At 54.4% G+C, this 57,671-nt stretch carries 55 protein-coding genes and 2 pseudogenes (1 of these 57 running past the window's edge); 36 read left to right on the forward strand and 21 right to left on the reverse strand.

Annotated elements, in window-relative coordinates; all coding sequences use genetic code 11:
• Positions 1–204: 204 nt before the first annotated feature.
• From I554_RS0123540 to I554_RS27030, 4 genes are all read left to right on the forward strand, one after another.
• Positions 205–3,240 carry a DEAD/DEAH box helicase family protein gene (locus I554_RS0123540; RefSeq protein ID WP_244432846.1) on the forward strand — a complete coding sequence of 1,012 codons (3,036 nt, stop codon included), beginning with the start codon at positions 205–207 and terminating at the stop codon, positions 3,238–3,240.
• Between the two features lie 63 nt (positions 3,241–3,303).
• Positions 3,304–4,560, forward strand: a complete 1,257-nt coding sequence (locus I554_RS0123545) for a DUF2235 domain-containing protein (protein ID WP_024577401.1) — start codon at positions 3,304–3,306, stop codon at positions 4,558–4,560.
• A 63-nt stretch (positions 4,561–4,623) separates the two neighbouring features.
• Positions 4,624–6,324, forward strand: a complete 1,701-nt coding sequence (locus I554_RS0123550; protein ID WP_192817749.1) for a DUF6119 family protein — start codon at positions 4,624–4,626, stop codon at positions 6,322–6,324.
• A gap of 61 nt (positions 6,325–6,385) precedes the next feature.
• On the forward strand, positions 6,386–7,315 hold the full coding sequence (locus tag I554_RS27030; protein WP_051373168.1) for a hypothetical protein: 930 nt from the start codon (positions 6,386–6,388) through the stop codon (positions 7,313–7,315).
• 327 nt (positions 7,316–7,642) lie between these two features.
• Here the strand turns inward: I554_RS27030 and I554_RS0123565 are convergent, their stop codons facing one another.
• The 7 genes from I554_RS0123565 to I554_RS0123595 form a co-directional block, all read right to left on the reverse strand.
• Entirely contained in the window at positions 7,643–9,757 is a 2,115-nt protein-coding gene (locus tag I554_RS0123565; RefSeq protein ID WP_024577397.1) for a DEAD/DEAH box helicase, read from the reverse strand.
• Positions 9,757–10,680, reverse strand: a complete 924-nt coding sequence (locus I554_RS0123570) for a DUF1837 domain-containing protein (protein ID WP_024577396.1) — start codon at positions 10,678–10,680, stop codon at positions 9,757–9,759. The genes I554_RS0123565 and I554_RS0123570 overlap by 1 nt, the downstream gene beginning before the upstream one ends.
• A gap of 366 nt (positions 10,681–11,046) precedes the next feature.
• The gene (locus tag I554_RS0123575; RefSeq protein WP_024577395.1) at positions 11,047–12,582 is read right to left on the reverse strand and encodes a recombinase family protein; all 1,536 of its coding nucleotides are present in this window, start codon (positions 12,580–12,582) and stop codon (positions 11,047–11,049) included.
• Entirely contained in the window at positions 12,572–13,039 is a 468-nt protein-coding gene (locus tag I554_RS0123580; RefSeq protein WP_244432842.1) for a DUF2924 domain-containing protein, read from the reverse strand. The genes I554_RS0123575 and I554_RS0123580 overlap by 11 nt, the downstream gene beginning before the upstream one ends.
• A 17-nt stretch (positions 13,040–13,056) precedes the next feature.
• Positions 13,057–13,410 (reverse strand): DUF3489 domain-containing protein, encoded by a 354-nt coding sequence (locus tag I554_RS0123585; RefSeq protein ID WP_024577393.1) that lies wholly within the window; start codon positions 13,408–13,410, stop codon positions 13,057–13,059.
• A 99-nt stretch (positions 13,411–13,509) separates the two neighbouring features.
• On the reverse strand, positions 13,510–13,731 hold the full coding sequence (locus I554_RS0123590) for a hypothetical protein (protein WP_024577392.1): 222 nt from the start codon (positions 13,729–13,731) through the stop codon (positions 13,510–13,512).
• A gap of 121 nt (positions 13,732–13,852) precedes the next feature.
• Positions 13,853–14,125, reverse strand: a complete 273-nt coding sequence (locus I554_RS0123595) for a helix-turn-helix transcriptional regulator (RefSeq protein WP_024577391.1) — start codon at positions 14,123–14,125, stop codon at positions 13,853–13,855.
• A gap of 131 nt (positions 14,126–14,256) precedes the next feature.
• Between I554_RS0123595 and I554_RS0123600 the strand changes: the two genes are divergently transcribed.
• The 5 genes from I554_RS0123600 to I554_RS0123625 all read left to right on the forward strand — a co-directional run bounded on the left by I554_RS0123600 (position 14,257) and on the right by I554_RS0123625 (position 17,949).
• Complete coding sequence (locus I554_RS0123600) at positions 14,257–14,694, forward strand: hypothetical protein (RefSeq protein WP_024577390.1); 438 nt, start codon at positions 14,257–14,259, stop codon at positions 14,692–14,694.
• On the forward strand, positions 14,691–15,152 hold the full coding sequence (locus tag I554_RS0123605; RefSeq protein WP_024577389.1) for a group I intron-associated PD-(D/E)XK endonuclease: 462 nt from the start codon (positions 14,691–14,693) through the stop codon (positions 15,150–15,152). Before I554_RS0123600 ends, I554_RS0123605 begins: the two co-directional genes overlap by 4 nt.
• A 628-nt stretch (positions 15,153–15,780) precedes the next feature.
• Positions 15,781–17,172, forward strand: coding sequence for a DNA methyltransferase (locus tag I554_RS0123615; protein WP_081710849.1), 1,392 nt, complete (start codon positions 15,781–15,783; stop codon positions 17,170–17,172).
• Complete coding sequence (locus I554_RS0123620) at positions 17,162–17,587, forward strand: DUF5681 domain-containing protein (RefSeq protein ID WP_051373167.1); 426 nt, start codon at positions 17,162–17,164, stop codon at positions 17,585–17,587. Before I554_RS0123615 ends, I554_RS0123620 begins: the two co-directional genes overlap by 11 nt.
• Positions 17,584–17,949: a DUF5681 domain-containing protein gene (locus tag I554_RS0123625; protein ID WP_152527720.1), complete on the forward strand. Its 366-nt coding sequence runs from the start codon at positions 17,584–17,586 to the stop codon at positions 17,947–17,949. The genes I554_RS0123620 and I554_RS0123625 overlap by 4 nt, the downstream gene beginning before the upstream one ends.
• 385 nt (positions 17,950–18,334) lie before the next feature.
• On the opposite strand, the gene I554_RS27035 is transcribed toward I554_RS0123625, so the two are convergent.
• A complete protein-coding gene (locus tag I554_RS27035; protein ID WP_152528588.1) occupies positions 18,335–18,988 on the reverse strand; it encodes a hypothetical protein in 654 nt (217 codons plus the stop codon).
• 356 nt (positions 18,989–19,344) lie between these two features.
• Between I554_RS27035 and I554_RS0123630 the strand changes: the two genes are divergently transcribed.
• The 13 genes from I554_RS0123630 (at position 19,345) to I554_RS0123690 (ending at position 31,938) form a co-directional block, all read left to right on the forward strand.
• Entirely contained in the window at positions 19,345–20,280 is a 936-nt protein-coding gene (locus I554_RS0123630) for a LysR family transcriptional regulator (protein ID WP_024578194.1), read from the forward strand.
• A 114-nt stretch (positions 20,281–20,394) separates the two neighbouring features.
• Entirely contained in the window at positions 20,395–21,117 is a 723-nt protein-coding gene (locus I554_RS0123635) for a 2Fe-2S iron-sulfur cluster-binding protein (RefSeq protein ID WP_024577383.1), read from the forward strand.
• A complete protein-coding gene (locus I554_RS0123640) occupies positions 21,114–21,443 on the forward strand; it encodes a succinate dehydrogenase (RefSeq protein WP_024577382.1) in 330 nt (109 codons plus the stop codon). Before I554_RS0123635 ends, I554_RS0123640 begins: the two co-directional genes overlap by 4 nt.
• A complete protein-coding gene (locus I554_RS0123645) occupies positions 21,440–21,790 on the forward strand; it encodes a hypothetical protein (protein ID WP_024577381.1) in 351 nt (116 codons plus the stop codon). Before I554_RS0123640 ends, I554_RS0123645 begins: the two co-directional genes overlap by 4 nt.
• A gap of 10 nt (positions 21,791–21,800) precedes the next feature.
• Positions 21,801–23,537: an FAD-binding protein gene (locus I554_RS0123650; protein WP_024577380.1), complete on the forward strand. Its 1,737-nt coding sequence runs from the start codon at positions 21,801–21,803 to the stop codon at positions 23,535–23,537.
• Positions 23,538–23,549: 12 nt separating this feature from the next.
• Positions 23,550–24,509 carry a fumarate hydratase gene (locus I554_RS0123655; RefSeq protein ID WP_024577379.1) on the forward strand — a complete coding sequence of 320 codons (960 nt, stop codon included), beginning with the start codon at positions 23,550–23,552 and terminating at the stop codon, positions 24,507–24,509.
• Between the two features lie 5 nt (positions 24,510–24,514).
• A complete protein-coding gene (locus I554_RS0123660; RefSeq protein ID WP_152527725.1) occupies positions 24,515–25,186 on the forward strand; it encodes a fumarate hydratase C-terminal domain-containing protein in 672 nt (223 codons plus the stop codon).
• A gap of 62 nt (positions 25,187–25,248) precedes the next feature.
• On the forward strand, positions 25,249–26,121 hold the full coding sequence (locus I554_RS0123665; RefSeq protein ID WP_024577377.1) for an amidohydrolase family protein: 873 nt from the start codon (positions 25,249–25,251) through the stop codon (positions 26,119–26,121).
• A gap of 1,087 nt (positions 26,122–27,208) precedes the next feature.
• Positions 27,209–28,060, forward strand: a complete 852-nt coding sequence (locus I554_RS0123670) for an ABC transporter permease (RefSeq protein ID WP_081710850.1) — start codon at positions 27,209–27,211, stop codon at positions 28,058–28,060.
• The gene (locus tag I554_RS0123675) at positions 28,057–28,881 is read left to right on the forward strand and encodes an ABC transporter ATP-binding protein (RefSeq protein ID WP_024577375.1); all 825 of its coding nucleotides are present in this window, start codon (positions 28,057–28,059) and stop codon (positions 28,879–28,881) included. Before I554_RS0123670 ends, I554_RS0123675 begins: the two co-directional genes overlap by 4 nt.
• Positions 28,878–29,912 (forward strand): NrtA/SsuA/CpmA family ABC transporter substrate-binding protein, encoded by a 1,035-nt coding sequence (locus I554_RS0123680; RefSeq protein WP_024578264.1) that lies wholly within the window; start codon positions 28,878–28,880, stop codon positions 29,910–29,912. Before I554_RS0123675 ends, I554_RS0123680 begins: the two co-directional genes overlap by 4 nt.
• Before the next feature lie 402 nt (positions 29,913–30,314).
• Complete coding sequence (locus tag I554_RS0123685) at positions 30,315–31,277, forward strand: carbon-nitrogen hydrolase family protein (RefSeq protein WP_024577373.1); 963 nt, start codon at positions 30,315–30,317, stop codon at positions 31,275–31,277.
• A 10-nt stretch (positions 31,278–31,287) separates the two neighbouring features.
• Complete coding sequence (locus I554_RS0123690; protein WP_024577372.1) at positions 31,288–31,938, forward strand: flavin reductase family protein; 651 nt, start codon at positions 31,288–31,290, stop codon at positions 31,936–31,938.
• A gap of 1,026 nt (positions 31,939–32,964) precedes the next feature.
• Here I554_RS0123690 and I554_RS0123705 read toward each other — a convergent pair.
• Complete coding sequence (locus I554_RS0123705) at positions 32,965–33,861, reverse strand: LysR substrate-binding domain-containing protein (RefSeq protein ID WP_024577371.1); 897 nt, start codon at positions 33,859–33,861, stop codon at positions 32,965–32,967.
• A 96-nt stretch (positions 33,862–33,957) separates the two neighbouring features.
• On the opposite strand from I554_RS0123705, the gene I554_RS0123710 reads away from it, so the two are divergent.
• Positions 33,958–35,007: a putative sulfate exporter family transporter gene (locus tag I554_RS0123710; RefSeq protein WP_024577370.1), complete on the forward strand. Its 1,050-nt coding sequence runs from the start codon at positions 33,958–33,960 to the stop codon at positions 35,005–35,007.
• A 177-nt stretch (positions 35,008–35,184) separates the two neighbouring features.
• Here the strand turns inward: I554_RS0123710 and I554_RS27505 are convergent.
• Positions 35,185–35,518, reverse strand: a pseudogene (locus I554_RS27505) (aldehyde dehydrogenase family protein); the annotation flags it as partial.
• 82 nt (positions 35,519–35,600) lie between these two features.
• On the opposite strand from I554_RS27505, the pseudogene I554_RS27045 reads away from it, so the two are divergent.
• Both I554_RS27045 and I554_RS26630 read left to right on the forward strand, forming a co-directional pair.
• A pseudogene (locus I554_RS27045) lies at positions 35,601–35,684 on the forward strand (transketolase); the annotation flags it as partial.
• 129 nt (positions 35,685–35,813) lie between these two features.
• Positions 35,814–36,134 carry a group II intron maturase-specific domain-containing protein gene (locus tag I554_RS26630; protein WP_244432847.1) on the forward strand — a complete coding sequence of 107 codons (321 nt, stop codon included), beginning with the start codon at positions 35,814–35,816 and terminating at the stop codon, positions 36,132–36,134.
• Between the two features lie 128 nt (positions 36,135–36,262).
• On the opposite strand, the gene I554_RS0123725 is transcribed toward I554_RS26630, so the two are convergent.
• Positions 36,263–37,780, reverse strand: coding sequence for a CoA-acylating methylmalonate-semialdehyde dehydrogenase (locus I554_RS0123725; protein ID WP_024577367.1), 1,518 nt, complete (start codon positions 37,778–37,780; stop codon positions 36,263–36,265).
• A gap of 107 nt (positions 37,781–37,887) precedes the next feature.
• On the opposite strand from I554_RS0123725, the gene I554_RS0123730 reads away from it, so the two are divergent.
• Positions 37,888–38,841, forward strand: a complete 954-nt coding sequence (locus I554_RS0123730; protein ID WP_024577366.1) for a LysR family transcriptional regulator — start codon at positions 37,888–37,890, stop codon at positions 38,839–38,841.
• A gap of 229 nt (positions 38,842–39,070) precedes the next feature.
• Here I554_RS0123730 and I554_RS27425 read toward each other — a convergent pair whose 3' ends face one another.
• Positions 39,071–39,244 (reverse strand): hypothetical protein, encoded by a 174-nt coding sequence (locus tag I554_RS27425; RefSeq protein WP_155848264.1) that lies wholly within the window; start codon positions 39,242–39,244, stop codon positions 39,071–39,073.
• 659 nt (positions 39,245–39,903) lie between these two features.
• Positions 39,904–42,399: a membrane protein gene (locus I554_RS0123745; protein WP_024577365.1), complete on the reverse strand. Its 2,496-nt coding sequence runs from the start codon at positions 42,397–42,399 to the stop codon at positions 39,904–39,906.
• Positions 42,400–42,739: 340 nt separating this feature from the next.
• On the opposite strand from I554_RS0123745, the gene I554_RS25830 reads away from it, so the two are divergent.
• The 5 genes from I554_RS25830 to I554_RS0123770 all read left to right on the forward strand — a co-directional run bounded on the left by I554_RS25830 (position 42,740) and on the right by I554_RS0123770 (position 47,612).
• Positions 42,740–43,231: a TIR domain-containing protein gene (locus tag I554_RS25830; RefSeq protein ID WP_024577364.1), complete on the forward strand. Its 492-nt coding sequence runs from the start codon at positions 42,740–42,742 to the stop codon at positions 43,229–43,231.
• Between the two features lie 6 nt (positions 43,232–43,237).
• Positions 43,238–43,885 (forward strand): hypothetical protein, encoded by a 648-nt coding sequence (locus I554_RS0123755; RefSeq protein WP_024577363.1) that lies wholly within the window; start codon positions 43,238–43,240, stop codon positions 43,883–43,885.
• Between the two features lie 70 nt (positions 43,886–43,955).
• Positions 43,956–45,566, forward strand: coding sequence for a thymidylate synthase (locus tag I554_RS26085; RefSeq protein WP_024577362.1), 1,611 nt, complete (start codon positions 43,956–43,958; stop codon positions 45,564–45,566).
• A complete protein-coding gene (locus I554_RS0123765; protein ID WP_024577361.1) occupies positions 45,553–46,509 on the forward strand; it encodes a TylF/MycF/NovP-related O-methyltransferase in 957 nt (318 codons plus the stop codon). The genes I554_RS26085 and I554_RS0123765 overlap by 14 nt, the downstream gene beginning before the upstream one ends.
• On the forward strand, positions 46,506–47,612 hold the full coding sequence (locus I554_RS0123770) for a nucleotide kinase domain-containing protein (RefSeq protein WP_024577360.1): 1,107 nt from the start codon (positions 46,506–46,508) through the stop codon (positions 47,610–47,612). Before I554_RS0123765 ends, I554_RS0123770 begins: the two co-directional genes overlap by 4 nt.
• A gap of 299 nt (positions 47,613–47,911) precedes the next feature.
• Here I554_RS0123770 and I554_RS27050 read toward each other — a convergent pair whose 3' ends face one another.
• The 3 genes from I554_RS27050 to I554_RS0123780 are packed head-to-tail and all read right to left on the reverse strand — an operon-like array spanning position 47,912 to position 50,213.
• Complete coding sequence (locus I554_RS27050) at positions 47,912–48,520, reverse strand: hypothetical protein (RefSeq protein ID WP_152527722.1); 609 nt, start codon at positions 48,518–48,520, stop codon at positions 47,912–47,914.
• The gene (locus tag I554_RS0123775; protein ID WP_024577359.1) at positions 48,517–49,263 is read right to left on the reverse strand and encodes a hypothetical protein; all 747 of its coding nucleotides are present in this window, start codon (positions 49,261–49,263) and stop codon (positions 48,517–48,519) included. The genes I554_RS27050 and I554_RS0123775 overlap by 4 nt, the downstream gene beginning before the upstream one ends.
• The gene (locus I554_RS0123780; RefSeq protein ID WP_024577358.1) at positions 49,263–50,213 is read right to left on the reverse strand and encodes a hypothetical protein; all 951 of its coding nucleotides are present in this window, start codon (positions 50,211–50,213) and stop codon (positions 49,263–49,265) included. Before I554_RS0123780 ends, I554_RS0123775 begins: the two co-directional genes overlap by 1 nt.
• 311 nt (positions 50,214–50,524) lie before the next feature.
• On the opposite strand from I554_RS0123780, the gene I554_RS0123785 reads away from it, so the two are divergent.
• The 5 genes from I554_RS0123785 to I554_RS26635 all read left to right on the forward strand — a co-directional run bounded on the left by I554_RS0123785 (position 50,525) and on the right by I554_RS26635 (position 54,253).
• Positions 50,525–51,025, forward strand: a complete 501-nt coding sequence (locus I554_RS0123785) for a TIR domain-containing protein (RefSeq protein ID WP_024577356.1) — start codon at positions 50,525–50,527, stop codon at positions 51,023–51,025.
• 82 nt (positions 51,026–51,107) lie between these two features.
• Entirely contained in the window at positions 51,108–52,268 is a 1,161-nt protein-coding gene (locus I554_RS0123790) for a toll/interleukin-1 receptor domain-containing protein (RefSeq protein WP_024577355.1), read from the forward strand.
• 4 nt (positions 52,269–52,272) lie between these two features.
• A complete protein-coding gene (locus tag I554_RS0123795) occupies positions 52,273–52,947 on the forward strand; it encodes a hypothetical protein (RefSeq protein ID WP_024577354.1) in 675 nt (224 codons plus the stop codon).
• Positions 52,944–53,549: a toll/interleukin-1 receptor domain-containing protein gene (locus I554_RS0123800; RefSeq protein WP_024578195.1), complete on the forward strand. Its 606-nt coding sequence runs from the start codon at positions 52,944–52,946 to the stop codon at positions 53,547–53,549. Before I554_RS0123795 ends, I554_RS0123800 begins: the two co-directional genes overlap by 4 nt.
• Positions 53,550–53,590: 41 nt before the next feature.
• Complete coding sequence (locus I554_RS26635) at positions 53,591–54,253, forward strand: TIR domain-containing protein (protein WP_184087189.1); 663 nt, start codon at positions 53,591–53,593, stop codon at positions 54,251–54,253.
• 71 nt (positions 54,254–54,324) lie between these two features.
• Here the strand turns inward: I554_RS26635 and I554_RS0123805 are convergent, their stop codons facing one another.
• The 5 genes from I554_RS0123805 to I554_RS0123825 form a co-directional block, all read right to left on the reverse strand.
• Positions 54,325–54,870 (reverse strand): hypothetical protein, encoded by a 546-nt coding sequence (locus I554_RS0123805; protein WP_024577352.1) that lies wholly within the window; start codon positions 54,868–54,870, stop codon positions 54,325–54,327.
• 188 nt (positions 54,871–55,058) lie between these two features.
• Positions 55,059–56,603, reverse strand: a complete 1,545-nt coding sequence (locus I554_RS0123810; protein ID WP_024577351.1) for a recombinase family protein — start codon at positions 56,601–56,603, stop codon at positions 55,059–55,061.
• A complete protein-coding gene (locus I554_RS0123815) occupies positions 56,593–57,081 on the reverse strand; it encodes a DUF2924 domain-containing protein (RefSeq protein ID WP_024577350.1) in 489 nt (162 codons plus the stop codon). The genes I554_RS0123810 and I554_RS0123815 overlap by 11 nt, the downstream gene beginning before the upstream one ends.
• A complete protein-coding gene (locus tag I554_RS0123820) occupies positions 57,078–57,431 on the reverse strand; it encodes a DUF3489 domain-containing protein (RefSeq protein ID WP_024577349.1) in 354 nt (117 codons plus the stop codon). Before I554_RS0123820 ends, I554_RS0123815 begins: the two co-directional genes overlap by 4 nt.
• Before the next feature lie 97 nt (positions 57,432–57,528).
• Positions 57,529–57,671, reverse strand: the 3' portion of a protein-coding gene (locus I554_RS0123825; RefSeq protein WP_024577348.1) for a hypothetical protein. Its footprint extends 79 nt past the window's final position; 143 of the gene's 222 nt are visible here — the last part of the coding sequence; its start codon lies off the right edge, out of view; its stop codon occupies positions 57,529–57,531.

Consider the following 57,671-nt stretch of genomic DNA (forward strand, 5'->3'; position numbering starts at 1 on the left):
ATCGGGGGCGTTTCAGGGGTGCAGGTCACACTCAAGGCAGGATACAGCGATGGGACCTTAGAGTCCTGCTATCTTAAACGACTCCCGGCTTTTCGCTTTACTCCCAAGTCGGGAAGCTCGTTTCTCATTGTTTCAAAAAAGACAACAGCGGATGTTGGAGAAGAGCCTCTGCTCCTTGTCGCAGCGGCCGAGAGCGCGGACGCTATTCGAGAGGCTCTCGAACGGAATGAAGGCACGTGGCTGTCACCCCGGCCACGCCGACCCTCCGCTCTTTCCGAAGCGGAAGCAGCGGCACTTTGCGAAGAGGTACTAACTTCGTGGCGCGACCAGTTTACTCCCCGAGAAGGGGAGCTTGCGACTGATTCCGCTTCGGAATGTCCGGGACTGCGTAGGCCGCAAGTTGGAGCTCTCTATGCGGCTCTGGCTCACGCGACGAGTTCAATCCAACCGGCGACCATTGTTATGCCGACCGGAACCGGCAAGACGGAAACAATGCTCGCAATTTATGCGCACGATCGTATTCCCCGCCTGATGGTGGTGGTCCCGACGGATGCTTTGCGAGAACAGATTGCCAATAAAATGGCGACTATGGGTGTGCTTCAAGATCAACAGTGTTTAACCCCCACGATTAAATATCCGGCGGTCCTTCAACTGGAGCACATCCCCAAAAGAGTTGAAGATGTTGATGCCCTTTTCTTGCGCGCCAATGTCATCGTTACGACGATGTCAATCGCGGGGAGAGCCGATCCTGCAGTGCAGGAGCGTATGGCGAAACTCTGTGGCGCTCTGTTTATAGATGAAGCGCACCACATTAAAGCGCGCTCTTGGCGTGAATTTCGTGCGTGGTTCATGCACGCAGCTGGTTCCAAACCTATCTATCAATTCACGGCCACGCCCTTCCGCGAGGATGGTGGTAAGGTCGACGGAAAATTCATCTATTACTATCCACTCGCGAAAGCCCAAGCGGAGGGATATTTCGGCAAGGTGGAATTTAAGGCGGTTAGCGACCTGGATGGAGAAGAGGCCGATGACGAAATCATGCGGCAGGTCGGCGATGCTTTGAAGCGTGATCTTGGGGCAGGCTTCAATCATCTAGCAATGGTTCGTTGCAAGACGATCGTCCGAGCAGAGAAGCTTCACGAACGCTATGCCGCTGAGTACAGCCAGTACGCTCCCGTCCTGGTTCATAGCAATCAAAAGGCACTCGAACGGCGCGAGAGCTTGGCTAAATTGAGGCGTTTTGAAAGTCGTATAATTGTTTGCGTCGATATGTTGGGTGAAGGATTTGATCTTCCCGAACTTAAGATTGCAGGTGTCCATGATGTATTTGCAAGCGTAGCTGTTACGCTTCAATTTGTCGGTCGATTTGCACGGGCCCGTACGGACTTGGGCGTAGCGACGCTCATCGCCAACACGGACCAAGACAGAGTCGACCGCGCTCTTGCTAAGCTCTACGCCGAAGAATCTGATTGGAACTTCTTGATCTCAAGCCTTAATGCTGATCGCGTCGGGCGGGAGATGGATCGTGCAGCGGTGTTCGATGGATTCGACGGTGATTTAACCGAGATCCCTCTGCAAACCATCGAACCCTCGATGAATACACTCGTCTTTACGGCTAAGTCCTGTAACCGGTGGGACCCCCATCGAATTGAAGATGAAGTGCCGCGGGGATCATTTGTCGGCATGAAGTTAAATGAACGCGAACGTATTGCAGTTTGCGTTCTCCGGCATGAGACGACTGCAAAGTGGACCACGTCTAGCACGGCAACGGACGTGGCATGGGAGCTTATCCTCGCACATTGGGATGAGGAGAACTGTATTCTTTACATTAGCAGTACTGGCGGCTCCGCTACCGACAGCCTCGCCAAGGCGATCTGCGGAGATCAGACCTCCCGCATTCGCGGACAGGAAGTGTTTCGCTGCTTCCACGAATTTAAGCAGCTGGTCATTCGCAATCTCGGCATGACACATCGTCAAGGCGGCGGTACCCGTTACTCAATGCTTATGGGTATCGATGTCAGCGACGGAATTGATAGCTTGATGAAGACTGAAAGGATTCAAAACAACATCTTTGGATCAGGGTTTGAAGATGGTGAGCCAAGAACCTTAGGTTGCTCCATCAAAGGAAAATTCTGGTCGCTGGGAAAAGTTCATGATCTTACCGATTGGACAGGCTGGTGCCATCGTATTGGAAGCTTACTCACGAATGCCAGCATTCCAGATTCAGCTGCGTTCGCTTCTGCGATGCGGCCGCGCCAGATTACCGAACGCCCCGACAGCCATCCGCTTTTGATCCACTGGCCGATGAGTGTTCTCTTATCATTCGAAGAGCGCGTCGAGGTCCATGTTAAAAGTACTGTCTATCCATTGGCAGAATGTGATCTCTTGCTCACTAGCCACGAACGCACTGGGCCACTCCAATTTTGCGTAAGAAGTGGGGACGAACGAGCACTATTCGAAGTTCAGTTCAGGGGCAGCGAAGCCTTGTACCCTCAAGTTGAAGGGCCCCTTTTTCTGATTAAAACCCACAAGGGTATTACATCTTTAGCGGATTATTTCGGCGATGACGCTCCGCAGATCGACTTCGGCGATGGCTCATTCTTAATCTATTCACATCTTTATGTCCCGCCGACTGAAATCGATCTTGGACCGATCCTCGATCAAACGCTTGAGGTATGGGATTGGAGCGGAACAAATCTGAGGGTTGAATCGCAAGGACCAGAAAGACGAGCGGACTCGATTCAATATCGTGTCGTACAAGAATTGCAGAAAGAAGACTTCGACGTCATTTTTGATGACGATGGTACAGGCGAGTTCGCGGACATCATCACAATAAAGGTACGCGAAACGGTCGTAGAAGTACTCCTCTGCCACTGCAAATACGCTTCAAGTGACACCGGCGCGGCTCGTTTGGAGGATGTCTATGAAGTTGCGGGGCAGGCACTTAAGTCGGTTCAATTTTGTCATAAACCAAAGCGCTTTATTCGTAACATGATCAATCGCGAACGTCGCCGGTTAGAAAGGGGACAGTCAACTCGGTTCGAGAGAGGAACGCTATCATTCCTTCGGCAACTTTATTCGAGATGGGACCAATATCGATTTGAATACCGGGTATGGATCGTCCAGCCTGGTGTTTCGCGATCGGCAATCAGTCAACCCATTCTTCAGCTCCTCGGCTTCGTGGAAAAGTCTTTGCGAGATCATAGGCGTATTCCTCTCAAAGTTGTCCTGAGGGAGTGAATGGAGAGCGATCCTGGCGCCTCCATAGAAATTTATTAACATGCACTATCTGAAAGCTGATTCATGAAAAATATAGTCGTATGTTGCGATGGCACGGGCAACGAAATCAGCGAAAATATTTCAAATGTCCTTAAGCTGTACCGAGTCCTTAGGAAGACTGGGAAGACTGAACCTCATCAAGTCGTCTTTTACGATCCTGGTGTTGGTACGTTAGCAAGACCAGACCCCTTTACGAAACTCAAGCAAGACGCTGTTACCATTCTTGGCTTGGCGCTAGGATATGGGCTCGACGACAACGTTCTCAAAGCTTACGAGTTTTTGATCTCTCATTATGAGGAAGGTGATGAGATCTACCTCTTCGGATTTAGTCGGGGCGCTTATACTGTCCGAGTATTGGCTGGACTCATCCACAAGTTGGGTTTGCTTGCTCCTCAGCAGAAGAATCTGGCTGACGCAGCATTGACGGCCTATAAGCAAGCCAGCTCTGTTAATGTGCAATCTTTGTTAAACGGGGATACACCGAATAGCGGCGAGAACACGGACGACTCGGCTCCAAAGGCTCGCGATGATCAAGCTGCACAGTTCGCCCGAATCGTCTCGGCAAGGTGGCCAACAGTCAAGTTTCTCGGCGTGTGGGATACGGTCGCGAGCGTAATTGTGCCGCGGTCGGACAGATTTTACACCTTCAGTCTGCAAGAATTATTGCATACCCGCAACAATCCTAGCGTCGAGGTGTTTCGCCAGGCAATCGCGATTGATGAGCGGCGTCGGATGTTCCGCCTCCACTCGTGGGATGAACAGCAAACATTTATGCACAACCGATTTAGCAAAACCAATAATTCGCAGCCCCAGGATTTTCAGCAGGTGTGGTTTGCTGGAGTGCATGCGGACATTGGTGGTGGCTATCCCGAAAAAGAAAGTGGCCTGTCGAAATTTGCTCTTATCTGGATGATCGAGGAGGCCGTAAAATACGGGTTGGCCGTCGATCAGCGGACGGTCAGGCAACTGGCATGGGGGGTGCAGCGTAAGGGCAGCCCATTCAGTTACGTTTCTCCCGACATAATGACCGATCCACATGATTCGATGTCAATCATCTGGCGCCTCTTGGAATGGATTCCAAAGGCGGACAGATACAAGGAATGGGAAAAGCGCCGTTCCTTTTACAGTCGCTACATACCAAATGGCGAGCCACGGCCTATTCCAGTGGACGCCTTTGTTCATGAGTCGGTAGTTCAACGGATACAGGCGGTGCCGGCCTATCGACCGGTCAACATCCCATTCCGTTACCAGGTAATCCCGGTGTCACGCGATGTTACTTAAGCGGCCGCGAAGCTTGATCAGCAAATTGCAAAAGGTCTCCTAACGAAAGAGGGCGCATCGAAAATGGCTAAGAGTGTAGAACGAGGTGCCTTGCCCACCCTTAAGTCAATGTCGCTATCGCTTCGACTCCTTAAACAGGGCCGTGCTGTTGAAGATGCATTCCGCGATGAAAGCGAAATGGATGAGATCGATGCGGAAATCGGCCGGCTGTTCACCGGCCAGGGGCCGGCTGTACCTCCTTCGTGGAATTCATTTATTGGCCAATTTGCGCGCGGTGGCGAACCGCGGCTTCGCAACCAAAGTTGTGGCGCTATAATTTTTCTGGAGATTGAGGACGACCGTGCGCCCAAACTGAAGCGCACAATGGCACTGAGCTTCGGCACTGGTCACCATGCACTAGATCCTGATGCATTCGAGCGAGGATTTGGGCTACGCGTTGTATTGAATGCTGTTACCCGGAAAAATTTGCGTGGAATAGATGTCGCAACACTCGATGCGACCACCTTTCTAAAGCGAGTTCAGGCAAGCCGTGATGCCGATCTTGATGGATTCAAGATTGATATCGACCGCGACCTTGTGCGACTAGCTGCAGGCTCGCCCAAGGATGCAACTTTTGCGCGCTCACTGGCCGGTAAGGATGCGTTGCATTTGAACGGTCGGACATCAGCCAACGACATCATTGCGAAGTGCAAGAAAGCCCTCACACTCTACACGGCGCAGGACTACAAAGGAGATTATTCCTTCATCGATTTTGTGACGCCTGTGCGCGACAACGCTCTCGTTGATGCTCTGGATGCGCTTGCATTTTCCGAGATCGTGAACATGACAAAGGGTGCGCCATCAGATTTGCATATTGCGTTGCCTGACATTCTTGACCCGGAAGAGAGTATTTCTATTGGATATTTTGGTGTCGGTCTTCGATCCGGTTCCAAGCCTGAGTATGCTGAAGTTGCCATCGAAGACTATATTTATGAGCTTGGTGCAGGCCGCATGCAGGACATCACCGACATGGCTGCGTTGCGATCGAGTCACGAGGTGCGCGTTATGGCCGACGGAGAGGGCGACAAGCGTCGCAAGCGGAAGGTGTACGAGTGTCTTGTTTACGAAGCCGAATACAATGGTGATTTGTACGTCTTATTCGGAGGGGAATGGTTCGCTGTTGAAAAGGCCTTTTACGCCGCCGTCGAAGCTGGCTTTGTAGCGATTGCCGCCGCGACACCTTTCGTCGCATTTACCACTGCTGAAAGCGAACGGGAGTTTATCGCCGAGCTCGAGGTCCAGGCTGACCTATTGAATATGGATCAGGTGAAGCTCAATCCGCTGGGCACATCCAACGCAAACCTTGAGCCATGCGACTTTCTTTCGAGAAACAAACAATTTATCCATCTTAAGGACGGGCATTCCTCTGCGCCCATCAGCCATCTCTGGAATCAAGGCTTAGTCTCCGCTGAATCTTTCGTGCGTGATGAAAAGTTTCGGAAGGATTTTCGGGACGCTGCGATTAAGCGGCAGAAGAAATTCAAGAAGGCGGGCTTTGAGAAGCTGCTGCCTGATGGTCGGTCTCGGCCAATTCCCTCGGAATACACTGTCGTGTTTGGGATTATGCGAAGTCCGTACAAAAAAAGTGGATCACTGAGTGTACCATTTTTTAGCAAAGTCAGTCTTCGCGCGATTGCCGATCGCGTTCGCCTAATGGGATTCGGCGTGGAAGTTCATTTGATTGAAAAGCGGCCTGCTACCAAGATTCGGAAGAAGGCCGCATAGCAGAGTCACGTCTTGCTAGATTCACTTGAGCGTACTCGTCGCTGGCTTGGATTGATCGAAGATGACAACGGAACGCGTATTTAACCTCTTTGTGTATTTTGATGCGGGCGTGGCTGATGAGTACGGTGTGCGCCACCACCGAGGCGATGGTGGAGATGCAGAGAAGGCCGCCCTTCTGCTTTCACGGGTCGGGGAGGATCACTCGCGAGCTCGCCGGTTTCGGTTTGCGCGTAACTTCACTCCAGAGGAATGGCTCGCTGTTATGCGACGTGGTGATGTGCTGCGCTATTTTGAAGAGGCGCTAGCGCATTTCAGGGCTCCAACCGCCCCAATCTACTGCATAACCGCAATAGTAGATGGTGTGCCGCGGATTGATCAAAAAATCGGACCAGAGCCATTCAGAGGTGATATGGTCTCAGTGATCGAAGGTCACGGGTCTGTGCCGGACTATTTGGTGCATTATACCGATGGTAATGCGTTCCATTTTACCGAACTAATACACGATGATTATTTTAGGGCGATCCGAGCACTCTTTAATGCAAAACTGCACGTTTCCTGCGCCAAGCTTCTGATGTCGTGCGTCGATACGCTGGCGTTCGTAGAATATGGCGACGTGTCGTATAACTTTACCAAGTGGTTAGATACCTACGCTGACCTGTCCCCCCACGGTATCGACTCGAACGAGCTATGGGAGTTTCGGAACTCAATTTTGCATATGACCAACTTGGCATCAAGGAAGGTGAGCTCGGGTAAAGTATCGCCAATCATGCCTTACGTGGGCGGTCCAGATCGTATGCCTGTGATTGCGCCGAACCTTCCAAAGCCCTTTAATTTATACGGATTGATCGTGACAATTGGAGATGGAATAGGAAAATGGGGGGAAACATATAACTGTGATCGAGATAAGATTTTGAAATTCATTGAACGTTACGACACAACAATTTCTGACAGTCGAATGGCTTCTTTCTCACACGCTGGTAATACGAAGTAGTGATTCATTTCAGTGCTCAGGCCGTCGGTGAGTTGCGGGTGATTGCTACTACTCGAGGTCGCCGGGCGTGTTGAATTGAAAAGATTCTCCAGCCATCCGCGATCGAACGCCTCTACCCGCAACTCTGAGATCATCGTCCGTCCCTTCAGATAGCGATATGTCTTTTCAGGTTCGTCCGACAGTTGTCCAAGTGCCCACGGTCTCTATACTCGACGGTTGATTGCGCCCGGAGCAACCTCGGTACTCCGAAGATTCGTGTGGACGGCGGGGGTGTCTTCACACATAGAGCGTCCGCGATGAGATGGGTGCAGCCTGGACGGGCAGAGGTTAGTGCGTACTTTTCGCCTCGACGGTCTCGTCGGGCGTGATCCCGTCGAAGAAAAACCTGACCACATAGCGATCGAAAGGGCCGAGCGACTTGATCGCTAACACGGCATCTATTCCGAGATACTTGAAGCGTTCAAGCGCTTGCAGAAGATCCATATTAGGATCTTGGAAATCGACTAAACCCGCCGCATGGATCTTTTTCGAGATCATGCGCGGTAGCCCATATTCTTCGAGATGATAGACCGCGCTAGGCAAGAACGCTCGGCTCATTCTTCCGATGAAGGCTGAAATATCGACTGAAGGATTGACAATTATCTTGTGAAGCTCATTTGTGTCACTCAGGAGGGCTGACAACTTGAAAGTGACGGTTCGTTCGAGTTTGAAAAAATCGTCGATATCGATTCCATCTTCTTTGAGGGATGTGATCAGCTCAGATAGATCGCGGTTCCAATTGTATGCGATTGCCTTCGTGGCGGTCACGAGTTTGCTAAATTGAGTATCCCAATTACCAGGTTTAAGCCTGAGAACCCGATAGAGCATAGTATCCCAATTTTCCGGGTTGCTGGAATTGAGATATCCAAAGCCGCGCCACTCGTCGGGATTATTCTTCATGTCTGTGGCTAGTCGAAGCAGGAAGTCCGCGTCACTGTCCTGCAGTAGATTCTCGCGTTTTATGCGTGCGAAGTTTTCATCTCCAAGAATCGCTGACATCTGCGCTCTATACTCGATGATGCGCTCAACTTGCCGCTCGGTGAGTTGATCTACATCGTGATCTTCATCCAACGTGCCGAGAATTTCTTCCGGAAAATTAATCTCTAGTTGGGTATCCTCAGACTTCGGTGGCGCGTCCAGTAGATAGATATTTCCAACGAAATACTTAAACATCCGGCCTCCTCGGCCAATGATGTTTCTGTAAGTGAAATCCTTGAGGTTTGTGTTCCCTAACTTGCTTCGCCACACGATCACGTTTTGCGCAGACGTGTTTACGCCTTCGATGATTGAAGAGGTGGAGACGATGCTGTCGAAGCCATCTTCGTACTCGAAAAGTCGTATCTGCAGCTGGCTAAGGCATCTGTGCATGCTGCCGTTGTGAACGCCGATCGCCCGATCAACCAAATCAGCCAACAGCCAGTCCGATTGGTAGTTTTGCCGTAGCCACTTGGAGAAATGGCTGGTGTAGATGCGATCCACGGGCGGAATTTGGGCGATTACGAGATCAGCGATTTTCTTGATTTCAGAGTAGGTGCCCGCGTAGATCAAGGTCTTTTGAGTGCCTGGGGAAATCAGTTCGATTAGCTTTTCTCCCTTTTTTATCGGGTCACTGCCAAATTCTTTGTAAGGCTCCTTGACGTCGAGGTAGACGGTGTTGAAGTCTAGAAGCTCCAAAAACTCCATATCGCGAGTAAACGCGTTATCACTGAGTTTCTTGATATTCGGCGCAAGGTAGTACCTTTGCTTCGCCTTCTTAGATAGCTTTAGAATTGCCTTGATGAGCGAGGGGGCACGGTCGCGATCGTGCGCTTGACTCGCTTTGTAAAATTCATCCACGACTAGCAGATCGATCGTTTTAAGCGCTGCAAGGTAGCCAAAGGCGCGCTCCTGCGGGAATATGAGAATATTTCTGGGCCCAAGTCGCGTATCGGGCGCTGTTATGATTGTATATTGCTCAGAAAATTTCTTGAATAATCGACGACGCGTTTCGTCCATTAAGGCGATGGTTGGGACGATAATCACGACGTTGTTCGGGTGCTTGGCCGCGATGAAGGCGTCGATTATAAAGCTCTTCCCAAAACTGGTCGGCGCGCTCACCGCGATATTTTTGCCGTCCAGGAGTTTGGCAAGAACGCTCGACTGCTCCCGATGCAGGGTTGCCATCTGTCGGCCAACATCGACCTCGAATGCGCGATGCACGTACTTCTGGTCCCACGAGGCGTTCGCGAGTTGCAGGTAGGGAAACAGTCCGGTCGCGCGGATCATATGATTCACGACTTGCGGGTAGGATATTTTGGTGCTGTCGAGATCTGCCAACAAGCGTATCAGCAAATTTCTGGCGGCGACTTCGTGTTTCAATGAAAGAAGTCTGTTTACCTCGTAGCAAATTTCAAAAACATCCATCAATTCTGCCCCTTGTAGAAGGCTACGGCTTGGACAAAAGCGTCGACGATCTTCTTTTTGTTGGGGACCGGGAAGAGGATGATATGGAAATTTAGATCGTCATATTTGTGAAGTGCTGCAGATTTTGCGATTTGCTTGAGAAAATAGGCATCGGCGCGATCCTTATGAAAAGCGATGATCTCGGCTTTGTAGGTATCCGTCAGATCATTGGCACCGGAGGTGGTCGAGCACTCGTGCAGCAGGAGAATTGGGATATGTATTTTGGACTTCAGTTGGTCGATCGACTCCCTGTTGTCCAACGCGGCCTTGATTTTGTCGCGAAGTTCCGCCGCGATGGGAAGGCCATCAAGGTCTGACACGCTCGTTATAATAGCGTTTTCTTTCTTCAGTTTGTCTGTCGACAGTGAATTCATAACTGAGGTCACGACTGAATCGAGACGAGCGTCGGCTAAGGAATTGTAGAATTTTGCCTCTCCAAACCACAGCGTAAAATCGTCGCCATCGACGACTATATGAACGCTATCTGCCCCCTTGGCGTTGTCTTGAACATTTTGCTTGTAGAAAATCTTTGGAACTACCGGCAGCGCGCCGAAGCGATGACGCATTAAACCATACAAGAAGACTTCGGCGATCTCGCTGCCTTGTCCGATCTCATCCTTGTCCGTGAGCCTTAGATTTCGGGCTGCGGCAATGAGGCTGCTATGACTTTGGTTGACAAGAGCTGATCGCTCTTTCTCTGACAGAGCGGTCTGGGCGATGTTGTCCCACAAGTAACTTTGAAACTTTGGGTAGCGCCACTCTGCGTCCTCGAAGTCATTTATCAAACTCAGAACGCGTTTATTTACGAGGTCGGTAAGTTGGGAGACCGAGGTGACCCCGGCAAGCGTGTCGTCAAGCAGAATCTCAAATGCTAGTTCGGCCATAGATACCGATGTCTCCCAGCTGACGCGTGTTTTTTCATACTACAGCTTGGCAGCGAACATGCTAGGTAGCAAAGGGCACTATCCGAAGTTGGCTTTCCCGTTCCTGGTTTTCAGAATGGAAGGAGTACCGGAGAGCATCCGGCCCCGGCCCGGCGCGGATGTGCGTGATCAGCGCGCGCCGCCCTCTGGCACCAAATATTCATGACTCTATGGCTGACCGGGCCGAGGGGAAGGCGGTGCTCAAGTTCAGCGGGCGGCGTCTTCCGCTGCGCCCAAGTCATGCGGGCCAAAAAATGGTCGTTAATGCCTGCCTCCGATGGAGAGCAGGCGCATAGCGGCTCTTTATTCCATAACATCGGAATCCGATCAGATCCCCAAGGCGCGGGACTGGTCCGACCAGGCGAGAGGCAGGGTCTTTGGAATCCGCGCCAGCGTGAGTGTCGGTGGCTGATCGCCCGTCAAAATCGCTTCCGTAATGGACGGTGCCAGGAACGCATAGCGCAGCTCCTGTCTGACGACTTTCGGATGGAGTCTTACCGACGCCGCCAGCGCTTCGACGCTATCAAACTTATTGGTCTGCAGATCCCGCAGCCAAGCCCGAGCCCGAACGAGGGCCTGCACCAGTTTTGGATCAGGCTGGCGTTCCCCAAGTGCCTCGACGATCAATGTCGAACCGGGTTGGCGCGGCTGCCAGGGGAGCGTGAATTGGTTGGTTCGGATTCGGGCAGTCGGGGTGGTGGTGATTTTGATGGCGCGGCTACTTAGGTCGGCGCGTGCGACATAGGTGCCGACAACATTCGGATCCAAGACCGCTTTGTCGATCTTCAGTCGTTCGCGCAGCGCCTTGATCAGGGCCTGTTCGACGTCGGTTGCTGAGATGCGGGCGATGGGGCCCGCTTCCAGTTTGCGCCCGCGTAGCAAAGCGGAACTGACATAGAATTTGTAACGCACACCGCTCTTCGAAGAAAAGCTCGGACTCATTGCGTTGCCACGCTCGTCGAACAGCTTGCCCATCAGGAGGGCGCCGCTTTCGCTGCGCCGGGACTTACGGTCGATGGCGTTGTCGGTGAGCTGTTGCCGCACGCGGTCGAACAGTTTGCGGTCGATGATCGGTTCGTGCTCGCCGGCATACCACTTGTTCTTGTGACCCATTTCACCGATGTAGATTCGGTTCTTTAAGAGATAAGCCAGCGGTCCATAGGTAAGGGGAATGCCGCCGCCATTGGGCTGCTTGATCGTCGCGCGTTTCTTGCTGACAATTTTGCGCCGGTCGAGCTCATTGACCAGCTTCTGGAAACTCCCCAACTCGAGATAGCGCCTGAAGATGAGATTGACCGTTTCGCGTTCCTTCAGATTGGGAATGAGCTTCTTGTCCTTCACATCGTAGCCGAGCGGAACGCTGCCACCGGTCCACTTGCCCTTGGCACGTGACGCGGCAATCTTGTCTCGCACACGTTCAGACGACAGTTCTCGTTCGAACTGGGCGAAAGAAAGCAGGACGTTGAGGGTCAGCCGCCCCATCGAGGTGGTGGTGTTGAACTGCTGGGTCACGGCGACGAACGAGATCGACCTGGCGTCGAATGCCTCGACCAGCTTGGCGAAGTCGGCCAACGAACGGGTCAGGCGATCGATCCTGTAGACGACGACGACATCAACCTTGCCCGCCTCAATGTCTTTCAGAAGCTTCTTGAGGGCAGGCCGATCAAGGTTGCCGCCGGAGAAAGCCGGATCGTCATAGGCCTGCGGCAACACCTTCCAGCCAAGCGATGCCTGGCTCTTGATGTATGCTTCGCAGGCCTCGCGCTGGGCATCCAGCGAGTTGAATTCCAGCTCAAGGCCATGCTCGGTCGATTTGCGGGTGTAGATGGCGCAGCGTAGGGTTTTCGGTGTGCTATTTGCCATGAGCTGCCGCCTTCTCTGGCTTCGACCGCAGTCCGAAGAAACGCGGCCCATTCCAGTTGGTACCAGCGATCAGGGACGCGATCTCGGAGAGGCCCGTGTAGGTTTTCCCTTCATAGGAAAAGCCATCTGGCTCAACGACCACGCGATAAGTCTTCCCCTTCCAAGTGCGAACCAGCTCCGAGCCGGGCTTGATCCGGCGCGGCAACTCCAGCCGTCCGCTGGGCTTGGAGGTCATGGCTTTTACAAGCTGGTCGAGCAAGCGTTTGGTCGGACCGGACAATCCACCATAGGTCTTCTCCTGTATCCGCTGGGCGATACTTCGACGTAACAGGTCGGGACCGAAAGCTTTCGGCGGCTCGGTCCTGAATAACTCCCCATACTGTTTGCGCAGTTCGACGATGGGCGCCTTCGCCAGTCGATCCAGTTCGGCTTCCACCGCCGGATCGGCTGGTTTCATGGATGAGGCGTCCCGGGTCATTTCGCGGTCGCCGTCTTTACGGTCCGGTAGACGCGCTGGCCGTCAACCTTCTCCGACGTCAGGTTAAGCTTAAGTTTTTTGCGGACGGTCCCAGCAAAGAAACCGCGCACCGAATGCTGTTGCCAGTCGGTTGCCTTCATAATGGCGGCAATGGTGGTGCCCGAGGGAGCGCGTAGCATTTCGAGGACTTTGTCCTGCTTAGACAAGGCGGCAGCCGGTGTCTTTGGCGGCGTCGGCTTCTTGGGCGGAGCGGCTGCTTGAGCCGTTGTAGACGGCTTGGTCGCTCGCTTGGATACAGGTTTGGATTTGGATAAGGTTTTAGGCTTGGGGTTTCGATTGCTGGTAGCCATCTGGCTCTCCTTGCGTGCGCGACAGCATCCTGTGCTGCCACTGCCGCAAGCCCGTCTTCTGTTGACGGGGAAAGAAGCCAACCAGTCGGCGGCGCGACCTTAGTCGCGCGACAGCCGATTGAGCAACGATGCGGCATCGTGAAGCCGGCTCGCCCCGTAGATCAGTTGTTCGATGTCCATCGAGACCGCGACACCTTCCGAGATGCTGCCAGCCAATGCGCAAGCCTCGGCGGCCTTGGCGATCCGCGTGGCTTCGCCAAGACGCGAGCTGATCTCGGTCAGAATCAAACTTATCGTCTGTTCCGTAATTTTGCGATCCATCATGTGTCTCCGTTTACGGCGACAGTAGCGCTCCACAAGCGCCTGAAGTCGAGTGGAAACGGAGCAATCTTCTGGCTCTTATCGGCGATGTTCGATCACGAAATGCTCGCGTTAGGCAAGCCTACTTTTGCTTGTTGGTCATGGTTCGCGGAGCCGGCTTTCTAGTGACAAAGTCCCGAAAGAGCTTAACCGGGTCAGTTCCCAGCGCGCGGGCGATAGCGATAAATTCGATGACGTCGATCCGCCGCTCGCCGCCTTCGTACTTGGCTATAAAAGATTGCTGACGTCCCAACGCCTTGGCCAAGGCCTGCTGCTTTATCCCGGCAGCGTCCCGTGTCGCCGCGAGCAATTCAACAAAGCGGGCATATTCCGCGGATTTGAGGGACTTCTGCATGCGCCGCCAAGGTCGTGAATGGGCGACAAGTAATCTGATCCCAAAACTGGATTATCCCAAAACTGGATATTATTTGCGAACGGAGGTAACTGTCTGGCGTCCACGATTTGGCGTGCCCTTGGGAGACTAATATGCGGAATTTGAACGAGGCGATTTTGCTAACAATTGTGCTGGCAGGCTGCTCGGGCTTGAACCAGCCATCGGCGCAGGTCACCGCTGCTCAGAAGCGTGATCTCCTGCCGCCGGAAAAGCAGACGCTTGCACCGGTGTTCGCTGCCGGGCTGAAGGATCCGGCAGCGGCGCAATTCAAGTGGATGCCAGTTGTTCTGAACGACCGTGACGGCATTACCGATTACTGCGGACTGGTGAACGGCAAGAACAGCTACGGCGGGTACACCGGCTTTGTCCGTTTTTATGCGCAGCTTCAGAAAGACGACAAGGGTCAGTTTACGCGCGCCACGCTCCGCGAGATTGAGCTGCCGAACCGAGAGTTCAATCCGCTCGATCCACGATGGCTCAACGGCATCTGCGAAAAGTTCGGCTACGACGACTTCAGTCAGGCACGATGACCCTAGCATCCGCACCGATCAGAGGAGGGCGACTTAATACCCGCCTTGAATGGCAGGGGGCCGAATTCTTGGTCCTCGCTCATCTTCTGATCGAGGGCATTGAGGCCTACAAGCCGTACGTCAATCATCCGGGCTACGATCTCGTCGCGCTGAACCCGAATGCCAACAAGCTTGCCCGGATCTCGGTTAAAAGCCGCTGGGCCACCAATCGAGCTGGGCATTTCCCGCTCAACAGTTTGGATTGCGACTTTGTGGTTCACGTCGCCCTCAACAGGGGCGAGCGGCTGAATAAAGTGACGATCGATACGAGTATCCAGGGCGCTCAGCTGTACATTTTGCCGATTGACGTATGTACGAATGCGCGCAGCATGTCGAACAAGATGAACTTGCGCAACATTCCGAACGTTGAGCGCTTCGAATCGAACTGGGATCTGATCAAGAAGTTTCTAGAAGCCTGACCGCATATTTTAGTTTTCGGCGACAATCCGCAGTGTCATAATCCGCCAGCGTACTCTTGATTACATTTGATTCGGGAGACGGTGATGCCGACAAGTCGACCTGACAAGCGCCCGCCGCGCAAGCGCGGGCGAAAGCGAGCTTTTTATTGGCGGGAACTCAAAGTCTACGTACAAGCCGTGGTCGTTCGCCGCCGGCTTCTGTGCGAAACCGGAAAGATGCCGTCAGATCGAGAGGTCTGTGAGGTAATGGCTCCGGGCGGCCGTACCGTAAGCCTTGTAGCTGCCGACCGAGAAAAACTCGGCAACGCTCAGTGCCGAGAAAGGATTGCTAAGCCAGTCGCAAGCATTCGGCGCAATGAGCACGTGGCTTCGTACAGCCGTGTTATAGAGCTGAAAACGCTACAGAACGTCTTGAGCAAGGCCAACACGTTAGCGAAGCGACACCCTTCGTTTCTGTCGATGGCCGCTGCAATGCTGCAAGCACATGGCATTGATCTCGCCCTCCCCATTGATCGCAACTTGGGCTTGGGGTGGCGTCCGACGCCTCTACATCGCCTCCCGAATTAATCGGGATAGATCAGGAGAATACGGCGTGTAACTGAAAAGCCCTCTTAGAGAGGGTTTTTCTATGAATCGTGCACTGAGACGAACGCATTTTGCTAAAGATGCCGTGAATAGAGGCGATCGCACCGCCTTGACGAATGTTGGTACCGGCAGTTTCCAAATCGAGTATCGAAGCGTCGAGAGTCTGACCCTCGATCCGCGCAATCCTCGTCAGCATCCGCAGAAACAGGTGCTGCAGATCGCGGACAGCATCCGCGAATTCGGCTTCATCATGCCGGTCGTGATTGACGACAAAGGGCAGGTGATCATCGGCCATGGGCGCGTTCTGGCAGCCAAGCAGCTGCGCATGTTTGAAGTGCCCGTTATTGAGGTGAAGCACCTCTCTTCGGCGCAATTGAAAGCGCTCAGGATCGCGGACAACAAGCTTGCGCTTAATGCGCATTGGGACGAAAGGCTGCTCGGCGAGGAATTTGTCGCGCTCCAAGAACTGGACCTTGATTTCGAGATCGAAGTTACCGGCTTCTCAGTGCCCGAGATCGATCTGACGATTCAGAATCTGGGTCGCGAAGGCACTCAGGACCCTGAGGAGCAAGGATCAATCACCGGAGCCGCCGTGTGCCAGTCAGGAGATCTTTGGCTTCTCGACGGACATCGCCTGCTTTGCGGGGACGCCACGTCCGAGGCCGCATTCGAGCTACTTATGGGAAATAACCGGGCGCAGCTCGTTTTTACCGATCCTCCATATAACGTCCGGATCGACGGTCATGTTTCCGGAAATGGCCGGATCAAACACCGCGAGTTCGCTCAAGCCTCCGGTGAAATGACCTCCGCTGAGTTCACTCGGTTTCTGACTAGCTGTTGCGGTCTTCTTGTTGATTTTAGCGCCGATGGCTCAATTCATTTCGTTTGCATGGATTGGCGGCACGCAGAAGAGTTGCTGGCCGCCGGTAAGCAGATCTATTCAGATCTGAAGAACATCAACGTCTGGGCGAAGAACAACGCGGGTATGGGTTCGCTATACCGCTCGCAGCATGAATTCATCTTCGTGTTTAAAGCCGGCACCGCGCGACACATAAATAACATCGAGCTTGGCAAGAACGGTCGGCATCGTACGAACGTCTGGAACTATGCTGGCGCAAACACTCAGGGACGCCGAGGCAACAATCTTTTGGCACTCCACCCAACCGCCAAGCCCGTCACGATGGTCATGGACGCCATCATGGATTGCTCCAATCGCGGCGACATTGTCCTGGATTCGTTTCTGGGGAGCGGCACCACGCTGCTCGCGGCGGAACGTACTGGCCGCCGGTGCTGCGGCCTGGAGCTCGATCCTCTTTACGTCGATACGACTATTCGCCGGTGGCAGAATCTCACAGGGCGCGACGCGCGGCGGGCCTCGGACGACAAGACATTCCGCGAGATTGAAGCTGAAGGGGAGAAGCAGGATGAAGAGTAAGCTGCGCAAAACGAAGCACGATAAATCCGTTGGCTATTGCAATCCGCCAAAGCATTCACGTTTTCAGAAGGGTATCTCAGGCAACCCAAGCGGTCGGCCCAAAAGGCGACCTATCGCAGTGGATCCGGCAGGGGTACTGGAGCAAATCGACAGTGAAGAAATCATCGTGATCAATAACGGCAAGCGGAAGCGCATGCCAAAGGTGGAGATCGATTTTCGGCAGTTGATAGCGAAGGCGACAAAGGGTGACGTCAGATCGGCCCGGCTGGTGTTCGAGATGGCAGAAAAGTACTTTTCTGATGAGGCTCAGCATGACGTTTCTCCAGAAATCATCTCGCAGTCCGAGGTGGTCGAAAGATTTGGCCCAAACTGGGAGAGGTATGCAGTCAACATGGTCGCAGGTACGGGACGATGACAAAATCTTCAGCGGGCGGCAACGTACGTAATGCCGGCTATGGGAAGCCTCCGAAGGCGTCGCAATTCAAAAAGGGAAGATCAGGAAATCCGAAGGGAAGGCCAAGAAAAACCAGTGTTGTGCTGTCATCGGCCGTTATCTTTAGAAAGGTATTGGCCGAGTTCATTGAGGTGGCTGACTCTGGTGGAGCGCAACACATGACACGTTGGGAGGCGCTCGTCAGGCAAATCTACACAATGTCCTTGAATAAGGATCCCGCTGCTACGCGACTCCTGCAAGGCCTTCGAGTGAAATTTCCAAGCCGCGTACCGTCCGGTGATCCGGTGGTTTGGGTGTTTAGCGATCGCGAGATGAAGATCTGATCGTGTCGTGGACGAAGTGTGTGTAGATTCGCGTAATGAGCCGTTATGGAATGCGATGTCGTTCCGTCCATTGGCTTCGATCTGCTCTATGCGTTTATCATCGTTCGGCTCGATTCGTAGGGACCTCGTCTGGATCCACGCCACGGCAAACCTAACGACAGAACGGGTTGCACACCAGTTAACAGAGGCATTTCCCTGGAATGAGGCCCCGCGCTACCTCATTCGCGATCGTGATCGCATCTATGGTGCTGTCGTCACACGTCGATTGCGCGCCATTGGCATCCGGGACAAGCCTACTGCACTAGGCTCACCGTGGCAGGGACGAGGTTTATCCTAGGCAGGAAACTGAGGAGATACTGCCGGCGTAATCAAACCCAAATCTATCTCAATAAGATTCGAGCCCCGATCTTGTCTCGAAAAGAGAATCTTCAATCGCCGATCTAGCTGCCGCAACGATAACATTTTTGACAGACTCGTTGTACTCCAAAATAGTAAATTGTGGTCTTCCGCCTACGGTTGATGCAGAACCGGCCAGCTCACGTAACAATATTCCTGACCTTGATGGTGCACTATCTAACAGGTCAGCTAATTCACGAATATCAGATGGTGCCGGGTCATCGGAGATTGTCTCGATCCCGCCGATGAATATGCGCGTCGCGTGCTCCAGCGTGCCGTGCCACGGGCTGGGTTCGTGATGTGCAAAAGAAAAACCGCCAGAGTCGAATATAACAAGAACGTGGAAGTTCTTTAAATCAAACCAACGCGCGGAACATGTAGTTGAAAGAGATCTACCCGTTTCGATCTGACGACACGGAAAAGGTTCATAAACGCGGATATTTTCGCGCCAAGTGTGTAGGTCCGGTCGGCGCGGTAGACCGTCGCGGTGACCACTTATAAGAACCTTGTCAAATATTTGGCTCAGAAAACCGACTTCATCGTATGCTATTGGATCGGAGATCAGAAGATTGATCTCCGTTGTTTTGAGCCAGGCATGCGGAGAAAAAAATTTAGCCAATAAGGACATATAGATTCTCAGCATCTCAAGAGGTCGTCGCGTTAGTATACCGCTCACTTCCTTGACGTCCAAGAAGCTCACTGACGCAGTATATTAACGCCCACTTTCGCTTAGTGTCATCCTGTTGAAGCGCGGTCTCGATGGCGAGCAGCGTGCCGCCGGTCCGCAGATCGCTGCCGAGTTCCAGAGAAAATTCGGGCCTCGATGCACGCCCCACAGGCGAGAGGCTGACATCCTCGAGCGAGCACGTGGCTCGCAGCGCCTAATTTGGCGTTCACGTGGAGCTCCTTCTCAGCTTTTTTGTATTGTGACAGTTGAAGAAAGTGAACCTTCATCGGTAGTATGTGCGACAAAACCGAATACGTTTGTCGGAGAGTCCGGTGTCGATTCGTGATTTAAAGACGTTTTTGGCAATTGCGGAAGGTGGCTCCTTCGCGGCAGCCGCGCAGATGGTGCATCGGACTCAATCCGCTATTACTGCTCAGATGCAGTCACTTGAAGAGGAACTTGGTTTTGCTCTTTTCGATCGATCAAAGCGACCGCCGGTTCTGAGTGAAGCGGGTCGTGCCTTGCTACCTCGAATTGCTGAAGTTGTGCAGGTTTATGATCATTTGTTCCACGCGGCTCAATCGACTGTAGAGGGCCAACTGAGGCTTGGGGTCGTGCCCAGCGTCATCACCGGAATGATGCCAAGAGCTTTGGTTGCGCTCAGGGCGAAATACCCCAGCCTGCATGTCGAATTAACGATGGGCTTGTCCAAGGACGTTGTGGAGCAAGTGCAGAGAGGCACCTTGGACGCGGGCATTGTCAGCGATCTGCTGGAGGGGGGCTCCGGGATGCAATGGTCGCCTTTCGCGCGTGAGCCTCTGGTGCTGATTGCCCCTTTGGATGCTCCAGGTCGAAAGGCTGAAGAACTACTGAGCACATACCCGTTCATTCGCTATACGCGGCAGGCTTGGGTTGGTCAGACCATCGACAGGTTTCTGAAGCAGCGAAAGCTGCGCGTTAATGAAACTATGACGCTTGATACTTTAGAGGCCATCACATCCATGGTTCACTATGGTTTGGGTGTTTCTATCGTTCCCCTCCGCACCACAAGCGAACCCTTTGCTCTTCCCGTGCGCTCCATCACCTTCTCGGGTCCACCGATTTACCGACTGATTGGACTCGTGCATGCGTCGAATCACTCCAAATCCGGACTAGTCGAAGCGTTATTGGCGGAGCTGAAGGAGCAAGTTCAGCAGACAAGCCCGCTATCATTGGCGTTGTCCAAGGCCTCTACTGCCCGTTTTCCTCGGCGAAAGTCCAAGCGCTAGATTCGATTTAATCGTATCATATCTTAAATCTTATTCGTTTTCACAAAAATTCCCCACCTGCTAGAAAAGCCTAAATTCCTTGGCGTTTAGCCGCCGGAATAAAAGGCGAAGGCTATGCAATCTGAATTATCAGTCTCGATCTGGCGTGGTCGAGAAGACGGCTCCTACACGACCTACAAAGTGCCAGAGCGCGCTAATCAGACCGTGCTTGATGTTGTCACTTGGATTCAGCGCAACGTGGATTCGACTCTGTCGTACCGCTTTGCTTGTCGTGTCGGCATGTGCGGTTCCTGTGCCATGGTGGTGAATGGGCGGCCTCGTTGGACGTGCCGGACGCACGTTTCAAAAGTTGCCAAGAGCGGCGCTCTTCAAATTGGTCCTTTACAGAACCTTCCCATCGTTAAGGATCTTGCAACGGACATGAAGCTGTTCTTCGAAAAGTGGCAATCCGCGAAGGGAGTTTTTGAGCCCTCTAAAACGCGTGATGATCCAATTGAGCAAATCAGGCCCGATACACCTGAGCGTCTCGCTGCAGATGCGGCGATCGAGTGCATCAATTGTGGTGTCTGCTACTCGGCTTGCGATACGGTGCGTTGGAACGCCGATTACATGGGGCCGGCTGCCCTGAACCGTGCTTGGTCTCTCATTAATGACATCAGGGATGCGGGGCAGACAGAACGTCTTGAGGCCGTCGCGGCCGGGGGCGGATGCCACTCCTGTCACTCGCACCAGACGTGCCAACAGTTTTGCCCGCAATCTCTTAACCCGACGGCCGCCATAGCCGGCCTTAAGCGCCGCACAGTGCACGCTTATCTCGATGGGGTCATCAAGAAATGAGCGTTCGTCTTTACATTTGGCAGCGCGTCACAGCTGCGGCGATGGTGCCGCTTCTGATCGTGCATCTTGCGGTGATCTTCTATGCAACGCGGCAGGACCTGACGGCGTCCGATATTCTCGCGCGCACACGCGGTAGCTTTGCTTGGGCGCTCTTCTATGTCGCCTTCGTAGCCGCCGCCACTATTCACGCGTCCATCGGTGTACGAAACATTCTTGTCGAGTGGACGCCTATGCGGCGGCGCACGGCAGAAATTGCGTCGATTGGTTTGGCCCTCCTCCTCGGAGTGCTGGGACTGCGCGCCATCGCAGCAGTGGTGCTGCCATGACATCTCTCTTGCTCAATCACCGCCGCAATATCCTGTGGTTTGCAGCCCTCGTCCACCGGTTGTCGGGCATTGGCTTGGCGGCATTCCTCCCACTTCATTTTCTTGCTCTCGGATTGGCGATTGGAGATGGGGAGAAACTAGAGGGGTTTCTGAGATGGACTGACGCGCCCCTCGTTAAATTTGCGGAAACCGGCCTGGTTTTCCTGTTGCTTGTGCACATGCTCGGAGGCCTGCGTCTTCTTCTAGTTGAAAACTTCTCATGGCGCGACGGACAGAAAATGATTGCTTTGGCCGCTACGGCGTTATCTGCACTCGTTGCTTTCGCCTTTCTAATTAGAGTTTTCTGAGGACTCCGTCATGGCCATGGAACGTCTGCGCACTGACATTTTGATATTGGGCTCTGGCGGCGCCGGCCTATTTGCGGCACTCCATGCAAACCGGTCGGGACGCGATTTGGACATTACACTGGCCACCAAAGGCCTGCTCGGGAAATGCGGATGCACCCGCATGGTTCAGGGCGGATATAACGTTGCTCTCAACCCAGGCGACTCGGTCGAACGCCATTTTATGGACACCATAGAGGGCGGCAAGTGGTTGCCGAACCAGGAACTGGCCTGGACGTTGGTCAGCAAAGCGGTGGAGCGCGTTAGAGAGCTTGAGAACGAAATCGGATGCTTCTTTGATCGTAATCCTGACGGAACCCTCCACGGCAAGGCATTTGCTGGACAGACATTCGATCGAACCGTCCATAAAGGTGATTTAACCGGTATCGAGATTATCAACCGCTTGATGGAGCAGGTCTGGGCACGGCCGGGCGTGAGAAAACTCGAGGAGCATCGGGCGCTCGCTCTCATCCCGGATCGCGACGGAGCTTCGATCGCGGGCGTCCTCTTCGTCGATGTTCGCAGCGGGACCTTCCGCTTTGTTGAGGCGAAGGCAGTTCTCCTCGCAACCGGTGGCGGTCCGACCATGTACCGGTATCATACGCCATCTGGAGACAAGAGCATGGATGGCATTGCCATGGCTCTTCGGGTCGGTCTGCCTCTGCGTGATATGGAAATGGTTCAATTCCATCCGACAGGACTTCTCGCTGGGCCCGACACGCGCATGACGGGAACCGTTTTGGAGGAGGGTCTGCGCGGAGCAGGGGGGCATCTGCTCAATGGCGATATGCACCGCTTCATGGGCGACTATGATCCAAAGCTTGAGCGAGCAACTCGAGATGTAGTGAGCCGTGGCATCTATGCCGAGATGAAAGCGGGCCGGACAACGCCCGGCGGCGGCGTCTATATCAAGATGAGCCATCTTGGGCCGAAGGATGTGGCCAAGAAGTTCAAGGGCATGGTCGATCGCTGCCGCGATTGCGGATTCGATCTGGCAGGTGGCTTGGTCGAGGTGGTGCCGACAGCCCACTACTTCATGGGCGGGCTTGTCTGTAATGCCGATACGTCCACGGAAATGCCCGGTCTGTTCGTTGCTGGCGAGGACGCCAGCGGTATGCACGGTGCCAACAGGTTGGGAGGCAACGGTGTGGCAAACTCGACGGTCTTCGGCGGCATCGCCGGCGACACTATGCCAGCATGGCTTGCGAAAAATCCGGGACATCGAACAGCAAACGAAGAGGTGCTCCTCGCCGAAATCGAAAGGGCTCAGCGGCCCTTTGGAAAAAAGCCGGGCGACCTCAACAAGCTGCGCGAGAAGCTGCTTGACCTGATGTGGGAGGATGTCGGCGTTACTCGCGACGAGGATAGCCTTAACCGAGCGCTGACTGGCCTGGAGGATATCGAGGCTGAGCTTCTTTCAGCCGGTATACCTGATGGCGACAAGGCCTTTAATCTAACGTGGCATGATTGGCTAAATTTGCGTTCGCAATGCGAAACGAGCCGCGTGATCGCGTTGGCTGCCAAACAGCGCCGCAACTCCCGCGGTGCACATTACCGCAACGACTATCCTGAAGCTGGTGATCTCGCTACCTCGTGCTTCACTATGGTCCGGCAGACGTCTGACGGGCTCAAAATTACCGACGAACTCGTTCGGTTCACCCATGTCAAACCAGGCGAAACGCTTCTTAGTGTTAAAGATGCCGCTGAATGAACGAGGCATATCATGATTCCTATTGTCGCCCTTTACCGAACAGCCGAAGAACTCATGACGAAGGCTGCCATTGAAATCCCGGACGATTATCTCGCGGGCTTGCGCCGCTGCGCCGACACTGAAAAGGGCGATCTATCCGCCTTCGTGATCCAGGCCATGCTCGAGAACTACGAGGCGGCCAAGGAGGATCGCCGGGCCATGTGTGGCGATACCGGCGTTCCCCGTTGGTATGTGAAGATGGGTAACGACGCTCGCATCGAGGGCGGGCCGGTTGCCTTGGAATCTACTCTTCGTCGCGCAACCGCAAGTGCGACGAGTTCGGTTCCTCTTCGCCCGAACCGTGTTCATCCGCTCTGGCGCACGGATCACAACAATAACGTCGGAATCAACGCGCCGGAAATCGAATACTCGTTCCATCCTCACGGAGATTGGGTCGAGCTAACGACAGTGCATAAGGGGGGGCTGTTTGGTTCCGACTACCGAATGCTTTTCCCCGGTGATGGTATCGAAGGGATCAAGCGGTTCTATCTCGACACCCTAATTGCTTTTGGTCGGCGAGGCCTTGCTTGTCAGCCTGCGATCGTTGGCGTTGGCCTAGGCGGATCGAAGGATGCCTGCATGGTGCTTGGCAAGCAGGCTTCCTGCTTGCGCATGGTGGGAAGCCGCAACCCTGATCCCAAGATTGCCGCACTGGAAGACGAGTTGAAAGAACTCGGAAATAATATCGGCATGGGCGCTATGGGCTTCATGGGAAGCTCCATGGTTGTCGATTGCCACATTGAGGTCGGGTACTGCCACACAGGCGGGATGCCCATGAGCGTGCATATGTTCTGCCTGTCGTCCCGTCGGTCTAGCGCTCGCATCCATGCCGATGGGCGCGTGGAGTTCAGGACTGATCCTATGTGGTTCACCGACTACTCCCGTCGCGCGACAGTCGAGTGGGAGCAACCCTTGACCGACGCTGCGGAGTAAGAATGATGTCAGAAAAACTTGTAACGGTTCATCTGAAGCTTCCGGCCAGCGTCAAAGACTTACGCGCTCTCGAAATCGGAACCGTCGTGTACCTATCAGGGCGTGTCTTCACTGCTCGAGAAGGCGTTTACAAGAAGGCAATCGAAGAAGGCGCAGGCATGCCTGCTTCAGTTGAAGTCCTGGGAAGTGTAAATTTCCACTGCTCTCCGGCGGCGACTGTTGAGCAGGACGGAACTTTGAATGTTGGGGCTGTGACGGCGACGGCATCTTTCCGGTTCGCCAAGTGGCTCGACGGTTGGCTGAAGCTTTCTGGCTGCAACATCATCATCGGTAAGGGCGGCATGACGTCCGAGGTGTATCGTGACATTTTCGTCCCGAACAATGCAGTCTATTTGACAACTGTTGGATATGGGACGGGGGCTCTCCTTGGGAGAGGCATTCGCCGCGTGGTTGGTGCCCACTGGATGGAAGAGCTCGGACTCGCCCAAGCAGTTTGGGTGCTTGATGTTGAGAATTTCGGCCCCTTCTTGGTTGAAAGCGATCTTCGGGGCAATAGCCTGTTTGAACGCGAGAATGCCAAGATCACCCCCGGTCTCGATAAGCTTTACGAGGGAACGCGACCGGCAACTCTGCGTCGCTTTGGTGAGACTAATAACAAAGCGGACGAAGTGATCTAGATGGTCGCTTTGTCGAGTCTTGGCTCCCTCTTCCTGCACGGTATTCAGACTAGGAGACCGCGTTGCCCATCATCGATTTCAGAATCAGGCCGCCTTACAAGGATTTCCTGAATACTATCATGTACGCCGGTGCTGAGCGGCGGGATAGAATTACGCGTGCGATTGGCTTGGAGCCGTCGCCCGCGGCACAAACGCAATCTGTATCGATGCTGATCGACGAGATGGATTCTGCAGGCATTGATATGGGAGTCGTGGTCGGACGCAATTCTGGCAAATTAGGCTCTGTCGAGAATGTGGTTATCAAAGAGTTTTGCGACGCCTATCCAGGTCGTTTTGTGCCCGTTGCTTCCGTTGACCCTTCTGATCGCAAGAAAGCTGTCCAGGAGATCCGCACGGTGATGGCTTCAGGCTATCGAGCCATCAATATTGAGCCAGGCGGTTCATCGCCGCCTTTGCACACCGATGATCGGCAGCTTTATCCAATCTATGCTTTTTGCGAGGACCACGATATCCCGATCATTCTTATGACAGGTGGTAATGCGGGTCCGGATCTCTCCTATACTGCACCGGAGCGGCTTGATCGGGTACTAGGAGATTTTCCATGCCTGAAGATCGTCTCTTCCCACGGTAATTGGCCCTGGGTCCATCAAATTCTCCATGTCGCTTTTCGCCGCCCCAATCTCTATCTATCGCCCGACTATCTTCTCGCCAACATGCCGGGCATGGACGATTACGTGAAAGCTGCCGACACTTGGCTTTCAGACCGCTTCCTCTTTGCAAGCGCGTTTCCGTTTGCGCCAGTCAAGGGTTACCTCGATTTCTTTCGGTCTCTTCCAATTCGGCCTGAAAGTCTTGACCGCATCCTTTATCAAAACGCCGCGGAATTATTAGGCCTGAGCGATGCGGTGACCTCGAACGAGACACACTGGGTCTGACGGGAATGTAATGGAGGCGATGGTCTGGACGCCACGTTCTCTGCCGATTCCAGTACGACCCGCCGCACCCCTTTCGTCGCCGCCATTGATGATCCGACAACTTCCAGAAGTCCAAGTCCTCGGCGGTAGCTAGGTTTGACGATCCGCCCATCGTGGGGAGCCAGATGTGTCGAGCGCGATTGTCGTCTACGGGGGGCAACCGGCGATAGCTGTTCTGAACCGGAGTTTGGCCGGATAGTAGTTTCCAAACGCGGTCGAACTCCGCGAGTAGATCGGTAAGAATGCTGGGGTGGCAACGTGATATCTACGATACGGTTCGATATCTGAGCGTCTGAGACGTACCTGCAGAGACGATGTCGAGCCGTCTCGTGTTGGGATTGTACCTCGGCTCTGCAAGGTGCAGTGGTCGAGATGAAGGCTTTTCCCGCGACGCTCTACCATGCAACGACCGCTGCCGACCGCAAAGACGACCCCTGCGTCGGCATGGCTAGCCCCATCGCTATTTTATGACACCGCGTATCTGGTTTGAAAAGCTCGGTCGTGCTCTGGATCAGCGGGCGGTTACGAGCGTGCCGGTGAACGTGCGGAATAACTTTTACCCGCACCTCTCGAAAAGCCCTCAACTTCCTCCGTAGATGCGTCAACCACCGGCATGTTTGCGTCGGTCTCATTCGGGGCGATGTCGCGCGCTGCTTCCACATAGCGCCATCGATGAAGATCGCCGGTCCCAAGCGATGTGACGAAAAACTTTCAGCAGGACGCGATGAAGATAGAAAGGAATGCAATGGCATTGAAAACGAACTGCTGCATCGACCGCTTACCTAGCGAACCGTAGAAGTTTGCAACGGGCGCTAGTCGATGATTTGAAAACGGCGTTCTCGGAGCGGATTCTCAGCGCGACCGGGACAAACACTGGAAATGAGCGCGCGACCTTCAGGGAAAGGGTTTTGCCAGCAGTACTGAGATAGCGCTCGCGTTCAACTTAAAAAAAAATGAAATTATCCGTCAATTATATTAATTTGCCTTCCGTATCGGCGCCAACTAGCGTTCTAAGCAGTAACGGTTCCACACGGCAAGCAGGCCCGACATGATAGAAGTCAAGCAGTCACAGATATTGTCAGCCACTCGATCAAAAACCGATCCCTCCGGCCATCATTCAATCGATGCGGCATTTCTGCCGATGTGGGGTGCTCTTCGCAGTTGCGCTGGAATTGGTGGGTTTATTCTCCTTTGGCAGCTTCTCTCAACATTTGAAATTATTAACCCACTGCTGCTCCCGTCGCCCATCGTACTTCTCAGTACAATGAGGGACATGATTGTCGATGGTTCTATGTTCGTGCATGCTGCTGCGAGCTTGGAGCGGGTCCTCGTCGGGTTTGCGATTGCTGCTATTGTCGGGATGACACTCGGTGTAGCGCTCGGATGGTGGTCACTCGCGTCGGAACTAATCAAGCCTATCGTTGAGGCGCTTCGACCAATACCGCCGATTGCTTGGACGCCTCTCGCAATTCTTTGGTTCGGCGTTGGTAATGCACCAAGCTACTTCCTTGTTTTTATCGGCGCGGTGTTTCCTATTTTTGTCAATACGTTCGCGGCTGTGAAAGGACTCGACCACACGCAGGTGAATGCCGCTCGTTGCCTGGGTGCCGGCCCCCGACTCCTTGTCACGGACGTTGTCATTCCGGGCGCGCTCCCGATCATCTTTCCTGGTCTAAGGATCGCGCTAGGCGTCGGATGGATGTGTGTCGTTGCGGCTGAGTTGATAGCTGCTCAATCGGGTCTCGGATACATGATCCAGCAGAGCAGGATGCTTTTACAAACACACTACGTACTAACTGGAATGGTCGTCATCGGAATAATTGGTTTCGCTATGGACGTTGGTATGGTCTGGCTTGAGCGGCGGCTGATCCCTTGGAAGGGTGGAAGGACAAGAGAATGAACATGGGCACATCAAACCAGATCTGCATTCGAGGTGTCTCAAAGATTTTCTCCGGTCGCGGAGCGGCTGTGACGGCGTTGGCCGATGTGAACTTGGACATTCGTGCGGGCGAATTTCTGGTGCTGCTCGGCCCGAGTGGTTGTGGAAAATCAACTCTCCTGAATCTAATTGCGGGCTTCACTAAGTCGACTTTCGGGTCCATCCAGCACGATGGCGCCGAGGTGACTCGTCCCGATCATCGGAGGACTGTTGTTTTTCAGGAATATGCACTGTTCCCGTGGAAGACGGTCCAGGAGAATGTCGAGTTCGGCCTCAAGGCACAGGGAGTTGCCAAAAAGGACCGGGCGGCAGCAGCTCGTCAGCTCCTTGGCGTCGTCCGCTTGGCGGGGTTCGAGAACTGTTATCCCCATGAGATATCGGGCGGAATGAAGCAACGCGCTGCGATCGCTCGGGCCATCGCGCCGAATCCGGAGATACTGCTCATGGACGAGCCTTTCGGTGCGCTTGACGCGCAGACACGGGTTTTGCTCCAAGAAGAAGTGGCTCGGATTTCCGCCGAAACAAAGAAAACGATCATTTTCGTCACGCACTCTATCGATGAGGCGGTGTTCCTGGGAGACCGCATCGTCGTAATGAGCAGCAGGCCGGGCCGCGTACGCGAAATTCATGATGTTGATCTGCCGCGGCCGCGCGTGCCGGAGATGCGGTCTGATAAAACTTACCGGGACTTGGTCGATACACTTTGGCTTTCGTTGCGTCCCGACTGGCGGGCCGAAACCGGTGATGTAACTCCAAAAGTGTCAGTGGAGATGGTGCGATGACTGAGAATCGACGTTCATTTTTGCGAGGTGTCATTGGTGCGTTTGCTGCCGCATCTGTTTTCTCGCCTGCCTCGGCTCGCGAGCGTAAAACTATCAGAATCGGATGGCAGCCGTCGCAGCCTGTCTCGGCCCAGATAGCCCATACTTTGGCGAAGACAAACATCCTTGAAAAAAATGACCTTAAGGGCGAGCTTTTGATGTTTAGTTATGGGCCCGCCGTTAACGAAGCGCTCGTCTCGGGAGCGATCGACGTAGGTTTTGTCGGGGACATGCCATCGGTATCGTTGGCCGCCGCGGGGGCGCCTACGACAGTAGTGGCACGGCAGTCCACGTTTCGTGGTTCGATCATTGTCCCTCCCAATAGCAGCATACAAACGATCCAAGACCTTAAAGGAAAGAAGCTCTACGGACCCACAGGGAGCTCTATCCATCTCGCGGCCCTCAATATGCTGGGAGAAGCAGGGCTCCGTCGAGGATCGGATGTCGAGATCCTCAACATGAGCTTTGCTGAACTCACCGATGCGCTAAAGGCAAATAGGATCGAAGCCTTGTTCGTTTGGGATCCTTGGATTGAAAACTTCGTTCGCCAAGGTCTCGCCCGCGTGGTCGCCTCCAAAACGGATCTAACGATGGTAATAGCGGCCCGTGACGACTTCAGATCAAAAAATCCTGACGCAGTTGAACGGTTTTTGAAGGCTCACAAGGAGGCGCTTCTCTTTGCTGCGCGCAATCATGAAAAGACAAATGCTTGGTTTCGCGAGCCCGCGGCGGCTCAGGCGCTTGATCCAGCTACGGTAGAGCAAGCAGCTTCTTACGACCCGCAATGGAATGCAAAAAAGCAGCAAGATATACGGCTTTCGTTTAACGCTGCGGAAAAGGATCGATATCTTGGCCTTGGCCGGCAGGCTTTCGAGCTGAAGATCTTCCCCAGCGCGCCACCTCTTGAGCGAAAAATAGATATGAGCGCGGCGGAACGCCTCGATGCAAGTTCATGGGAATTCGACCCAGCATCAGTCTTGGTCAAACAGTGATACGTGCTTTGTGTTCCTACCAGCGCGGACGCTGGCTCGAACCTGATCGACCGCGCTCGGCTCTGAGTGGCCATTGAGCCGCGCGGGTTACCCGCCAAGGCGGACTTGGCCGGGTATCGTCTGGCTACATTATCTTCCTGCTGGTGGTCATCAACACGGCGCGGGTACGTTCCGCGGCTTCCTGCAGTTCTTTGCCACCTACCTTTCGCTGGCGTTCGGCGATGTGTTCGCAGGGCTTTTTGGTATCCGGTCGTCATCTGCACGGCGGTCGCGACGATCGGTTCAATCGTGCTGCCGAAAAGGCCGAAGCTCGATACCGACGGCTAAGACGTGCTTCGCAATCCACGGACCGTCGTACGGCGGCTCGTGTTTCGTCTTCTTTCATCTTCCGGGATCGATGGCATGACTTCCAAAAAATTCAGCAACTACAAGGCCGCCGTTGTTCAGGTCGCGTCAAATCCGACCGACACTATCGCATCCGCCCAGAAGGCCGTGAGCCTGATCGAACAGACGGCCAAGGCCGGCGCCCGACTGGTGGTTTTTCCCGAAGCTTTCCTTGGCGGCTATCCCAAAGGCAATTCGTTCGGCGCCCCGATCGGGCTGCGCAAGCCCGAAGGGCGCGAAGCATTCCGGACGTACTGGGAGCAGGCAATCGATCTCGACGGGCCTGAAGTCGAGGTGATCGCCACGGCGACGGCCGCTACAGGGGTCTTCGGCGTCATCGGCTGCATCGAGCGGGAGCATGGCACGCTGTATTGTACTGTGCTGTTCTTCGATGGTGCGAATGGCCTTGTGGGCAAGCATCGCAAGCTGATGCCGACCGCTGGCGAGCGGCTGATCTGGGGATTCGGTGACGGATCCACCATGCCGGTCTTCAAGACCTCGCTCGGCACCATCGGGGCGGTGATCTGCTGGGAAAACTATATGCCGATGCTGCGTATGCACATGTACAGCCAGGGCATCAGCATCTACTGCGCGCCCACGGCGGATGACCGCGACACCTGGCTGGCCAGCATGCAGCATGTCGCAATCGAGGGGCGCTGCTTTGTGCTGACGGCCTGCCAGCACCTCAAGCGCGGTGCGTTTCCTGAGAACTACGAATGTTCGCTCGGCAACGATCCCGAGACCGTGCTAATGCGTGGCGGCAGCGCCATCATCAACCCGTTTGGCAAGGTGCTGGCGGGGCCGCACTTCGAGGGCGAAACAATTCTCTATGCCGACATCGACCTCGATGACGTGGCGCGCGGCAAATACGATTTCGATGCGACGGGTCATTATTCACGGCCCGACGTGTTCCAGCTTATCGTTGACGATCGGCCGAAAGCGGTGGTGTCCACGGTCAGCGGTACGCCTACTAAGGCCTGACGAGGATCATATGCTCTTCGATATGGGCCGGCTCGCAGCGGACATCCGCTACAAAATCCTCACGGCAACCGTTACTCCGCGCCCCATCGCGTGGGTGACGACCCGCTCGACTGACGGCATCGCAAACGCGGCGCCGTTCAGCTTCTTCAATGTGCTGGGGCACGAACCTCCCACGGTTGTGCTTGGTCTGTTGCGCCATCCCGAAAAGGGATTGAAAGACACGGCGGAGAATATCCTCGCGACCGGGGAGTTCGTCGTGCATCTCGTGCCGTACCAGATGGCGGATGCGATGAACGCGACCTGTGTCGATGCGCCGCCCGAGGTCGATGAACTTTCACTGGCTGGCTTGCGGACGATACCATCGCAGATGGTTTCACCGCCGCGTATCGTCGGGAGTCCGGTGGCGTTCGAATGCCGCAGCATTTCGTCTCACGAGACAGGACCGAGGCAAGTCGCCTTGATCGGCGAAGTCGTGTGCGCCCACGTGGCGGATGAATTCGTCCTTGATGCTAGCAAGGGTTACATTGACACGCTTGCACTGGATCTCATCGCCCGCATGCACGGCAGCGGATGGTATGCGCGTCCAGCCGATCTATTCCAGTTGGCACGGCCGGCGCCGATCAGGCGTGGTGCCCGTAGTGGTCGGCGCGAGCCGAAGTAGTGCTGGGAGGCTACGAGCCCATAAATCCCGGCCGGTTATATACCGGACACACAGAGAAATCCGGTCTCGTTTCAAAGCGCTGCGAAGCGGGCTTAGTGTCAAACCTATATGGAAGTATGGTCGCAGTTTTGTTCTGAATGCTGCGCCGGCTGGGCCGCTAGCGCCTATGGAGGCAGACTGCGAGTCATGCACGGCCTCTTGCGCGTTGCCCAATTGGCACGCACTATTCGGAGCAGCCGGTCAGGGCGAAAAATTCGGCGTCAGGGAACCGAATGGTACGCCGGATGCTCTCCACAGCTAGTGTCCGCTTTATGCGATCTCCGTGCTCGATCGGTTCTCGTGTCTTAAATCCGCGACTGTGCGCCGACAGCCGACGATCGGATAGTCGGGTGGCTAGTATGCGCCAAGGTCGCTGTTTTGTGCTTTCCGCCTGTCAATACCTGATCCGGAAAGACTTCCCCTCGGATATGCACAATGCAATTACCGATCAGTCGGATGACATGCTCATGCGCGGCGGGAGCGTTATCATCAATCCACTCAGGTAGGTCGTGGTCCAACATTCAATGGTGAGCATATATTGACGGCAGAGCTCGGCATATGACCTTGCACGTGGCAAACAATGTTGTTGGCCGTTACGCATGGCCGGATCTCTTTCGCCTGACGGTGGACGAAAGGTCAATGCCGCCATTTAGCGCCCGATATTGCTTCGTTTTCTGTATTAATACGAAACGAGCAGACGATCATTCTCTTTGAAGATCGCTGCATGGCATGAATGTTGGCTGTTTCAGCTCCAAAATGAAAAGCTAAGCTATTGTTCTCCTGTTGTTTTCGGTCAGAATCGGCAGATGTCGTATTTAGAGCGCCGGACGCGGAACGATCGCCTGTTAGACACACCCGGAGAAACGTCTGCCGATCCTATGCCGTCAGATAAGATATCTGCGTCGCGCGCCGGCGTTGTGCTGTTCTGGCTCGTCGTGATCGCTCTGGTTGTGGCACGCGCGTTCTATCGGAGCTAGCGGGGCGTTTTCATGCTCTGCCCCGTTTTTGCAAAAGCCGTTCAAATGCTATGGCGGCGGGCATTGTAATCTGGCCGATGGCCTTCAACTTCCACAACGTGCGTTCGATGTGTAGGCCTTTCATCGCAACGGCTTTCAGGCGGCCGAGAGCAATTTGATCCCGAGTCGCCGAACGCGACACGATGGAGACACCGAGCGTGGCCGCAACTGTATTCTTGATCGCTTCCGTGCTCCCGATCTCGAGTGTCCGCGCGGGTTCGATCCCATGCGCAGCCAACGCCTGTGTGACCACTTCTCGCGATCCTGAGCCGGGCTCACGGATCACTAGAATCTCATCGTTGATCAGCTTTGGATCGATCGGGCTCTCTATCGATGCAAATGGATGATCAGGACTGACGATCAACTCCATCACATCGATCTGCCATGGCTCCGATGCCAGAGTATCGTCATCAACCGGTCCCTCCACCAATGCAATCTCGATCTTATGCTCGATCATGAGTTCGGCGATGTCGCGGGTGTTGGCGCTGACCAGATGCAGGTCGATCCCAGGATGTGCCGCATGGAAGGCACCAAGAACATCGGGGATTAGGTAAGTCGCTATCGTCGTACTGGCACCGATCCGTAAGAGGCCGCTGTCCAGACCGCGCAGCGCGCGCAATTCTTCCTCCGCGGACCGTTCGGCAGCGAATAGTGTTTCTGCATGACGCATCAGCGCCCGTCCTTCGCGTGTCGGAGTGACGCCGCGGGGAGAGCGGTCAAGCAGCCGACATCCAAGCTGTAACTCAAAGTCGCGTACGCCTTTTGAGATCGATGGCTGACTGAGACGCAGGATCTCCGCCGCTTTCGAGAAGCTGCCCGACTGCGCGACAGCGGTGAACAGACGCAGAAGATGGAGATTGAGAGACATAGCTTCTTTCTATCGATCTAGTGAAAAAAGATATTATCGCAAGCGATCCGATTGCAGCATAAATTTCTCTCATCGTAAAAGAAGAAATCGCGATTAATGACCACCTCAGTCTCGCAAGAGAGAAAAACACTGCGGAACGAAATTCTCGGACTTTTCTGGGGTGTCGCCCTGTGCCTTCTAGTCACTCTGCTATCTATAGCGGCGCAGGAGCTTGAGATTGGGTTGCTTGGCGCACCGTATATCGAAGCTTTGGTCATCGCGATTCTTTTCGGAATGGCAATACGCGCGGTCTGGACGCCTGGACAGCGCTGGGCCTCGGGCATCTCATTCAGTGCCAAACAGCTTCTTGAGGTCGCCGTAGTGTTGCTAGGCGCATCACTCAATCTTGCGACAATTGCGGCGTCTGGGCCGCTGCTACTTCTGATCGTGATCGCGATCGTTGGGGTTTCGCTTGTATGCAGCTACGGCATCAGTCGCGTGCTTGGTTTGTCGCAGAAAATCTCGATCTTGATTGCATGCGGGAATTCGATCTGCGGAAACTCAGCCATCGCGGCGGCGGCGCCGGTAATCAATGCGAGCAGTGACGATGTTGGTGCGTCGATCTCGTTTACGGCCATCCTTGGCGTTCTCACTGTGCTCGGTCTGCCGCTGCTGGTCCCGCTGTTCGATCTGTCATCGAGGCAATACGGCGTTCTCGCAGGATTGACCGTCTACGCCGTGCCCCAGGTTCTCGCTGCTACGGTGCCTGTAAGTTTTGTGAGTGCGCAGGTCGGAACGCTGGTGAAACTCATTCGTGTTTTGATGCTAGGCCCGGTTCTCATCGGTTTGACGCTGGTCATGCGAATCAAAGCAGGCAGGTCATCGTCAATGGCTCCCGGAGGCAATAATCCGCTTACATGGGTGCCGTGGTTCATCCCGGCGTTTCTTGCCTTTGCGGCATTGCGCTCGCTTGGTTTGATTCCCGATTTTGCCATCGCGCCGATCGGCAAGGTAGCGGGCTTTCTGACGGTGGTTTCGATGGCGGCGCTCGGTCTCGGTGTCGACCTCACGTTGATCGGTCGGGCCGGTGTTCGCATCACAGCAGCGGTGCTGCTGTCGCTGACCTTGCTCTTAGCGGTCAGCTTACTTGCGATTCGCTTTTTCTGAGCCGTGGACATATGCGTCCTAACCTCCAAGATTGATCTGTTACGGATTGGCATAGAAAGAAGCCGGGAGCTTGTCAGGGCCCCGGGCAGTATGGGAGGAACGCCCGATGGCGTTTGCTGCCATTTGCGGCCAACGAAGGCCTGTCCGCTAGCGGCTCAGGGGTATCGAAGCTGGCAGTTATTTCATGGTCGGGATGACGAACTCCACACACTCCTTGACGCCCGATGGCCAGCGCGAGGTGACCGTCTTGGTCTTGGTGTAGAAGCGAATCGAACCAGACCATACTGGTTGAGGTCACCGACGGAGCGCTTCCAGCCGCCGAAGGCGTAGTGCGCCACCGGCACCGGGATAGGCACGTTGACGCCGACGATGGCGACATTGACGCTTGGCAGCGAAATCACGCGCAGCGTCGCCGTTGCGGGTGAAGATCGCAAACACCGTTGCCGTACTCATGCTCCGACGGCAGCGCGACCGCTTCGTTGAACGCCTTTGCACGGACGACAGAGAGCACCGAGCCGGCCTCGATCGAGATTGAGACGCGAACCTCATGGTCTCGTTGCCAATTCCTCCAACTGTAGAGATGGCGCAAAGGTTTCCTGTTGTCGATTGGTCACTACGTGATCGCGTTCTACGCCACGCTGATAGAGGCTGAGATCGTTCCGGAAGCGCAACTGGAGACCTCTGTGGCGACCCTGAGCCTATCTAATGCAATCAGTCGGTTCTGCTCCGTCGTCAATGAGTTCCGGAAGGTCGTCCTCGAGCAAAATTTTTCCATCCCGCGTGAGTACCTCAATCTGTTGAAAACCATGCTTGATCAACTTCTTCGCGGCGACGAGTGCACGGCGGGCAAGCGCAAGGTCGCCGTCAAGCCGGATCAAGCAACGCGTCCGGCAACTGACTTGCCGAAGCGGTGGGCGCAGCTTGCAGGATGTGGTGGATCAGTTGCGGCCCTATGTTCTGGGTGGAGCGCTTACTTCCGGCTGGCGCAAACGCCGAAGGTCCGGCGAGAGCTGGATCAATGGCTGCGGCACCGGTTGGGTCATCCAGCTCAAACATTGGAAACGCGGCACGACCATGTGCAAGGAACTGGTGGCGCAACAGCGGCATGCTCCTCAACGCCGTGCTGACCCTCGGAGCGGCTGGGATTGCCCCGTCTCTCATGACCTCAATTTCTCGAACCGCCCGGTGCGGACCCGCATGCCGGGTGGTGTAGCAGGGGAGCGACCCAAAAGGTCGCCCCCTATGCGGATCGAGATCAGCGGGCCGTCGGCATCGCGAATTCCGCACCGTTCTCGGTGCTTTCCGGCCAGCGCTGCATGATCGATTTCTGTCGCGTGTAGAAGCGCACGCCTTCGGTGCCGTAGGCATGCGTGTCGCCGAACAGGCTGCGTTTCCATCCGCCGAAACCATGCCAGGCCATCGGGACCGGGATCGGTACGTTGATTCCGACCATTCCGACCTTGATGCGACGCCCGAATTCGCGAGCGACATTGCCGTCGCGCGTATAGCATGACACGCCATTGCCGAATTCGTGATCGTTGACGAGTTGGATTGCCTCTGCGAAATCCTTGACCCGAATGCACGACAGAACTGGGCCGAAGATTTCTTCCTTGTAAATGCGCATGGTGCGCGTGACATTATCGAACAGGGTGCCGCCTGTGAAATAGCCGTTTTCGTGGCCTACGACCTTCAGGTTGCGACCATCGACGACGAGTGTTGCGCCTTCCTTGATGCCGAGGTCGATATAGCCTTCGATGCGTTCGAGCGCCTCACGAGTAATCACTGGGCCCATTTCGGCGTCGGGCTCCATGCCATTCTTGACCCTGAGAGCCTTGGCGCGCTTCGCGAGCAATGGCACGATCTTGTCGCCGACGTCGCCGACCAGCACCGCGACGCTGATTGCCATACAGCGTTCACCGGCGGATCCGTAGCCTGCGCCGATCAGCGCATCGACGACCTGGTTGAGGTCTGCGTCCGGCATGACTACCATATGGTTCTTCGCTCCGCCGAGTGCCTGAACACGCTTCCCATGCAGCGAACACTGCTGATGCACGTAGTGAGCAATCGGAGTCGAGCCGACGAAGGAGACTGCTGCGACGTCGGGGTGCTGGATCAAGGCATCGACCGCGTCCTTGCCGCCCTGGATAACGTTGAAGACGCCCTCAGGCAGTCCAGCCTGACGCAGCAGCTCTGCCATGAAGATTGAGGCGGAGGGATCGCGCTCGCTGGGCTTCAGGATGAAGGTATTGCCAGCGGCGATCGCGACCGGGAACATCCAGCACGGAACCATCACTGGAAAATTGAACGGTGTGATGCCGGCCACCACGCCGAGCGGCTGGCGCATGGTCCAGTTGTCGATTCCGGTGCTGACCTGGTCGGTGTGGTCGCCCTTCAGCAGATGAGGGATACCGCACGCGAATTCGATGATGTCGATGCCGCGTGAGACCTCGCCGCGGGCGTCTGAAAACACCTTGCCGTGCTCGGCCGTGATCATCGCAGCTAGCGTGTCGGTATGTTCATTCATCAGCTGCAGGAACTTGTTCAGCACGCGCGCGCGACGGATCGGCGGTGTGTCGGCCCACGCCGGAAACGCACGGTTGGCACTCTCGACAGCGGCCTGCACTTCAGCGGCGGTGGCGAGCGCGACCTGGCGGGACACCGCGCCGGTGGCGGGGTTGTAAACGGGCTGGCGCTTGCTGCCGGCTGCGGCGGTCTGCTTGCCGTGAATATAGTGGCGGACATCGTCTTTTGCGGTGAACGGCGCGGTTGTCATTCTCTGGCTCCTGAAAGCGTTTATCGCAGACAGCGTTAGGGCAGCTCGCATGCGGGAAACAGTCGTTCTGATTGGACTTACTGTTTAGAATATTGAACAATGAGGCTATGAAGACGAAGAAAGTTGACGGCCTGTGGTCGCATGTTCATTGGCTTGGCGTTCTCGCCGAGATGGGAAGTTTCACCGCGGCGGCGGAGCGCCTCGGGGTCAGCAAAGCAGCGGTCAGCCAGCGTATCAACGAACTGGAACATTCCGCCGGAGTGCCGCTGGTCCGTCGAACCACGCGCTCGGTGCGGCTAACGGAGGCGGGACAGTTTCTTGCCAGCGCAACGCGATCCTCCTTCGCTGACATTGAGCGTCATTTTGCCGAGGTGAAGGATCTCGCGGCCGAACCGAAGGGGTCGCTGCGCGTCACAGCTCCGGTGGCGCTGGGACGGCAGCAGATCGTTCCGTTGATCCCGGAGTTCATCCGGCTTCACCCCGGCGTGCGCGTCGAGCTTGAGCTCTCGGACCATTTGGTTTCATTGGCAAAGGAAGGCTTCGATCTCGCGATCCGTCATGTGGCCACAGTGCCGGATACGCATGTCGCGTGGCGCCTGTGTTCGACGGCGTCGATGCTCGTGGCTTCGCGAAGCTATCTGCGACGCCGAGGCTTTCCATTGGCCCCGGAAGATCTCGCATCCCACGATTGCATCCACTATCTGCGCGGAAGCACGACCCCGACCTGGGCGTTCGAGCGCCAGAAGGGCAAAGGCGGCCGTGTCAACGTCGAGATTTCTGGGCCGTTTGCCGCCAACAACAGCGAAGCGTTGCGCGAGGCGGCGCTCTGTGGTCTCGGCATCGCGCTGGTTCCCGACTTCAGTGCGGCGGATGAAATCGTAGCGGGACGGCTGACTTCGGTGCTGGACGATTGGCGTCCGGTCGGTGCCTTTGGTGATCAGCTGTTTGCGATCCGGCCCTATTCGTCCCACGTTCCGCTGTCCGTTCGGGCGTTTGTCGCATTCTTGCGCAAGAAGCTGAAGACAGGCTTCACCGTCGTTGCAGCCTCTCGCGGCTCCTAGACCTCATCGATGGAATATCATTCAACGTCTGATGACGTGGGTGACCCACCCCAAAGTCAGCCGAAGGTAATGACGTTTACAGCGATCACACTCTGGCAGCAGTTTCGCGAACAAGTGTAGATGTCGATAGCAATTTTATAGTAATTTCAACAAATAAGAGTTCGTAGTTTGTTTCGCGCTGCCAAACGAGGCGCATCATCGATTGTAACCGGCGCGAGATCGCGCGCAGTCAAAATACCCGGCGACCAGACGAAGGGCCTTCGCCAATCCTCTCCACATCCATATGAATTTCCCTGTTGTTCAACAGAAAATCCCTGTTCGTGGAAATTAATTTCCCTGCTTGTTGAAGTAGGGAATTGTCCGAAAGCCCCTGCGCCACGGCGGCTTCTTGCCTTTTGGTCATTCTGGGACACCTCGGAATCGCAAATTTCCCTGTAAAATTCCCTGTTAGTAGGGAAGTCGGCTGGAGACGGGTCCGATCATGACTGCGTCGCCAGCCAGCCAGTGCGGATATTGGAAAATACTACCGTTTCGAGATTGAAAAGCCCGCCAATGGCGGGGTTTTGAAGACGACTCCTGTCTCCGATCACGCAGCGGCGGGATTTCTGACGCGAAATTGCTCAAGAATCTCCAGCCAACTCCAAGAAAACTCCCGTTTTCTGAAGACCCGTGGCGGAGACTAAAGTTCGATCGCCACTGCGTGATGAACTTGGTGCTTTGAATTGTAAAACTTAACCTGCAGCGCGAGTCCGGGCGCTCATTTGATGACTGGATAGTTTTTGGTGGAAAGCTTATCAGTCGTGACGTCCAGTCGGCTGTTGAGTGTCTGCTTCAGATCCAAGGCGGACCGGCAGCGGTCCGACGCCTTTCCACCTTCGTATGCAGCATGGAAATTCGGCAAGTTGCCCGCGCAAAAAAGCTTGTCCAACTGATGGCAAGCTTCGTGTTGCGATCTCGCATCGCCGCGTGTTCGCGATATCGCGTTGTGAGCTCTCCAAAATGGCTGACGAGCTAGATGCACGAAGCCGGAGGTTCGGTGCTGCTTCCGGCGAAGAGGCTGTGCTAGGGCTCCAACATATTCTTCGCAAGCTGCGCGAACCAATCACGCACTGTAGCGGGGCGCGAATTTTCGGTCAGAAGCGCATCGGCAAATACGCCCTGCGCAACATGAACTCCCAACTGTCGGTAGGCTTCGAACTGTTCTTCATCGTAGAACTGGTTCAACGTCGACTGATGTGGGAAATCAGGATTCATATGCCGGTACCGCTTGAGAAGCTCTGCCTCATCGCCGGTCAATGAGAGCTTGAGGTAAAGCAACAGGCCTGTGCCAGCTAGCCGGCCATCGACAGTCGTCGGGTATTTAATACGGAATAGTTGGGCGTGAGCTTTACTCGTTCGCGAAGTAGGGTCGGGACGGATTTCGTCCAGGCGTGGTTCGATCTGGATGCCGAGGTCAATTTGTGCCTGCCTGATCAAGGTCAGTTGACCAGGAAACGTGCTGTCAGGGTCAGCCTCGCCATCGACGCACACGACGAATTTGCATCGTCTGCGTAGCAGTTCGTAAAGCCCCATATTCTCGATGTGGCCGCCATCAGAGAGGTTCAGCCAACTTGCGGCTTCAGTCATGCTTGCTCCTGTCATTTCTCGAAGAATGCAGGAGAATCCGGGTGATATGAATCGCTTGGGATGCTTCGGATTCACGATCCAATATCCAAGCCTTATGTTCAATAAAGTCATAAGGGCGGATAGGCTTGGTACAGAACCCAACCCCATTTGAGGAGATGCGGCAGCACCCGAGATGGCCACTGCAGTTGCAAGGTCTAATGAGCGACCGTTTGTCTTCCAAGACGCAGTCGGCGAATAACCTACAGCCCGCGACCCAGTCCAGTGCTTGGAGAACAGGAAGAAGTCACCTTTTCGATCTCGCAATACCGGGCTTTTACTCGCAGGCAGGTTCACGGTCGCGTTGATCAGATGGTAAGGTCCGAGGCTTTTCAGATCGACCTGTGCCAGCTCGACATTAGGAGTGTCGGCCGGCCAGATAAAGGTCCGCGCAAGCTGATCACGATACAACTTGTGGGGTCCTGTGAGGTTGATATTCAGAAGAAAAACGGCGATTGCGCCTGTTGTCAGGAAGATGCCCAAAAGAGCGATGTCACCGCTTACGTAGTGTAGAAGATTCCACCACGACGAAGTCGGGTGTAACTCGCTGCGCCCGAGGTCGCGGAGTAAATAAAATACGAGAACTGCCGAGAGAGGCACCAAGAAGCCGGCGGGATAGAGCGAGAATTCGAAGAGCAACTTCCGACTTCGTTCACTTGAAGTTATCCTCAAGAAGCGCGCGAGCACGGGCGCGACTATCGCCGCGATGGAAAGCGATGCAAAGATCGTTAGTGCATAAGGTGAATGGAACTGGCTGTAGCCCCATTCGAGCAAGGCCATAGCGAGGCAAAAAAGCGTTGCTAGTACGCATCCAGCGACAAGAACTGGCGTCGATCCTGCTAACGAGAGCCGCAACGTGATGCCGTGCAGCACGATTGAGGCAAGCGTGGCCAGAATGAAGACCACGCCACCGGAAATCCAGAAATGCGCGTCCATAGCGATATAAGACGCAAAGAAGGCTAGAGCGGAAAGGACTGCTAGCGGCGCGCTCCAGTTCAAGATTAAGCCGGATAGTGTACCAGAGATCATCATCCAGCGTTGCTTGAGATTGACTGCGTTGAGATATTTAGCGTTCTGCCTGAGATGCTGGACGGGTCCACTATCGGGACCTGACGGGCATGCGATTTGTTCGAAGGTCTCACCGCTACCGACTAGCGATGAAATGAAGCCACCGACGAATCCGCCACCCGACACGGTTGAAAGATAATCGATGTCTTTCATCAGACCTCGTTCAGCGAGAACCTGCATGACGCCCAAACAGAAAGTGGCGGATCGAATGCCGCCTCCTGACAACGATAAACCATTTGCATCAAAGCCGGGCTGTGTGGCGACGCCTTGCAATTTGCGTCTTGCATTGATTTCCTTAGTTTCGCTGGAATTGATTGCTTTCCAGCTGGCGTCCGTCTCATCAATCCCAAATGGCAGGGGCGACAGGCAATCCGCCAATTCGTCCTCTTTGACAACAGGGGGCGATGAGACGTCGGGCTGAGAATTTCCGTAAGCCAGTTTCTGAAGCTCTTCAGCGAAGGACGCCAGACGTGGTTGCAGTGCCGCAAGGTCTGTGCGGAAATCGTTGGCACCATCGCGCGAGTCCAGGACCCCCGCCTTGTATGCGCGATGCCACTTCGCGGTAATGGGTCGCAAATCTACATTCAGCATGGTGGTCGTGATGCGCGCAAAGTGTGCGCAACCCGGATTGTCTTTCATCGCCTTTCGAGCGAATTGAAATATCTCGACAAGACTTTCTAATGCGCGCGTTTCGACGCCGTATTGATAGGGCAAGGGTTGAGTCGCAATTCGCGTACGCATTTCGCAAAGTAACTCGTGCGCAGCGCGCCCGTCGGGGCCCGGTCCAGCCGAGTTGCCGGGAGTGCTGGGCGTAGCAAGCTCAGACATGGAGTGCACCTTGGAGCTGGACCGGGCGACGCAATTTCCAATTGAGAGTTGGAATAGCGCATATTAAGGGTTGAAAATTGTGAGCGGAAGTTGTCCTCTGCCGCGCTTTTCCCCTCGACTCAATGTTCTACCTATGTTCTTGTTTTGAGCAGCGGGGCGACTCTTAGTTACTGAGGACGCGGTTTGAGGGAATTAAGTATCATCGCAACCGTATGTTTTCATTAGATGATTCTTGGGATCCGCTCAATGTGTCGCAGTCCAGCGGACGCGTCGGAAAGAATGGGCAAGCGAACTAAAAATTTGGCATCAACAACGGCTCCTACAGTTTTTGCGAGAGCAAATGTCTAAACTGAAGAACGTCTTCATCAGCCATCACCACGCTGACGATGAGCATGTCACAGGGCTAACGGACATGCTCAAGCGTAGTGGCTTGGAAGTGCGAAACTCATCGATCCGTGCCAAGCCCGCAAATCAGGACCGGTTGAAAAACGGCCTGATCAAGGACGCCGTGCTTAAGCGCCTTCTGCGCATGAAGATGTCCTGGGCCTCCACAGTGGTAGTGCTCGTCGGCAAAGAGACCCACCAACGGCCTTGGGTTGACTGGGAGATCAAGCAAGCCAACCAACTCGGGAAGCGCATTGTGGGCGTGTATGTAAGAGGCGGGACGGAAGTCGACGTGCCGGCGGCCTTAAACGATTACGGAACCGCTCTCGTTAATTGGAATTCTGACAGCATTATCGACGCGATCGAGGGCAAGGGTCGTCCTTTCGAAAAACCGGACAGCCGCGACCAGCGAGAGCCGGTTTATGCCAGTCCTACGTCGAGTTGTTAACCGGTCGTGGCAACCGTCTACATATACGTCGTGCGGTACGACTTCGGGTTTGCCCCGAATCCGTTCGACGGGGTTTGCACCCTCGCGTGCTGCATGCCCGTCATCCGGCGAAAAGCCAAGATCGGTGATTGGATCATTGGCATGGGAGGAAGCGAACTGAAGGCTACGGGGCGATGTATCTATGGAATGAAAGTAACGCGTGATCTGGATTTTGATCAGTATTGGAATGCGGCGGAGTTTTTCGGCAAACGCCCGGTCCGCCATGGCACCCGACGAACTATGGTAGGTGACAACGTTTATCGGCGGGACCCGCAAACGAAGAAGTGGTTGCAGGAAAATTGCGTTCACAGTCAGCCCAGTGGCGAGCAAGACATGCCGAACACCAACCATGATACCCAGACTGATCGCGTCCTGATATCGGATGAATTTTATTATTTTGGCAGTAACGCATCCCTCGTCCCGTCAAAGCTTCTTCGTAAGATCGGTTACAAGAATGGACGGGGACATCGGGTTTTTTCGCAGGGCGATTGCGAAGCTTTGCTCACTTGGATCAAAGCCGAAGCCAAAGAAAGTAATCGCGTACTTGCTGATCCCTTTCAATTCCGAATGAGCGATAAGCGATTCTCAAAGACGCGCAATAGACTTATTTCATAAAAAACGCCCGAGAGCGTTGGATTGGGAGGGGATGAATGAGAGCGTTCGATACCCAGCATCGTTGACCCAGATGCCAAATTACCGAAATATCAGCTTCGCAACGGTTGATAGCGTCGCCGATGTGCTTACGAGTGGTGTCGAGGTTCGTGTTCGCGGAAAACTGACACGCGAGCTCCTCGGGCGGGTAACCTCTCTTGAGCGGCCATACGAGCGTTATCTCTTTGTGCCGAAGCGACATAGTGACGTGTTCGCTCAATTCGCCGAAACAATGTGGATGCTGGCGGGTCGGGATGACATCGCTTGGTTGACGAGATATCTGCCGCGGGCGCCTGAGTTTTCTGACGATGGTACGACTTGGCACGGTGCCTACGGGCCACGCCTGCGCCGCTGGTGTGGATCGATCGACCAACTGGACGAGGCGCGTCAGCTGCTCACGAAGGATTTGGCGTCGCGCCGCGCTGTGATGATGGTCTTTGATCCGGCTCGCGATTATGTCGATTCAAAAGACATTCCCTGCAACAACTGGCTCAGCTGGATTGCTCGAAACGGTAAGCTCCACCTGAACGTTGCAGTTCGCAGCAATGACGCGATGTGGGGGTTCTCGGGCGTAAATGCCTTCGAGTGGAGCGTCCTGCAAGAGCTGATGTCCTTTTGGTTGGGCCTTGAAAATGGACCTGCCACTTATTTTGCAACGTCCTTTCATCTTTACGACATTCATTTTGATCGCGTGCGCCAGATGAACAACTCGTTCCACGGGCTCACGCCGTATGACTTCGGCATAGGTCGCGCGCCTTTTCGTACTTTATGGGACGAGTTCGAGTGTAAGCTGAAGAAATGGTTCATCGTTGAGGAAAAAATTCGAGCCGAACCGAACGTTCCACTATTCCAGCACGGCCGTGTCGATGACCCGTTTCTGGATAGCGGCCTCGCGCTTATCCATGTGTTCTGGGCCCATCGGCAATGGGGTGCAGAGCGTCTCGTCAAAGAACTCGGCCAATTGCCAGCGGAAGACTACGTCGTAGCAATATACGATCAACTGCGCCGCCTTTATCCCGCACTTACCGATAACATCGCGCAGCCTGAGATCAGGCGCTTTTTCGAGGCTTGCCGCGGGATCTCGGTGAATGCGTCTGATGATTTCAAGCTTGCCATCAAGCGGCTGCATGCAGAGAAGGACAGAGCTTACGGTGGCGCCTGGAAACGGCGTGGAGAACTCGTGAGCATTTTGCCTAATATCGCGCGCAAGGCGGACAGATTGGAAAACTTGGTCCAAACGGGTGCCACAATGCGGGGCGAATCGCTGCTCGACACGGTCATCGACTTATATGTTTACGTTGAGAAGTACCGACTTTTCTTGGCCGAACACCTGGAAGATAACGATCTGTTACCCAACGATGCCCGCAAACCGTATAGTGACCATGACGCCAACTTCGATACCCTTGTTGATCGGCTTGATCTGCAGATGCCAACTCAAAGTACCAAAGAGTTGATTAGCGATGTTGTGACTCGCTTCGACGCATGTTGGCGCAATGCCGAGACTAGGGGTGACACCGCCGAACAATTCGAACTAGCGACGAAGCTGGCGGAAGCTGCGGGAGCGCTGATTGCACGGGTCGTTGCTGACGATACCGTAGCTTTGGCGCGATTCGTTCGCTCTGAGGTGCAGCATGCAGGACGATGATTTAGCCAAGCTCAAACTGAGGCTGCGCGAGGAAATCGTTGCCCGTTCGGCGCCTGTAAAGGTGGCGATCGTGGGGTGGACGCCAACGGCGATAGAGCTGGCGTCTCATTTTGCGCTCATGTCTGGCAATGCGTTACTCAGCGGCATTTACGCGGACGGGGCGGGGGAAGGTGCCGGTGTGCAGTCTCTCGATAGGCTCGAAGTCGACCGCCCGGACATCGTTGTGATTGCCGAGGATGATGACAAAGAAAAGCTTCTGGAGGGCGTTGCCAAGTATCTGCCCGCGGCGACCAAGCTCCTCGTCGGCGGCTTCGGTCACTTCAATTTTCGAGACGAGGTTTTCGACCGAATTCGGCAGGAGTCATTTATTCCGTCGTTTGCGAACGGCTACGCAAACTCACTTGTTCATATCTATCAATGCCTGCGGAATGCTCATCGCCTAGGTCTCCAAGGCGTCGTGGCCGAATTCGGCATGTTCAAAGGCGGAACAACCATGCTCATCTCGCGGTTCATCGAAGAAATGGGCGCGAACTGGAAGGTCTTCGGTTTCGATACTTTCGGCGGGTTTCCGCCGAAGCGAAGCGCCTTGGATATGTATGCTCATCCAGACTGTGTGTTCCGCAACTCGGCGTTGGTGAAATCAGTGTTTGCCGGACGAAATGTGGAGATTATCGAGGGCGATATCGTTGCTACTGTTGGCTGCCTTCGTGATCAGGATTTGGTTGTGTCTTTCGTGGATACTGACAATTTCACCTCCGCCAGCGCGATCATAGATGTTATAAAGGACCGAACCATTCGGGGTGGCGCGATCGTTTTTGACCATTGGACTGGTTCCAGCAGACACCTCGACACAATTGGTGAAAGAATAGCCGCCAAAACGCTGGCATCGGATGATAGGTATTTTAACCTGCACGGGACAGGTGTATTTTTGAGAGTGCAATGACGTTGTCGCCCTACGGTTTTGTCCGCCGTTCTGCACCCGAGCCGCGCGCGGGTGTTTACGAGCTATACTGGACTTTCGCCTCTCGCCGCCAAGCGGCATTTGAGGCCCGCTTGGCAGGGCGGCAGTGGCCTTGGTCGGAGGACCGTATCCTACAGACCTATAAGTTTTGTAATGTTTTCCGCGCGGCGGATCGCGTGTCACAATACATGATACGTGATGTAGCTTATAAAGAGGATCGGCAAGTCACGGCGAGTGACCGGCTGTTCCAAATTGTGGCGTTCCGGACTTTCAGCCGGATAGGGACTTGGGAGGCACTTGCGCAGTATTTGGGCGGAGCGCCGTGCCTCAGGCATCTTAGGAGCGGAGAGTTCGAGAGGGCTCTCGATCAAGCAAAACTAACGCACGGCGGGCTTTACACGGGCGCATTTATTCTTTGCGCGAACAAGGCATTTGGCTTTGATGAAAAGCATCGCAACCATGTTGCTCTTTTTAAGCATATGTTTCTGGTGGATGCCTGTGCCGAAAAGTTACTGAATGCGTCGTCGCTGAAGATGGTCGTCCAAACGTTGCAAGCTTACCCGCTAATAGGGCCTTTCATGGCCTACCAAATTGCCATTGATCTCAACTATTCAGACTTAGTGTCGTTCGATGAGGACGATTATACGCAAGCTGGTCCCGGCGCCCTGCGGGGCCTAAAGAAAGCATTCATTTCATTAGGAGATTTCTCGCCGGCGGATGCGATATTGTGGATGGCTAATCGGCAGGATGAAGAATTTCGGCGCTTCGAGTTACCATTCAGCGGACTGTTCGGACGCAAACTACATGCGATCGATTGCCAAGGACTTTTTTGTGAACTTGACAAGTACTGCCGCGAGGCCTTGCCAGAATTAACCAGTGCCCGTAGTCGTATCAAGGCGAAGTACGCTGCGACCGCTAATGACATTTCACTCTTCTTTCCTCCCAAGTGGAATCTTCCGAACAATCGGGTGATGAAAGCGGCACACGCTGTGACGGATCGGCACGCTAGTGTTCGTGAACATGTCATATCCGGCTCACGAACTGCCAAACACAGGGCTCTGGCTATTAGAGACTTGTTTAGCTGAGAAGTTTCCGCGGTCCTCTCTTGAATGCCGCCGAAACATCAACCGTGGTCTTGGGAGTCGGAGCTTCCACTTGAGCGTACCCTCCTTCTCCGCACAAAGTGGCGCGCTATAATGTCTCTAATACACATATTTGTATCCTGATCTCCGAAGCCGGAGTCATTCCCGGTACCCTCGAGCAATAGAATTATCCGTTTCGACAAATGCATCAGACCGATCCATTTTTTCGATGTTGCACAAGAATCACGCGAATTCAGAATAAGTATGGTTTGGGGTGCCGAAAATTTGCAGAAGGGAATATTTCATGTCCCGCTCAGGTACGCCGATTTTTGTGTTAGCCAAAACGTAAACGGCAGTGAAGTTGCAAGGCCCATCGCGACACCCGCAGGCACGCGTGCTCTGATGAGGTCATCCGATAATCGAACCACGAGCGTGTGCCGGGAATCTTTTTCAACGGTTGGATAAAGCCCAATGAATTCTCTGCCCCGATATTGTTCTGAGGGATCATTGAGGATGGGAAAAATGGCTATCCGGCCGCTCGTTCCGTCGAACCAGCCCAATTCCCAAGACATCCAAGTGGATTGAGATGAGTTTGGCGTATCCAGGAAAACAAAACTCGTGCTCTTCGACATCGCGTCGCGTATGGCGCGAGCATGGCGGGGGGTCACGTGAGATCGATCGGCGTCTGAAGCGATCCAGTCGCAGAAAACGGCGAGACCTAGATCTTCGTTCAGAATGCTATAGACCCCATACACCAGATCGAGATCTCTGACTGTCTGCGAAAGAAATACATCATATCGCGGTTCTTCTTTTTTGGCTTCTCTGTTGAAAGCTTCGGGTACACTCAAGCCGATGCGGCTTGCGCGATTTTGCGCGCGCACCCTTACAGAAGGGGCTGTGAAGAACGTCACGCTGACAGCCCAAGCTGGTAACGGGGCTTTGATCGGCTGTTTGGCTGAGTATCTGACTTTTGCAGTCTCGGCCCTGTCGATTCAGATGCAGCACACCACACCTTTCGCTCGACGGCATCATCTTTATTTGCATACATAGCGCCGCACAAAGCGATAGATAGTGCTGCGACGATACAAAGAAAGCCATTTCGGATCAACATGAAGGCGACTTCGTTTCGCGCGACCCGAACGAGGTTGACTCTTTCCTGACATGCTAAGGCGTGCGCGATAACGATTGGTTTCATCGAAGGACTTGCGTTCTTGCTGTCGAGCGTAAATCTCATCCCGGTTCCAAACATTGTAAGTGTCCGCGCTGCCGCGAGTCCCAGCAATCCTCCTGCAGTTATGTAAAAGATTGAGGGAATGGTGAACACCACCACCGCAATTTTCCATTCTGTTCCGGGGAGCATTTGCGCAACTGCGGCCGTCGCTGCGGAAGCAATTGTGAGTGCAGTCGCTATGGAGGCTGCGTGCCTGAAGGTTTTTTCGTCTAGGGTTACTCCGCGTTTTTGCTCGGATATGAGGCCGTCCTCGAGGTCCGTCGGTGCGGCGCTGGCGTATATACGGACTGCGATTAGGATAGGCCCATCCGGCATGCTGCCTATCGAAAATTCCGCGACTTCACCTAGGACCTTCGAACGCAGCCGCAGGTATGTGATGAATGGGAAAAGTTCTTCGAAAATACGCTTTGCTAACGCAGTCACTATTTGATTTCCTTCGCGCCCAGCCATGCCGCAATCGCAGCCCCCGCAGTTGCTTCTGCTCCTGGAAGCCAAGCCCATTCACCGGTTGGATTGATTTCGATGAAAATGATCTTACCGTCCGAATCGATCAAGTCGATTGCCCCGAACGAAAGCTTAAGCTCCGAACAAAGCTCTATGCAGCGTTCTTCAACATTCGGGGCCAAGACCATCGGCTCGTACCGGATCTCCTCACGCTTGTGGAGACGCCAATCACCCAATGCTGCTTCACCGTTTACGAGTATCTTGTATGCGAATACGGAGGTTCCGACGACGGTAACACGAATGTCCGTTTTTGGCGTAATAGGTTGCTGAGCGATGAGTGGCGCCTGATGAAGGTTTAAATCTGAAAGTCTCTCGGACGGAATAATGTTGGTGTATGTGAACAACACATCGGCGTCTTCGCGAAGATAGACCGTATCGATAGATTTAATGGCAACTTGCGTGGGAAAGCGCCTTTGGATCTCCTCCACGTCATTCCCAACAACTGTTTCCGGAATCGCGAACCCGCATTTTGCCGCCACCAGCAACTGATAAGGTTTCACTTCGGCCTTATATATGTCTCCCGGGTGGTTCATCCAACGCGCGTCTTCAAAGATCATCATGCTACGAAGAAACGCACTCCATTGCGATCGAGCAAGTTGATCTCCGAGAGATAACTTGCCTCCCGCTGTGTTACGCAGGAAAATTGGGCTTCGGTACCAAACTGATTCAAGGTCAGGCCCCAAGGATGATGCGATTCCCAGCCCCCGGATATTCATCGTGCGGGTCGCCGGATCGAGGCTCAGGCGCAGGTCCGCTAGCTGCTCCCTGTTAAGACGCAGATAGGTAATATTGTTCTCGCGGAGGCGATGCAGGACAAGATCGACGGCGAAATCGTAAATGCTCGAAAGGATGAGGACGCGGGTTGTCACTCTCCTTTCATGTCCTCGCCGGTTTCTATGTCGTTCTTCTTTGTTGACATGGGTGTAAGGCCGCCTTCACCGCGCGTCTGCCAGCATCCCGAAATAGTGTCGTATGTGGCTCCCTCGGGGAGGGTTGGTGCGTTAACGTGAGGCCGACGAACGGCAAGCTGAATTAGAACGTGATCAGTCATGGCAATCCTCAGTGAAAATGTTGCTGCAGTGCGGCAGATTCGACGCTCTGGACGGGTGTTATTGTCAAATGGTACTCGGCACAGTGGCATAGGGATCAATTGCTTAAAATAGAGAAACACAGGCCGCATATGGCTCGAAACGCATTTTTCAGTTTTCACTTCGATCAGGACCATTGGCGCGCGTCGCAAGTACGCAACATGGGCGTTCTCGAAGGAAATTCGGAGCTGTCGGACAACGATTGGGAGACTGTAAAACGGGGCGGTGATGCTTCGATCCAGCGATGGATAGATGGGCAATTGGTGGGTCGCAGCTGCGTCATTGTGCTGGTAGGCGCCCAAACCGCTATGAGACAGTGGGTGATGTATGAAATCCGTAAAGGCTGGGAGCTGGGTAAAGGTATCGTAGGTATACGGATTCACGGCCTGCTGAACAGACAGTCGCAAACCTCGGCCGCCGGGCCAGATCCTTTTTCTTACATCACTATCCCGGGCGGCCGGCCGATGTCGTCTGTCACTAGTCTGTGGAATCCGGCCGGCGGGGATAGCAAGGCGATTTACGCGAATATTCGAGACAACATTGACGGCCTCGTCGCAACCGCCATTACGGCGAGAGCTAATTATAGAGATTAATCGCAAAGCTGATCGCACATTGAGGCTGATATTCGCTCTCCGTTTCACCCAGCAACGATGACCTATTTATTACGGAGATAGAATGAGCCTCTATGAAATAGCGATCATTGGCTCAGTGTCAGATGAAAAGAAAGGGACTTTGATTAGAACTATTTCTAACATGCTCTCCGACTTTGGGCTGGAGATGGGATCCGAAATCTTGCTTCATGATGGGCCCTCCTGCGCAAGCCGCAATCGGCACGTCTCCTTTGCGGCAGTATATTTCGGCGGATCTGAACACAGAGACATTGAAGCCGCACGGCAGATCGTATTTGAGAGCGCTCCAATCATTCCAACGATCGATGCCGATGCAGAATTCGCAGCATCTATTCCTAGCTTTCTACACGCTGCCAACGCGCTGCGTCGAAGGACGGACGATCCTGAGATGAAAGCACTGGCGGTCGCTTTGCTTGAGTGCCTGGGACTTCTTCGTGCACAGCGTCGAGTCTTCGTGAGTTACCGCCGTACCGAGTCGCGAAACGCTGCAATTCAATTGCACGATCTGATGAGGGCTCGAGGATTCGATGTCTTTCTCGATACCCATGACATTCGGCCAGGGAATCAATTTCAAGACATCCTGTGGCATCGCCTATGTGACTCGGACGTCATGGTCGTACTTGATACGCCTGCTTACTTCGAAAGTAAGTGGACCCGGCAGGAATTCAGTCGCGCACTCGCCAAGGAAATACACATCTTGAGGGTCATTTGGCCCGACCATTCTCCCAACCGCCTCACGGATATGGCTGAGACAACCTATCTGGACCATACGGATCTTCCAGACCCCGAAGGGCCGATTGCGGACGCCGCTGCTGAAGGAATCGTTCTTGCGGTCGAAAGCCTGAGGAGCCGCAGCATCGCGTCTCGATACATGTCCATCACCGGAAAGCTGGGTGCAGAGGTCAAAAAGATTGGAGCCGAGGTTAAGTTTATTGGGCCCCACAGAGCGATCAATATCCGTCTCAATGGTGGCGGGCTTGTTTGGGCTTATCCCATTGTCGGCGTGCCGACCGCCGATCTGCTAAATGACATTGAGGAAAAGGCGAAACGCGCTGGTCACGGGCCTGGTCCTGTCTTGGTTTATGACGACGTGGGCATCGGCGAACAGTGGAAGTCACACCTGAAATGGTTAGATGACAACATAAAGTCGGTTCAGGCCATGAGTGTGTCAGAAGCGGCGTGGATCCTTGCGGCACGGGAGGCGTAAAATCATGAATGCGATCTTTCTTTCCGCCGGAATGCCTGACCCAAAACGAGGGCCCGACTTCGCGAAAACAGCGGACACCGTCGCAATAACGGCGGCAGTGTCCGCACTCATTCATGTGACATTGGGCCGTCGGCCGTTGGTATGGGGCGGGCAACCCGCAATCACGCCGATGATTTGGGTTGTCGCCCAACGGCTGGGAGTGGACTACGGGCGGTGGGTGAAGCTTTATCAAACCCGTCATTTTGAAGAAGACTTTCCGGACGACAATGCTCGATTTCAGAACGTAGTTTATACAGCGGATATCGATCACGATCGCGAGAAGAGCCTGATGGAAATGCGAAGGTCGATGTTTGCCGACGAGCGCTACAGCGCTGCGGTCTTTATCGGGGGGATGCAAGGCATCATCGACGAGTTCAACCTTTTCCGACACCTTCAACCCAAAGCAAGAATGCTTCCCGTAGCGTCTACCGGAGGAGCCGTTCTGCAGCTAGTTGACGCCGTTCCGGGGTTCAAATCTGATCTTGCGAACGACATGGATTATGTCGCGTTGTTCCACCGTCATCTTGATATTTCTCCGAGGGAGAACCGTTACAACACCCCCGAAGAACAACCAAAAAACGTCAATGATCGATTTTTTAAGTCGCCGAACTCAAAGCCAAACACGCTGATGTCACCATGACGTTCTTGACGGAAGAATCGATGCGCCAACGTGCGCGGGAGTGGGTTCAAAGGGCAGGCCAGAGCGCAGACGAGTTGCTCAAAAGACAATCCACTCAATCGCTAACACGATATAACGTTTTCCTGTCGCAGACCGCCAGAGATGCCGAAATAGTCCTCGGAGTCTACAGTTTTCTCGTTGAAAAAGGCCTGACAGTCTTTTGCGATTGGATTACGGCGCGAAACGAGACGGGCGCGCAGGTTACACCAGCCAACGCGGAAACTATTCGCAGCGCGATGTCCGCTAGCGATACACTCCTTTTCATTGACACGGAACAGGCGGAGCAATCGCGATGGATGTGCTGGGAGCTTGGCTGGTTCGACGGCGGAAAAGGTTTGGTTGGAGTACTACCTGTATTACCAGAGGCGAAACGGAGCTATCGAGGACGAGAATTCCTCGGACTTTATCCGTACATTGAACTCAATGAAGTGGGTGAGCTGATGGTCGTTCGGCCGATCGTAACAAACAGCCGAGGAATAACCATCATCGAATCCCCAAACTCCACTGGCTTTGACCACTGGCGTGCGGGGCAATCGGTATCAATGCGACCTCGAAATTTCTAGCGCTTATGTTTCCCGAGCGTTGCTTAATGGAGAGATGCGATTTGTCCGGAATTTTTTCTTTGAGCGGAATTCCTGCGCCTACGAAACGGCGGGTATTCTTTTCGTTCCATTACAAGGATGTATTTCGTGTAAATGTCGTAAGAAAATCAGGCGAATTCGCGCAATCATCGTCGGATTCAGGAAGGCATATCGAAGGCTACTACGACAAAAGCTTGTGGGAGAAGAAGCGAACAGAGAGTGATGAGGCGTTGCGCAAGATGATTAGAGATGGTGTTCACAATACTTCAGCGGTTTGTGTGCTCATAGGTTCGGCCACATGGCAACGGCCGTGGGTGCGATACGAAATCGCTCGCAGCGTTATCGATGGAAAGGGACTATTGGGTGTCAATATAAATTCAATAAAACATCATGAGACTGGCGAAGTGAATAAATTAGGTGAAAACCCATGTCGCTATCTGGGGGTGGCAGCGCGGCAGAACGGTAGCTACTATTTATGTGAACGTCGCTCGGTTAGCGGAAAATATAAATGGGAATGGTACGGAAAGCACACAACGCCGATCGAGGTCCCAAAATACATGAAAAAACCTCGCCAAGGAGAGCCTCTTCGGCTGTCCGAGTTCGTGCGCCTGTACGACTGGAAGAATAATGGACATGCAAACATCGGGGCATGGATAGATCTTGCAGCGCAGGAAGCGGGTCGCTAACGCAAGGATTGTCGCAACATTAGAGAGCGAGCTACCTTGCCTGCACAAATGTAAGACAACATTTAGAATGACTATTGGCGAGGTTCATCAGTTCGGTGCTCGATCGCTGCTCGAACATACGTTGCTAACGTTAGACTGTTTTGATCGATGTCATTTAACCACACTACTTTGCCCCCGGCACCGCGCGCCGCGCGCAGAGGGCTGCTGCGCTTGTCCAATGTCAGGACGATCGAGTGAAACGACTTCGCTGCTAGCGAAATGTCGGCTTCGTGCTTTTGAAGCTTAGTAGGGCGTACTATCCCAGATGTTCCGTACTTCAGCATGAAATCGATTTCTTCGGGAGCGGCGAATCGCCCTTGATCGAATCCGCCAAACCGCTGCTCGTTGAGTGACTTGGTATCGTCAGCAAATCCGAAGATGGAATCTGTGCGGACGTTGCACCGTTGCATGGTCTTGCGAATGAAATCGTCTAGGTCGGGCTTGCCGACAGGTATCTCGAATTCCGCTTCGCGAGTATGCATGATGGCGAATTCAGGCGCGGGCAGTTCTACGGCTAGGTCAAGATGCCTCTCGTAAAGGAAATTCCAAACGTTTCCATCAATAAAGACGCCGATCATCAAAGACTCACTGTGGACGTCACCTCACCGATCGGGCTGCTGCTGGCTAACCCCAGTCTTGGACACTAAGCGGCAGCCAGTACCATAGAATTATCTCGGCTACGTTTGTTGTCAATCACACGGTGCATCGAGTTATGCTGACCCACCATGAGAGTGGTAAATTCTCTGAGATCACCGATGTTATCGGATTATCCCGGTTTGAATCCCAACGCTTGGCATTGCTCGAACCATGCCAGCGGTAAGGTCTTTGGGATCCGGACCAAGGATAGGTTCGACGGCTGATCGCCATTCAAAATGTCTGCTGTGATGTTTGGTGCGAGAAATGCATAGCGCAGTTCCTGCCGCACTGCCTTTGGATGCAGTTTGACCGAGGCGGCTAGCGCTTCGACAGTGTCAAATTTGTTGTTCTTTAGAGCGCGCAACCATGCATGGCCTCGGACAATGACCTGAACCAGTTTTGCGTCGGGCTGGCCTTCGCTGCCTGCTTCAATGACAGTTGCAGAACCCGGTCGGCGCACCTGCCAAGGAATTGTGAACTGGCTGGATCGAAGCTTCGCTGCTGGAGATGTGGTGATTTTGATGGCACGGCTGCTTAGCTCGGCACGCGCAACATAGATACCGATAATATCCGCATCCAACATGGCCTTATCGATCTTCAAACGTTCGCGCAGAGCGCTCATCACGGTCTGTTCGATGTTGGTTGCCGAGACGCGCGCGACCGATCCGGCTTGGGTTTTGCGGCCACGCAGGATTGCGGAGCTGACATAGAAGCGATAGCGGGCGCCGTTCTTCGACGAAAAGCTTGGGCTCATTGCGTTGCCGCGATCATCGAACAGTTTGCCCATCAGCAGTGCTCCGCTTTCGGATCGTTTAATTTTCCTTTTGTTGGTGCCGGCCGCGAGCAGTTCTTGAACCTTGTTGAAGGTTTTTCGGTCGATTATTGCTTTGTGCTCGCCCGGATACCATTTGCCGCCGTGACCGGTTTCGCCGATGTAAATTCTGTTTTTCAAGAAATGGGCGAGGGGACCATAGGTGAATGGGATGCCGCCATTGAATTTCTTGACCTTGGTGTTTCGCCGCTTGGTGACGATGCCGCGCTTATCGAGATCCGCAACCAGGCGGCCGAATGATTGCAACTCAATGTAACGCCGAAAAATAATGCGGACAGTTTCTGCCTCGGTCGAGTTTATGACGAGCTTTTTTTCACGTGCGTCATAACCGAGCGGGACTGTCCCGCCGGTCCATTTCCCCTTGCGGCGCGAGGCGGCGACCTTGTCCCGGACACGCTCGGAGGAGAGTTCGCGTTCGAATTGAGCGAAGGACAGCAGGACGTTCAAGGTTAGCCGGCCCATCGAAGTGGTGGTGTTGAACTGCTGCGTCACGGCGACAAAAGAAATCGATCTTGCATCGAACGCTTCGACCAGTTTGGCGAAATCGGCCAGTGAACGGGTGAGGCGGTCAATCTTGTAGACCACGACGACATCGACCTTGCCTGCGTCGATATCCTTCAGAAGTTGTTTGAGGGCAGGACGCTCGAGGTTGCCGCCGGAGAATGCCGGATCATCGTAAGGCTGCGGCAGCACCTTCCAGCCGAGTGATGCCTGGCTCTTTATATATGCCTCGCAAGCCTCCCGTTGGGCATCGAGCGAGTTGAATTCCAATTCCAGCCCATGTTCGGTCGATTTGCGGGTGTAGATGGCGCAGCGCAGGGGTTTGGAGACGCTACTTGCCATCTGCCGCTTCCCTCGAAGGCTTCGACCGCAGGCCGAAAAACCGCGGGCCATTCCAATTGCTACCGGCAATGAGGGATGCGATCTCGGAGAGGGATGCATAGGTCTTGCCGTCATAGGCAAAACCGTCGGGCCGGACCACGACGCGGTAAGTCTTTCCCTTCCACGTCCGGACTAGCTCCGAGCCCGGTTTGATCCGGCGCGGCAACTCCAGCTTCCCGGTTGGCTTGGCGGCCATGGCTTTCACAAGCTGATCGAGCAGGCGCTTGGTCGAGCCGGACAACCCGCCATAGGCCTTTTCTTGAATCCGCTGGGCGATGCTCCGGCGTAGCAGGTCCGGACCGAACGCCTTTGGCGGATCTGTTCGAAGCACCTCCCGGTAATATTTGCGCAGTTCGACGATGGGAGCTGTCGCCAGCCGATCCAGTTCGGCTTCCACCGTGGGATCAACTGGCTTCATGGAGGAGGGCGCTTGGATCATTTCGCAGACGCCGTCTTGCCGATCCGATAGACGCGCTCGTCGCCGACCTTCTCCGAGGTCAGGTTCAGCTTGAGCTTCTTGCGCACTACGCCCGCAAAGAAACCCCGCACCGAATGTTGCTGCCAATCGGTTGCCTTCATGATGGCGGCGATGGTGGTGCCGGACGGCGCACGGAGCATCTCGAGGACCTTGTCCTGCTTGGACACGGCCACGTTCGGCGTCTTCTCCATGACCGGCTTCTTCGGCGCGACAGGCAGCTGAGCCTTCGAGGCCGGTTTCGTCGGTCGCTTTGATGACGGTGAGGATTTACGCCCGGTCTTGCGAGAGGGCTTTCGATTGCTGATGGGCATTTCGGTTCTCCTGCGTGCACGACGGCATCCTGTGCCGCCACTGCCGCAAGCCCGTCGGTTGCCGACGGGCAGAGAACCTTACGGTTGGAAGAGATCCTTAGTCGCTCGACAACCGGTTCAGGAGGGAAGCTGCATCCTGCAAGCGGCCGGTCTCATAGAAAATCTGTTCGAGATCCATCGAAACTCTGACGCCCTCGGCGACACTGCCGGCCAGCGCGCAGGCTTCCGCGGCCTTGGCAA

The sequence above is a fragment of the Afipia sp. OHSU_II-C1 genome (assembly GCF_000497575.1).
Lineage (GTDB): Bacteria > Pseudomonadota > Alphaproteobacteria > Rhizobiales > Xanthobacteraceae > Afipia.

Coding starts and splice junctions, on each gene's coding strand:
- I554_RS0123600 (WP_024577390.1), top strand. CDS start 14,257: ATGCGGAATTTGAACGAGGCGATTTTGCTAACAATTGTGCTGGCAGGC.
- I554_RS0123745 (WP_024577365.1), bottom strand. CDS start 42,399: ATGTCTGAGCTTGCTACGCCCAGCACTCCCGGCAACTCGGCTGGACCG.
- I554_RS0123615 (WP_081710849.1), top strand. CDS start 15,781: ATGAATCGTGCACTGAGACGAACGCATTTTGCTAAAGATGCCGTGAAT.
- I554_RS0123575 (WP_024577395.1), bottom strand. CDS start 12,582: ATGGCAAATAGCACACCGAAAACCCTACGCTGCGCCATCTACACCCGC.
- I554_RS0123725 (WP_024577367.1), bottom strand. CDS start 37,780: ATGACAACCGCGCCGTTCACCGCAAAAGACGATGTCCGCCACTATATT.
- I554_RS0123620 (WP_051373167.1), top strand. CDS start 17,162: ATGAAGAGTAAGCTGCGCAAAACGAAGCACGATAAATCCGTTGGCTAT.
- I554_RS26085 (WP_024577362.1), top strand. CDS start 43,956: ATGCCAAATTACCGAAATATCAGCTTCGCAACGGTTGATAGCGTCGCC.
- I554_RS25830 (WP_024577364.1), top strand. CDS start 42,740: ATGTCTAAACTGAAGAACGTCTTCATCAGCCATCACCACGCTGACGAT.
- I554_RS0123675 (WP_024577375.1), top strand. CDS start 28,057: ATGAACATGGGCACATCAAACCAGATCTGCATTCGAGGTGTCTCAAAG.
- I554_RS27035 (WP_152528588.1), bottom strand. CDS start 18,988: ATGCTGAGAATCTATATGTCCTTATTGGCTAAATTTTTTTCTCCGCAT.
- I554_RS0123770 (WP_024577360.1), top strand. CDS start 46,506: ATGACGTTGTCGCCCTACGGTTTTGTCCGCCGTTCTGCACCCGAGCCG.
- I554_RS0123820 (WP_024577349.1), bottom strand. CDS start 57,431: ATGCCCATCAGCAATCGAAAGCCCTCTCGCAAGACCGGGCGTAAATCC.
- I554_RS0123685 (WP_024577373.1), top strand. CDS start 30,315: ATGACTTCCAAAAAATTCAGCAACTACAAGGCCGCCGTTGTTCAGGTC.
- I554_RS0123710 (WP_024577370.1), top strand. CDS start 33,958: ATGACCACCTCAGTCTCGCAAGAGAGAAAAACACTGCGGAACGAAATT.
- I554_RS0123645 (WP_024577381.1), top strand. CDS start 21,440: ATGACATCTCTCTTGCTCAATCACCGCCGCAATATCCTGTGGTTTGCA.
- I554_RS0123565 (WP_024577397.1), bottom strand. CDS start 9,757: ATGGATGTTTTTGAAATTTGCTACGAGGTAAACAGACTTCTTTCATTG.
- I554_RS26630 (WP_244432847.1), top strand. CDS start 35,814: ATGCTTGATCAACTTCTTCGCGGCGACGAGTGCACGGCGGGCAAGCGC.
- I554_RS0123605 (WP_024577389.1), top strand. CDS start 14,691: ATGACCCTAGCATCCGCACCGATCAGAGGAGGGCGACTTAATACCCGC.
- I554_RS0123790 (WP_024577355.1), top strand. CDS start 51,108: ATGAGCCTCTATGAAATAGCGATCATTGGCTCAGTGTCAGATGAAAAG.
- I554_RS0123765 (WP_024577361.1), top strand. CDS start 45,553: ATGCAGGACGATGATTTAGCCAAGCTCAAACTGAGGCTGCGCGAGGAA.
- I554_RS0123805 (WP_024577352.1), bottom strand. CDS start 54,870: ATGATCGGCGTCTTTATTGATGGAAACGTTTGGAATTTCCTTTACGAG.
- I554_RS27425 (WP_155848264.1), bottom strand. CDS start 39,244: ATGACCAAAAGGCAAGAAGCCGCCGTGGCGCAGGGGCTTTCGGACAAT.
- I554_RS0123795 (WP_024577354.1), top strand. CDS start 52,273: ATGAATGCGATCTTTCTTTCCGCCGGAATGCCTGACCCAAAACGAGGG.
- I554_RS0123580 (WP_244432842.1), bottom strand. CDS start 13,039: ATGAAACCAGCCGATCCGGCGGTGGAAGCCGAACTGGATCGACTGGCG.
- I554_RS27030 (WP_051373168.1), top strand. CDS start 6,386: ATGACAACGGAACGCGTATTTAACCTCTTTGTGTATTTTGATGCGGGC.
- I554_RS0123570 (WP_024577396.1), bottom strand. CDS start 10,680: ATGGCCGAACTAGCATTTGAGATTCTGCTTGACGACACGCTTGCCGGG.
- I554_RS0123655 (WP_024577379.1), top strand. CDS start 23,550: ATGATTCCTATTGTCGCCCTTTACCGAACAGCCGAAGAACTCATGACG.
- I554_RS0123785 (WP_024577356.1), top strand. CDS start 50,525: ATGGCTCGAAACGCATTTTTCAGTTTTCACTTCGATCAGGACCATTGG.
- I554_RS0123595 (WP_024577391.1), bottom strand. CDS start 14,125: ATGCAGAAGTCCCTCAAATCCGCGGAATATGCCCGCTTTGTTGAATTG.
- I554_RS0123670 (WP_081710850.1), top strand. CDS start 27,209: ATGATAGAAGTCAAGCAGTCACAGATATTGTCAGCCACTCGATCAAAA.
- I554_RS0123690 (WP_024577372.1), top strand. CDS start 31,288: ATGCTCTTCGATATGGGCCGGCTCGCAGCGGACATCCGCTACAAAATC.
- I554_RS0123815 (WP_024577350.1), bottom strand. CDS start 57,081: ATGATCCAAGCGCCCTCCTCCATGAAGCCAGTTGATCCCACGGTGGAA.
- I554_RS0123635 (WP_024577383.1), top strand. CDS start 20,395: ATGCAATCTGAATTATCAGTCTCGATCTGGCGTGGTCGAGAAGACGGC.
- I554_RS0123680 (WP_024578264.1), top strand. CDS start 28,878: ATGACTGAGAATCGACGTTCATTTTTGCGAGGTGTCATTGGTGCGTTT.
- I554_RS0123730 (WP_024577366.1), top strand. CDS start 37,888: ATGAAGACGAAGAAAGTTGACGGCCTGTGGTCGCATGTTCATTGGCTT.
- I554_RS0123800 (WP_024578195.1), top strand. CDS start 52,944: ATGACGTTCTTGACGGAAGAATCGATGCGCCAACGTGCGCGGGAGTGG.
- I554_RS0123625 (WP_152527720.1), top strand. CDS start 17,584: ATGACAAAATCTTCAGCGGGCGGCAACGTACGTAATGCCGGCTATGGG.
- I554_RS0123545 (WP_024577401.1), top strand. CDS start 3,304: ATGAAAAATATAGTCGTATGTTGCGATGGCACGGGCAACGAAATCAGC.
- I554_RS0123660 (WP_152527725.1), top strand. CDS start 24,515: ATGTCAGAAAAACTTGTAACGGTTCATCTGAAGCTTCCGGCCAGCGTC.
- I554_RS0123550 (WP_192817749.1), top strand. CDS start 4,624: ATGGCTAAGAGTGTAGAACGAGGTGCCTTGCCCACCCTTAAGTCAATG.
- I554_RS0123810 (WP_024577351.1), bottom strand. CDS start 56,603: ATGGCAAGTAGCGTCTCCAAACCCCTGCGCTGCGCCATCTACACCCGC.
- I554_RS0123585 (WP_024577393.1), bottom strand. CDS start 13,410: ATGGCTACCAGCAATCGAAACCCCAAGCCTAAAACCTTATCCAAATCC.
- I554_RS0123705 (WP_024577371.1), bottom strand. CDS start 33,861: ATGTCTCTCAATCTCCATCTTCTGCGTCTGTTCACCGCTGTCGCGCAG.
- I554_RS0123650 (WP_024577380.1), top strand. CDS start 21,801: ATGGCCATGGAACGTCTGCGCACTGACATTTTGATATTGGGCTCTGGC.
- I554_RS0123640 (WP_024577382.1), top strand. CDS start 21,114: ATGAGCGTTCGTCTTTACATTTGGCAGCGCGTCACAGCTGCGGCGATG.
- I554_RS0123590 (WP_024577392.1), bottom strand. CDS start 13,731: ATGGATCGCAAAATTACGGAACAGACGATAAGTTTGATTCTGACCGAG.